This window comes from Mesorhizobium sp. M8A.F.Ca.ET.202.01.1.1, assembly GCF_004791595.1.
Classification (GTDB): Bacteria; Pseudomonadota; Alphaproteobacteria; order Rhizobiales; family Rhizobiaceae; genus Mesorhizobium.
The window spans coordinates 113966-171636 of sequence record NZ_SRUN01000014.1; the positions used below are offsets into that span (position 1 = coordinate 113966).

Sequence of the window (57671 nt, forward strand, 5' to 3'; positions counted from 1 at the left end):
TTCTCGCCATTGAGGAAATATTTGCCGAGGATCGAATATTTCCAGCGCACCGGATCGTGCAGCGTGTGCGTCCGGGCGTTGCGCCAATGGCGGTCGAGATTGTGCTCGGCCAATGTCGAGCGCGTGCCGGCCAGTTCGAACAGCTTGTTCGTCGCCGCAATGGCGATCTCGGTCGACAGGATTTTTGCTTCCGCGGTGACGATCTGGGCGTGCGCCACGATCTCGGCGGTCGGCTCGGCCACCGCCTTGTCGATCGCGTGGCCAGCCTTTTCGAGCAGCGCCTGCGCCGCGTGCAGGCGCAGCGTCAGGTCGCCGATCGCCTGGATGGTGTAGGGATCGTCCCAGGCATTGTCGACACCGCTGTCGATCCAGGCGCGGCTCCTGGTCCTGACGAAGTGGACCGTCTCGTCGATCGCCGCCTGGGCGATCCCGGTATCCACCGCCACCTGGATGATCTGGAAGATGGCGCCGTCGGCGGTCGGCTTGTCGTAGCCCTTGTAGCCGGGCACCAGATGCGTCTTCGGCACCTTGACATTGTCGATGATGACGGTGCCCGACAGCGTCGTGCGCTGGCCGAAGCTCGACCAGTCGTCGATGACCGTCAGGCCCGGCGCGCCGCGATCGGCGATAGCATACCAGGCGCGGCCCTCGTCATCGAGCGCCACGATCGGCACCAGATGGGCAAGCAGCGCGCCTGAGGAATAGAATTTGCGGCCATTGACGACGACATGGTCGCCGGCATCGGTGAAGCGGGTCTCGAAGTCGGCGGCGCGTTTGGAGCCGAACTCGGAAAAGGCGTTCCCGAACCGCGTGCCCTTCAGCGCCTCGGCGAAAAGCAGCTTCTGCTGCTCGATATCTGAGACGGTGCGGATGGCGGCGACGACGCCGAGATGGTTCTGCGCGACCTGGCCGATCGAGGAATCGGCGGCCGAGATGATCTCGATCACCTTGGCCAGCGTTGCATAGGAGACTTCGGGGCCGCCGAACGCCCTGGGCACGTTGATCGACCAGAGGCCGCTTTGCGAAAAGGCATCGAGTTCGGCGACCGGCCAAATCCGCTCGCGGTCGCGCTTCGACGAATCCTTGACGAATTCGGCGGCCAGCGCGTGGGCGACGGCGATCGCCTCGGCATCATCCCTGATGATGTGTGCCGGCGCCGAGGGCCTTGCGACAGGCAGGACGGCGGCGGAAGCCTGGTCGGTCTTGACGGTCGAGACGGTCATTTCATTGCTCCTTCGAATTTCGGTTCAGACAACGGCATGGAGATGGGAGGACTTGGCGGCGGGCGTCGGCTGCTGGCCGAGATAGAGCGCCCTGATATCCTCGCGCTGGCGGAGATCGGCGGCTGTGCCGGAGAGCACGGAGACGCCGTTTTCGAGCACGGTGGCGTGGTCGGCATAGCGAAGTGCTACCGCCGAGTTTTGCTCGGCGACCAGGATCGACAGGCCGGTCTCGCGGTTGAGTTTCCTCAACGTCTGGAAAATGTCCTGCACGATGAGCGGGGCGAGCCCCATCGACGGTTCGTCCAGCACGAGCAGGCGCGGCCGCGACATCAGCGCCCGGCCTATTGCCGTCATCTGCTGTTCGCCGCCAGAGGTCAGGCCCGACAAGGTCCGGCGCTTTTCCTTCAGACGTGGGAAAAAGGCATAGATCCGTTCGAGGTCGGCGCTGATCTCGGCGCGGCGGCCGCTGCGGCCGATGCCGCCGGCGACCAGATTGTCCTCGACGGTGAGGCTCTTGAAGCAGTGGCGGCCTTCCAGTACCGGCACCAGGCCGGCACGCACCAGATCGCCGGGCTTGCGGCGCGCGACATCCGAGCCCTCATAGCGGATGGTGCCGGCGTTGACCTGGCCCCGTTCGGCCGGCAGCAGGTTGGAGACGGCCTTCAGCGTGGTGGTCTTGCCCGCGCCATTGGCGCCGAGCAGCGCCAGGATCTCACCGCGCCTGATCTCGAAGCTGACGCCGTGCAGCGCCGTGATGGCGTGGTTGTAGGTGGCGTGGACCGCGTCGACAGCAAGGATGATTTCGGTGTCGGGCATGACTGTCTTCCGTACTTGTCGGAACCGAACCGGCCCGGCGCCGCGGAAGGCATCCGCGGCACCCGGCCTGTTGATCAGTTGGTGGTCACTGCGTTGGCATCGTCGGCGGTGCGTAGCTTGATGCCCTTCTCGGCGGCATAGGCCTCGGCCGATTTCTCGATGATCGGCCGCAGCAGCGCCCAGTCCGGCGCGATCCAGTCGGAGACGACGTTCCACTTCTTGCCGTCCCACTGCTGGAAGGTGACGTAGCCCTCGCCCTCATGGTTGTCCCAGCTGACGTTGATCGAGTGGAAGAGGTCCTTGGCGCCGAGCGCCTCGACCTTGGCCGGATCTAGTTTGAGGTGCTCGAAGCCCCAGCGGACCTCGTCGCCGGTCAGCGTGCGGTGGCCGAACTTCTCCTGGGCGACGCGGATCGCCTCGACGTTGAGAATGCCGTTGACGATGCCGAGATTGTGGTAGACCGAGCCGATACGGGACTTGTCTTCGAGGTTGCCCTTGCCGGCGCCGTAGACGGTCTTCACGATTTCCTTCACCACGGGATAGGAATTGCCCGAAGCCTGGGTGGTGATGGCGGTGTAGCCCTTGGCGGCGTCGCCGGCGGGAATGACGTCCTCTTCCGAGTTCGACCAGACATTGCCGACGATGTGATCGACGGGGTAGCCGACCTTAACGGCGGTCTTCAGCGCCACCGGGTTCATGACGCCCCAGCCGCGCAGGACGACGAAATCAGGCTTGGCGCGGCGGATGGTCAGCCACTGCGACTGCTGCTCGTTGCCGGGATGCGGCACTTCGATCTGCTGCACGGCGAAGCCGTATTTCTGCGCCAGCAGTTCGTAGATCGGTATGGTCTCCTTGCCATAGGGCGAGCCGTGATAGAGCACGACGATCTTCTTGCCCTTGAGCTTGTCGATGCCGCCCTCCTTCGAGGCGATGTAGTTCACGATGCCCGACGTCTCGCTGTAGGGGTTGAGCAGCAGCGGGAAGACGTAGGGGAAAACACGCCCGTCGGTGGAATCGGTGCGGCCGTGGTTGACCGTTATCAGCGGCACCTTGTCGGCGGTGATGCGGTCGATCATGGCGTAGGCGATGCCGACCGAGAGCGGGTTCCAGGCGGCCGCGCCGGCATGGCTCTTCTGGCGCTCATAGCATTCGACGCCGCGCTCGACCTCGTACTGGGTCTCGCATTCGTCCCAGGTCAGCTTGACGCCGTTGACGCCGCCGTCGCGGATGTTGATGAGGTTGAGATAGTCGATGAAGCCGCCGAAGAAGCCGGTGCCGCCGGCCGCATAAGGCCCGACGCGGTAGCTCTGCAGCGGGAAATATTGTTCGTCGGCATGGGCTGATGGCAAGGCCACCGACACGATCATCGCCGCGGACAAAGCCGCCGCCTTGAGTGTGCTGAGGAAGGTCATGGTTGGGGTACTCCCGGTATGGGCCGTCTTGGGTTCGGCCTCTGGTTCATTTTCAGGCGTGAATGCGGGGCTCAGGTCGACTGCCAGGCGAACAGGAGCCGTCTTCGGACCCTGTCCCACAGGGCCACCAGCCCATCGGGTTCCAGGATCAGAAACAGGATGATGAGGGCGCCGAGCACGATGCGCTGGCTCATGTCGAGCACGCCCGAGTCAAAGACGTCTCCAAGCAGGAAGCCGCCAAGGCGCGACAGAGCGAGCGGGAACACGACGATGAGGGCGGCACCGAAAAAGGCGCCACGGATCGAGGCCAGGCCGCCGATGATGATGATGAACAGGATCTGGAACGAGCGGTCGAGGTCGAAGCCATCAGGCTCGACTGTCCTGAGATAAGCGAACGCCCAGATGACGCCGGCGACGCCGATGATGAAGGAGGAGATGGCGAAGGCCAGCAGCTTGGTCTTCAGCACTGGAATGCCGATGATGCGGGCGGCGATTTCATTGTCGCGGATGGCGATGAAGTTTCGTCCCGTCTGCGACGACACCAGCCGGTAGGCGAGGAAGGTGAGGATGCTGACGATGGTCAACGCGAAGAGATAGCGGCCGACGGCGCCGTCGAGCGCGAAGCCTCCTATCGAAAGCCTCGGCGCGTCGATGACGCCGGAGGCGGAGTTGTTCGAGAACCAGCTGAACTTGGTCAGCGCCCATTGCACGAAGAACTGTGCGGCAAGCGTCGAGACGGCGAGATAAAAGCCCTTCAACCGCAGGCTCGGCAGGCCGAAGACGATGCCGATCGAAGCGGCGACGATGCCGGCGAGAACGATACTGCCGATCAGCGGCAGGCCCTCGACCCGCAGGTTGAAATTATAGGCGGCGAAGGCGCCGGCCGCCATGAAGGCGGCGCTGCCCAGCGAGACCTGGCCGGCATAGCCTGTGAGGATGTTCAACCCCACACCGGCGAGACCGAGCGCCAGGAAGGGCAGCAGTATGGCCTCGAACAAATAGCTCGATCCGATCAGCGGCACGACGCCATAGGCGAAGGCAAGCAACAGGACGGGCGCGATCCATTTCGGCAGCACCGGCGCGGAGAAGTCGGCTGCAATAGCGGCCATGGTCAGACCCTTTCCACGAGCTTCTGGCCGAACAGGCCGGAGGGACGGATCAAGAGGAAGACCAGCGCGACGACATAGGCGAACCAGCTCTCGATGCCGCCGCCGAAATAGTCGCCGATATAGACCTCGGCGAGCTTCTCACTGGCGCCGATCAGGAGCCCGCCGGCAATGGCGCCAAGGATGGAATCGAAGCCGCCCAGCACCAGCACCGGCAGCGCCTTGAGCACCACCAGCGACAGCGAGAACTGCACGCCGAGGCGGGCACCCCAGAGCAGCCCGGCGACCAGCGCGACGAGGCCGGCCGCCGCCCAGACGGTCGCCCAGATCAGCGGCAGCCTGAGGCCGACCGCGAGTGCGGCGAACTGGTCGTCGGCGACGGCGCGGAAGGCGAGGCCGATGCGGGTGTAGCGGAAGAACAGCGACAACACGACAACCATGCCGGCCGCGACCACCGCCGCGAAGATGTCGAACTGGCTGATCAGCACGCCGCCGATTTCCAGCGGCACGTCCTCGATGCCGAGGTCGAGACCGTGGACCTGCGTACCCCAGATCAATTGGGCAGCGCCCTCGATGATGTAGGACAGGCCAAGCGTCGCCATGAACAGGGTAATCGGCGGCTTGTTGGTGAGCGGCCTGAGCACCGTGCGCTCGATGGCGATGCTGATCACCACCATGATGGCGAAGGTTGCCACCAATGCCAGTGCAAACGGAACACCGCGTTCGACAAGACTGACGAAAGTCAGTGCGGCGAACAGCAGCATCGCGCCTTGGGCGAAGTTGAGCACGCCCGAGGTCTTGTAGATCAGCACGAAGCCGATCGCGACCAGCGAATACATGACGCCCGACAGCAGGCCGCCGACGAGCACTTCGATGAAAAACTGGTAGTCGAAATCGGCGATCATATGCCCGCCCTTCCTTCATCACAGGAGAGGGCCTCATTGTCGGAGGCGATGCCGAGATAGGCATCGATGACGCGCTGGTCGTTGCGGACCTCTTCGGGGGTGCCGTCAGCGATCTTGCGGCCATAGTCCAGAACGGCGATGCGGTCGGACAGGCCCATGACGACGCCGACATCATGCTCGATCAGGACGACCGTGGTGGCAAAGCGGTCGCGCGCGGCGCGGACGAAATCAGCCATTTCGCTTTTCTCACTCGCTGTCATGCCGGCCATCGGTTCGTCGAGGAGCAGCAGGCGCGGTTCCGCCACCAGCGCCCGGGCGAGTTCGACCCGTTTCTGCAATCCATAGGGCAGCGTGCCGGCAAGACGATCGCGAACGGCGGCGAGGTCGAGAAATTCGAGGATCTGGGCGGAGCGGCTCAAGGCGTCGCGCCGCTCGCCGCGCGAGCGGCCGATGCCGAGCACCTGGCCGGCGAAGTTGGAACGGACCTTGTAGGCGAGGCCGGAGGCAACATTGTCGAGGACGCTGAGCCCTTTGAACAGAGCGAGGTTCTGGAAGGTCCTGGCGACGCCCAAATGCGCCAGCCGCTGCGTCGGCACTTGGGTATAGCCGACGCCGGCGAGCCGGACCTGGCCACGATCTGGGCGGTAGACGCCGCTAATGACGTTGATCAGCGAGCTCTTGCCGGCGCCGTTCGGGCCGATGATGGCGCGGATTTCACCTGATCGAACCGATAGGTCGATATCGGCCAGCGCGACGACACCGCCGAACGACAGGGCGATGCCCTGAAGCGACAACAGCGGAGCAGTTGCATTGGCAGTAGATCCGGCCGCCCCAGCGTCGCCTTCGGACAACTGTGCAGGCTGGAGCACGGAGGGCAGGCCGCGCGCAAAGACTTCCGGCGCGTAGACCGAGGCTTCCATCGCTCCTAAGGCATAGCTGGGCAACGGCATTCCAATCGTCCTCGATTTCGCCCGCAGGCGCACGAATTCTCGATGCCGCCCGAAAGATCGAGCGCGCTTGAAAACCTGTGCTGGCCGGGCTGCCCGGCCAGCCTTTGGGGGAGATGACTATTCCGCTGCCAGCGACGCTGCCTGCTCGGCGTTTTCCAACTCGCGAACGAGCGGAATGACGTGCTTGCCGAAATACTCGACCTCCTCCTGGAAGTGCAGGAAGCCGAGCAGGATGAGATCGGCGCCGGCGCGCTTCAGGTCGACGATGCGCTCGGCGACCTGCCTCGGCGTGCCGATCAGGTTCGAACGAAAACCGTCATTGTACTGGACCAGATCGTCGAAGGAGGATTTTGCCCAGTTGCCCTCGCCTTCCGGCGAGGCCTTGCCGGCATTCTTGACCTCGTGGCCGAAGGCGTTGACAGCCTCGGGGTTAGCCTTGGCGATAATTTCGGCGAGCACCGCCTTGGCCTCGTCCTCGGTCTCGCGGACGATGGCGAAGGCGTTGACGCCGACCTTGACGGAATGATTGCTGGCCTGTGCCTTGGTCTTGAGATCATCGACCTGCTTGGCGATTTCGGCCGGCGAGTTGCCGTTGGTGAAGTACCAGTCCGAAACACGCGATGCCATGTCGCGGGCGGCGCGCGAGGAACCGCCCTGGAAGATTTCGGGCAGCGGCTGCGGCGGCTTCGGCTTCAGGGAGTATTCGTTGAAGCGGTAGAAATCACCCCGGAAGGTGAAGCTGTCCTGCGTCCATATTCCGCGCAGCGCGCGGATGAATTCCTCCGAGCGGCGATAGCGCTCGTCATGGTCGAGCCAGTGTTCGCCGATGGCGTGGAATTCGCCACGGAACCAGCCGGAGACGAGATTGATGGCGACACGGCCATTGGTCAGATAGCTGATGGTGGCAAGCTGCTTGGCCGCCAGCGCCGGGTTCCAGGGGCCAGGCAGGATCGCGGCGATGACTTTCAGCGTGGTGGTAGCGGCCAGCAGATCATGGCTGAACGCGACCGATTCATGCTGCTCGTCGGCACCGTAGCCGGCGGTGAAACGGATCTGGCTCAGCGCGTAGTCGAAGCCCGCCTTTTCGGCGATCTGGGCCAGCTTGCGGTTGTACTCGGCCGAATGGTTGGTGCGCTGCTCGATGTTGGAAATCACCAGGCCGCCCGAAACGTTGGGCACCCAATAGGCGAATTTGACCGCGTCGGTTCCTGCATGTGCCATGAACTGTCTCCCATTCCAGGCCGTGTCGTTGATCGGTCCGGCGCGTAGCCGGGTTTCTTCAATATTTATTATGTTTATGGAATTTATATACAAAGAAGGATTTTCCGTTTTTGAACCCTTTGCGGGACGGAAATACCAATTTTCTCCGGCCGGGCCGGCTTGCGCTTGTCAGCGCGCGACCGCAACGCTCCCGGCATTGGCGCCAACCGGCTCGGCTGAGGGGAGCGTGTCGAACAACCCAGCGATTTCGGCCGCGACCCTTTGTGCATGACGAGCGACCTCCGGCAGGCCCATGAGTTCGCCAAACGTGCCCCGCGCCAACGGACCGGCGACGAAAAGCCCGGCAACCGGCTTGGCATCGCTGCCGATCGCAAGGCTATCGAGGCTGGTCTCGATACCGAGCCCGTATGTGTCGGCCCTGATCAGCCCGGCCTCAGTCAGCGAAAGCAGCGCCGGGTTTGACTGGAGCGCCTGGCCATGAGCCGGCCCTGTCGTGTTGATGACGGCATCGAAGCGTGCCGTCTCGATCCGCGTCTGTCCGCGCCGTTGGAAGCTGACCGCGAGGCTCTCGCCCTCGTCGTTCGACGCGACAAGCCTGGCGGCGATGGTGTCGAACGCGCCGTCCGTCTGGCGGCGGTCGAGCACGGCAGCGACCTGGGGGGCGATCCTGAAGCGATGCACGTCCCAGAACACGCGCAGCTGGCGGACCAGCCTTGCACGCTCCGGCGGAGAAAGGGCCGCCCACAGCGCCGGCCCCTGCAGGCGCAGCTGGTCGAAGACCGACTGCCAGTTGACCCTGGCGGCCTGCGCCGCCGCCAGTGTGCCGCGAATGTTCTTCAGCAGGCCGAGCGCCGATGTGGCCGGTGCCGACGCAAAGTCGCCGAAAGGCTCATGTCTGATATCCGGGTGGCCGCGCGAGCGCAGGCCGCGCCGCGACAGCGCCAGGATGCGGCCGCGATGGCCACGACGATCGAGTTCTGCGACCATGTCGGCCGAGGTCAGCCCGGAGCCGACGATCAGGACAGACGCCTCCAGCCCGATTTCGGCAAGTGCCGATGGTGCATAGGGATCGGCGACGAAGCCAGGTGCGTCAGCCAAGGAGGCAAGTGGAGTTGGGATCGCCGGCAGAGGATGCGTCGCGGCAAGCACGACGATGTCCGCCGCGACAGGTCCGGTGGAGGTCTGCACGGTCCAGGCCGCGCCATTGGTTTCTCGTATTACCTGCGTAGCCTGAGCTTCGACATGGCGGACAGCACCGGAGTCGAGCCAGGGTGCAAGGTGCTCGGCGACATAGCGGCCGAACACACGCCGGCGCGGAAACACATCGCCGTTCCACAAGGCATCCGGGTCCCGTTCGATTTCGCCACTGCCGGCCAACCAGCGCGCAAAATGCTGCGGGTCTTCAGGAGCCATGCTCATGCGGATGGCCGGGACGTTGACGCGGTGGGATGGTTCTTCGCTGGAATAGGCAAGGCCGCCGCCAAGCGCGGAACGCGGCTCGATCACCGAGATCGACAGGCGCTCCGGCCGATTTGTCCGCGCAAGGTGCCAGGCCACGGCGGCACCGGAAAAACCGCCGCCGATGATGGCGATGCGCAATCGGCGGGCCGGAGGCAGCGCGTTCACGAGGCGCTGGCGAGCGACTTCGGCCGATGGTCGCCGGCGATGGTCTCGCCGAACGGTCCGGTGTTCACCGAAGAGCTGGCGGCCTTGACCGGATGATCGGTCGGCAGTTTCGGCAGCACCAGTTCGCCAAAACGATAGGCTTCCTCCAGATGCGGGTAGCCGGACAGGATGAAGGTGTCGATGCCGAGGCGCCGGTATTCGTCGATGCGCTCGGCGACCGTGTCCGGGTCGCCGACCAATGCGGTTCCGGCGCCGCCGCGCACCAAGCCGACGCCGGCCCACAGATTGGGCGCGATCTCGAGCTTGTCGCGGCGGCCGCCATGCAGCGCGCTCATGCGCGCCTGGCCGACCGAATCCATGCGGGCAAAAACCTTCTGCGCCGAGGCGATGGTCGCGTCGTCGAGCCGGCTGATCAGGCGGTCGGCGGCGGCCCAGGCCTGTTCGGTCGTCTCGCGGGCGATGACATGCAGGCGAATGCCAAAGGAAAGTTTGCGGCCGGCCTTTTCGGCCAACTCGCGCACGGCGTCGAGCTTGCGTTCGACATCGGCCGGGGGTTCCCCCCAGGTCAGATATTTATCGATTTCCTGCGCCGCCACTTGCGATCCGGCGTCCGACGAGCCACCGAAATAGAGCGGCGGATACGGCGTCTGCACTGGCGGGAACAGCAGGCGACCGTCCTCGATGCGGAAATGTTTGCCCTGGTGCTCGACCGTCTCGCAGCTCAGCACGCGCTTGTAGATGTGGAGGAATTCCTGCGTCACCTCGTAGCGCTCGGCATGCGAGAGAAAAATGCCGTCGCCCTTGTTCTCCAGCGGATCGCCGCCGGTGACGACGTTGATCAGCAGGCGGCCGTTGGAGATGCGGTCGAGCGTGGCGGTCATGCGCGCGGCAAGCGTTGGGGACTGCAGGCCGGGCCGCACGGCTACGAGGAAACGCAGCTGCTCGGTCAGCGGCGCCAACGCCGAGGCAATCACCCAGGAATCCTCGCAGGCCCGGCCGGTCGGCAACAGCACGCCGTAATAGCCCAGCGTGTCGGCCGCTTTCGCCACCTGCGTCAGATAGGGCAGGTCAACAGCCCTGCCGCCTTCGGTCGTGCCGAGATAGCGGCTGTCGCCATGTGTCGGCAGGAACCAGAGCACCTTGATGCGGTCGGCGACATCGCGGCTCATGACCTGCCTCCCGCTGGATGGCGGCGGTGACGGCCTAGGTCTGGGGCGGTTGAAGGCAGGCGCAAAAGGTCGGGCATGGCGTGGTCCTGTCCGGGAAACAGATCGCCGATGCAGATTGCTTATTCTATAAATTCTGTAGAGTTAGTTTATTCCAAATCCTCCGCCGCAATTAGAAATTCTTCCTCATGCTGCGCCGTCCGCAACGAGCGGAGAGGCCGGCCCACTATGCAGGGCCGGCCTTGGCCTTGTCAGAACGCCGGTTCCACCGCGTTGACATTGTCCTTGGTGACGACGGTCAGCGGGATCGGCAGCCGGTCCTTGACCTCCTTGCCGTCGATGATCTCGGCCATGGTGTCGATCGCCAGGCGGCCGTCCTCGACCGGTGACTGCACGATGGTCGAATACATTTCGTTGGTGCGGATCGATTCGAACGCGTCCTTCTGGCCGTTGATGCCGACGATCGGCGGCGCCGCCTTGGAGGGATTGGCCTCCTTCCAGGCGTCGATGAAGCCGCGTGCCATGGTGTCGTCATTGGCATAGACGCCGCTGATCTGGTCACCGAAGCGAGTGATGAGGTCGCGGCTCACGACCAGCGCCTTCTGCTGGTCGAAGTCGGCATTGACGGTGTCGAGCACCTTGATGTCGGCGCTGGTTGCCTTGAGGCGGTCGGTGAAGCCGCTGACACGGCCGATCGTCGTGCCGTTGCCGGCCTGGCCGGCGATGATCACGACAGAGCCCTTGCCGCCGAGCGCCTTGCTCAGCGAATCCGCCGCCAGCTTGCCTTCCTCGTAGACGTCAGGTCCGGTGAAGGACTTGATGAACGGCTTGGCGTCGTCGCTCATCGGCGAATTGATGAGGATCGCCGGGATGTTGGCCTGCTGCGCGCGGGCCAGGCCAGGGATGTAGGCCTGCGGGTCGAGCGGCCACAGGATGATGCCGTCAACCTTGCGCGCCACGCAGGTGTTGAGCTGCTCGGTGCCCTTCTGGACGTCGAAGTCCTGACTCAGGCTGAGAATCTCGACGCCGAGTTCCTTGGCACGGGCCTCGAGCGCCTTGTTGGCCGGCGTCGCATAGGCGTGCGAATCCGCCGCCGTCACATAGCAGACCGTCTTGGCATTGGCCCAGCCTGTCGACGCCAGCAACGCCACGGCGGCGATCTGGAGCATGCTTCTCTTGCCAATCATATCTTTCCTCCCAATCATGCTTCTCCTCCCAATCATGCTTTTCCTCCCAATCATGCTTTTCCTCCTTGAGTGATTGGATTGTCGCGAACGAGCGCGGGGCGTGTGCCCTGAGCCCTCCCCGTGGTGGTAACGGCCCGATCGAGCATGACGAGCAGGATCAGGATGAGCCCCGATACGACCTGCTGGACGTATGCGGGAACGGACTGGAACTCCATCGCGATGGTCAGCGAGCCGATCGTCAGCACGCCGCCAAGCGTGCCGAGCGCGGATCCCCTGCCGCCTTCGAGGCGGGTACCGCCGACAACGACCGCGGCGATGACGGCAACCGTCAGTTCCGAGCCGAAGACGGGCGACCCGGTGTTGGTGACGAGGCTCTGGAGAACCCCGGCGAGGCCAGCAAGCGTGCCGGCAAAGACAAAGCCGAGAAAGACGATGCGGTCCGAGGCGATGCCGCTCTCCTTGGCGGCCGCCGGATTGGAGCCGACGGCAAAGACATTGCGGCCCGGAATGGTGCGCGTCAGCCAGAAATGCAGCAGTACGATCAGGATGATGAACAGTGCGCTGCGAATGGTGAAGACATCGAGGTAGATCTTGGCCAGAGCCAGCGAAAGCATGATGTCAGTGCCCGACACCGGCTGGCTGTTGGTGATCCAGTGCGCCAGCGAGCGGAAGATCAGCATCGTGGCCAGTGTCAGGACGAGCGAATTCACCTTCAGCCCGACGACCAGGGCGCCGTTGATGGCGCCCGCTAGCGTGCCGGCAAGGATGGCGACGATCGCGGCGGGCAGGATGCCGATCTCTCGCTGCAGGATGACGGATACGATCCCGGCTAGCGCGAACACCGCGCCACCGGATAGGTCGATCTGGCCCGATATCAGAAGCACGGTAAGCCCAATGGCAATCAGGCCGATCGTGCCCGCCCTGTCGAGGCCGAGGCTGAGCGTCGAAGCCGACAGATAACCCGGAACGAGCAGTGCGGAAGCGACCAGGGTAAGGCCGAGGATGATCACGACCCGGTATCGCGAGGCGAGGACGAGAAGACGCATCAAGCCACTCCCCGCTTGCGCAATGCCGCATCCATCCCGACGCCCCCGACAATCAGGATGCCGAGGACAAAACCCTGGATCGGCGTGCGCACGCCGTCGAGCACCATGACGTTGGTCAGAAGCTGCACGAAGATCAGCCCGGCGATCGCCCGCGGCACGGAGCCGAAGCCGCCGATGATCGAGACGCCACCGACCACCACCGCGGTGACGGCGCTGAATTCATAGCCGGCGCCGATGAGCGGTCGTGCGCTTTGCAAGGTCAGGCCGAGCAGCCCGCCTGAAATGCCAGAGGCGAGTGCCGTGATCACAAAGGCGCCGGCCTTCACGGCCTGCACGGGGACGGCACTTGCCTCGGCGGCGCTGTAATTGCCGCCGGTGGCGAGCGTCCATCGGCCCCAGAAGGAGCGCGACAGGACGAAATGGCCGATGAGGGCAATGACCAGGAAGATCAGCACCACGACCGGAATGCCGAACAGGCGGCCCTTGGCGAATTCGGCCGAGGCGGGATTGCTGCCATAGACGATGACGCCGCCAACGGCAGCCTGGACGATGCCCAGCCCGATGGTGCCGATGCCGAGTGTGGCGATGATGGGGTTGATGCCGACATAGCCGACCAGCACGCCGTTGAGCAGGCCGATCAGACCGGCGAGGCCGACCGCAAGGACAAAGGCGGGCAGAGGCCCGATCATCGGCTGCAGGCCGAGCGACAGGATGGCGCCGCAGGCTATCGTGGCCGGCACCGACAGGTCAGCCAGGCCACCGACCACCAGCACGAAGGTCATGCCAATGACGACGATGCCGACGATGGACATCGACGTCAGTACATTGAGCAAATTGCCTGACGTGAAAAAAGCGGGACTGACAGAGGAGCCGTAGAGCATGACGGCCAGGATGGCGAAAGCGAGGCCCGCCTTAGACAGGGCATCGACAAGCTTGCTGCCGCGCGTAAAACGGTCGGGGGTGACGATCTTCACGGCCGCGTCGGTCACGCCACTTCCTCCCCGGTCGCCAGGGCCATGATGCGCTCCTCGCTGAGTTCGGCGCGCTCCAGCGGCTCGCAGGCATGTCCGTCGCGCATGACCACTACACGGTCGCAGACGCCCAGGATCTCGGGCAGTTCGGACGAGATCATCACCACCGCCATGCCGCTTGCGACGAGCTGGCCGATGATGTTGTGGATCTCGGCCTTGGCGCCGACGTCGACGCCGCGCGTCGGCTCGTCGAGGATCAGCGCCGACGGCCTGGCGGCAAGCCATTTGGCGATGACCGCCTTCTGCTGATTGCCGCCGGAAAGGAGATTGATGCGCCGTTCGCCATCGGGCGGCGAAATCGAAAACTGCTTCACGTAGTCCGCCGCCAATGCCCGGTCGGCACTTCGCCTGATGCGCCCGAAACGGCTCAGGCGCCGCAAGATGGGCAGGCTGATGTTCTCCCGGATCGACATGCCAGGCACGATGCCATCGCCCTTGCGGTCCTCCGGAACGTACGCAATCCCGGCCTTAACGGCCTGCGATGGGGAATTGATCGAGACCTCGCGGCCGTTGACGCTGACCGTGCCCTCGACGAGGCGCGACAGGCCGAAGATTGCGCGCGCCACCTCGGTGCGGCCGGCACCAACCAGGCCGGTCAGGCCCAGTATCTCGCCGGCTCGCACCTCGAAGCTGACATTGCGGAAGCGCGTGCCGTCGCTGATGCGCTCGACGCGCAGCACCGACTTGCCGATCTCGGCCTGGCTTTTGGGAAAGACGTTACTGACCTCGCGGCCGACCATCAGCCTGATCATCTGCGCGGCGGTGATGCCTTCGATCGGGCGCGTCTCGATCATGGAGCCGTCGCGCAGCACGGTCACCTCGTCGGCGATCTCGAGCACGTCCTTCAAGCGATGACTGATGTAGATGATGGCGATGCCGTCATCGCGCATCTTGCGCAGGATCCTGAACAGCGCTGTTGTTTCATGCTCGCTGAGGCTCGATGTCGGCTCATCCAGCACGATGATCCGGGGTTGCGCGGCATAGGCCTTGGCGATCTCGACGAGCTGCTGCTGGCTGATCGACAGATTGCCCAGCCGCTCGCGCGGATTGATGGCCGCTCCGAGTTCGGCAAGGACGGCGCCGGCCTTCCTGACCATCTCGCCCTTGCGCAGAAAGGTCCATTTGCCGGGCATGCGGCCGAGATAGACGTTTTCCGCGACAGTCAGGTCCGGCACCAGATTGATTTCCTGGTGCACCATGCGGATGCCGAGAGCCTGGGCGTCGGCGGGACGGCGCATGCGCACCTCGGCGCCACCGACCTTGATGGTGCCGCTGGTCGGCGCGTAGGAGCCGTTGAGCACTTTCATCAGCCTCGATTTGCCGGCGCCGTTCTCGCCCACGACCGCATGCACGGTGCCGAACCTGACGGCAAAATTGACGTTTGACAGAGCCTTCACGCCCGGAAACGTCTTGCTTATGCCTCTCATGTCCAAGGCGCAGTCGGCGGCGACAGTCATGTCTGGCTAGGTTCCTCCCGGCAGGCCGGCCCGTTGTCCTTGGCATCGAGCTGTTGTGTTATTTTAGTATAATTCCATTTTAGAGCGCGAACCAATGCGGCCAGAAGGCATGCCCTCTCGGCGTGCAGCTTGGTTCAGGCCTTCACTTCGCGGTGAAATTCATCACTATCGAGGATCTATTGCACTAATATAACAGTTCTGGCAAGCTGGATTCCGATGACCTGCGCGACCATCCCATTGTCGATAGAGACCACCCCTCGCATCGGGTGCATTCCGATTTACATTCTAATATAATCTGATCATTTCCGGTGAACGAAGCTACGGATTTGCCATGGACCTTGACCCTTCGACCCTCAATCGGGCTCTGCCGCTCCGCGATCAGATCTATCACAAGATCCGCAACCTGATCGTCGTCGGGCAGATGAAGCCGGGGGAAGTGATCAACGAGGTGGCGATCGCCGAAGCGCTCGGCGTCTCGCGCACGCCGGTGCGGGAAGCCGTCAAGCGCATCAGCGACGAAGGCCTGGTGAAGATCCTGGCGCAGACCGGCACCTATGTCGCGCCGATCAGTCGTGCCGATCTGGAAGAAGCCTATGTCATCCGGCGGGCACTGGAGATGGAGAGCGCACGGCGCGCGGCCGTCAAGCTCACACCGGCGTCGGCGGAACTGCTGGAGGACAATATGGCGGCACATCGGCTTGCCATATCGCGCGGCCGATACGCCACCGCGATCCAGCTCGACGACGTCTTTCATCGCACCATTGCCGAGATTTGCGGCCTGCCGATGATTTGGCGCGCCGTCGATATTTCCAAGGCGCAGATGGATCGCGGCCGCTACCTCGCCATTCCAAAGCCCGGCTACGGCGAACAGACGATCGAGCAGCACGAAGCCATCCTCGACGCGCTGAAGCGTCACGATGCCGAAGGCGCCGCGCGGGCGATGGAGCACCACCTCGAAACGTCCTTCCGCAACACGCTCGAAGTCGCCGCCGAGCTTCTCGGCTGAAGCCGGACGGCACCGCAACCGGGACACGATTGGCACATGCGAAGAATGGGACTTTGTATCGGCCTGAAGGCATAGGCGATCGCGGAATACCAGCGCGCACGCCGCGGTCTGGCCGGAGGTGCTGGCCGTCATCCGTTCCGCCACCAACTCTCTTCCTTAACGCCCGGCGAACGCAGCTTATCCAGGCGACGCTTGACCACTAACATTCTATTATATTAGTATTCCTTATGCCTTTCGCCCCCCGGCTTTGTTCGGGGTGGCCTTTTCAGAGTTTGGGTAATGACGCGCTTCATCAAGCTATCGCACGCCGACAACATCCTACTGGCGGTCGATCCATTGGCGGCCGGCGAAAAGGCCGGCGACGTGGCTGCGAGGGCTCGCATCCCGCGCGGCCACAAGATGGCCATGCTCGACATCGGGGCGGATGAACCGATCGTAAAGTATGGCCAAACCATCGGCTTCGCGCGTGGGCCGATCGCGGCCGGAGATTGGGTGCACGAGCACAATGTCTACCTGCGCGATTTCGAGCGCGACTACGAGCATGGCACCGACGTCAGGGAAACGCCGGTCCTTCCCGATGGCGAACGGGCGACTTTCATGGGCTACCGCAGGTCCAACGGCAAAGTCGGCACGCGCAATTTCATCGCCGTCCTGACCTCGGTAAACTGCTCGGCCAGCGTCGCCCGCTTCATCGTGGAAGAGGTCAACCGTTCAGGCATGCTGCGCGACTATCCCAATGTCGACGGCGCCATTGCGCTCGTGCACGGCACCGGATGCGGCATCGACACCAAGGGCCCGGCCTACGATCTGCTGAAGCGCACGCAGTGGGGTTTTGCCACCAATCCCAATGTCGGCGGCGTGCTGATGGTCGGACTTGGCTGCGAAGCTTTCCAGATCCCGCGTTGGATGCAATCTTATAACATCGAGGAAAGCACCACGTTCCGCACAATGACGATCCAGGAAACCGGCGGCACCCGCAAGACCGTCGATGCCGGGGTGAAGGCCATCGTCGAGATGCTGCCGATCGTCAATGCCGCGGAGCGGACGCCGCAGCCGGCTTCCGAGCTGGTGCTGGCGCTACAATGCGGCGGCTCGGACGGCTATTCCGGTATCAGCGCCAATCCGGCACTGGGCGCGGCAGTGGATCTGCTGGTCGCCCAAGGAGGGACCGCCATCCTTTCTGAAACACCCGAAATCTACGGCGCGGAGCATCTCTTGACGCGGCGAGCCGAAAGCCGGGCCGTCGGCGAAAAACTTGTCGAGCGCATCCGCTGGTGGGAGGACTATACCGCCAGGCACGACATGGAGATGAACAACAATCCGTCTCCCGGCAACAAGCTCGGCGGGCTGACCACCATCCTGGAGAAGTCGCTGGGCGCCTCCGCCAAGGGAGGCACGACCAATCTGCGCGCGGTGCTGGAATATGCCGAGCCTATCAACGAGCGCGGCCTCGTCTTCATGGACACGCCAGGCTACGACCCGGTCTCGGCGACCGGTCAGGTGGCGGGCGGTGCCAACATATTGTGCTTCACCACCGGGCGCGGTTCGGCCTTCGGCTGCAAGCCGACGCCGTCGATCAAACTCGCCTCCAACTCCTTCATCTTCGAGCAGATGCCCGACGACATGGACATCAATTGCGGCGACATCCTCGACGGCGTGACGCTGGCGGACAAGGGCGAGGAGATCTTCGCCGAGATCCTGCGCGTGGCATCGGGCGGGCGCACCAAGTCGGAAGCGCTCGGCTATGGCGACAATGAGTTCGTGCCCTGGAGCCTCGGCGCGACGATGTAGCAGTACCGCTCACTTTCAACACGTACCCCCAGTATCTCAGACGGAAAGAACCGCTCGGCATGAACAGGATAGACCTTGACGGCCAACACGCCGTGGTTACCGGAGGCGCGCAAGGCCTCGGCTTCGCGATGGCAAAGCGTTTTGTCGCCTCGGGCGCGACGGTCACCTTGTGGGACCTCGACGAGGCGCGCCTCGATACGGCCAAGCGGGAACTCGGCAAGGCAGCCACGACGCTGGTCGTGGACATAGCCGACTGGGGTTCGGTGGACGCCGCGCGTGCCAGGACGGAGGAGATCGCGAACAAGATCTCCATCCTCGTCAATTCGGCGGGCATTGCCGGCCCCGCCGCCCCGCTCGATACCTACGACGTCGATGTGTGGAAGAAAATCATCGACGTCAACGTCAACGGCACCTTCTACGTCAACCGCGCCGTGGTGCCGGGGATGAAGGAGCGCAATTACGGGCGCATCGTCAACATCGCCTCGGTCGCAGGCAAGGAGGGCAACCCCAACGCCGCCGCCTATTCGGCCTCGAAGGCCGCCGTCATCGGCATGACCAAGTCGCTCGGCAAGGAGCTGGCGCAGTACGACATCGCCGTCAACTGCATCTCGCCGGCCACTGCGCAGACGCGCATCCTCGAACAGCTGACGGCCGAGCACATCGAATACATGCGCTCGCGCATCCCGCGCGGCCGCCTGCTGGAGGTCGACGAGGCCGCCGCCATGGTCGCCTGGCTCGTCTCCAAGGAAAACAGTTTTACAACCGCTTCCACCTTCGACCTGTCGGGTGGGCGAACGACCTACTGACGAAAAGACGCTGTTCAGGCGGGCAGCCGACCAAGGCTGGCGGCGAAGCGCTGCACCATCGCAAGCCCGGTCTCGTTTGGCCGCATCGCTGGCGCACGGTCGTGAATCTGGATACCGGCGCGGGCGCCGAACAGCCGCTTGCCGTAGCAGATCAGGTTCTCGATGCCTTGCATGACGAAGACCGCCGCCGGCAACATTCTTTCGTAGGCCGCCTCGGCCGCTGCTTCGTCTTCGGCGCGGAACGCCTGATAGGCGCGCACGGCGTGGTCGATGCCATCAGGCGCCAGGATCATGCCACGGCAACCGATGCGGAAATTGTCGGTCAATTCCAGCCCGCCCCGCCCGTTGAAGACGGGGATGCGGCCTTCGGTGCGCTCGATCAGGCCGGCAATGTCGGTGACCGGGCCTTCGCCCTTGATCAGCCTGATGTTGGGGTGGAGCGTGACGAGCTCGCGAATCTCGTCCGATGTCAGGCCACGGCCGAAAAAGGCCGGCGCGTTCTGGATCGCCACCGGCAGGTCGGTTGCCTCGGCGACGCGGCCAAAAAAGCGGATGTATTCGGGCGCTCCATAGGATCCAACTGGCGGCGGCTGCAGGATGACCCAATCTGCGCCGAGGCTTTCCGCATGCCGGACCTGGGATATCTGCTCGGCAACGGAAGACCCGAAGATGGTGAAGGCGAGCGGTACCTTGCCGGCGGTGTCCTGCGCCGTCCACTCCATGATCGTGCGGCGCTCCGCCTCGGTCAGCTTGGCGGCTTCTGTCGCGAGGCCAAGCGCCGCCATCCCATGCACGCCGCTCGCCAGGCAGATCTCGACCTGCCTGCGCATCGCCGCGCGGTCGAGTTTTTCCTGGGCGTCGAACAGGGCGTAGAGGATGGCGTGAATGCCGTGGAAATCATCGGGCTGGAATTTTGGCATCCCACGCGCCCTCAATGGCTTTCGCGCGGAATGGCGTGGCCACGGTTGCCGACCAGAAAGTCGAGATCGGCGCCACGGTCGGCCTGCAGGACATGGTCGACATAGAGGCCCTGATAGCCGCCGCGCATCGCCGGCTCGGGCGGCTGCCAGGATTGGCGCCGCCGCGCCAGCTCCTGTTCCGACACGTCGAGATGCAGCTTCCGCGCCTCGACATCGAGTTCGATCATGTCGCCGCTCCTGACCAGCGCCAGCGGACCGCCGACGGCGGCTTCGGGTGCGGCATGCAGCACGACCGTGCCGAAGGCGGTGCCGGACATGCGGGCGTCGGAAATGCGGATCATGTCGCGGACGCCCTTTTTCAGGAGCTTTTGCGGCAGCGCCATGTTGCCGACCTCGGCCATGCCCGGATAGCCCTTGGGGCCGCAATTCCTGAGCACCATGATCGAGGTCTCGTCGATGTCGAGTGCGGGATCGTCGATGCGCGCCTTGTAGTCGTCTATGTCATCGAAGACGACGGCGCGGCCGCGATGCTTCATCAGGGATGGTGAAGCGGCCGACGGTTTGATGATGGCGCCATCGGGTGCCAGATTGCCACGCAGCACCGCGATACCGCCATGCGGCGTCAGCGCCCTGTTGCGCGGACGGATGACCTCGGGATTGTCATTCCGGGCGTCGGCGATGTTGTCGCGTACGCTCTTGCCGGTGACCGTCAGCGCGTCGAGATCGAGCATGTCGGCGATCTCTTTCATGACCGCCGGAATGCCGCCGGCGTAGCAGAAATCCTCCATCAGGAAACGGCCTGATGGCATCAGGTCGAGGATGGTCGGCACGTCGCGACCGAAGGCATCCCAGTCATCGAGGCTGAGTTCGGTGCCGACGCGGCCTGCAATCGCCAGCAGATGCACGACCGCATTGGTCGAGCCGCCGATGGCGCCGTTGACGCGGATGGCGTTGGCGAAAGCCTGCTTGGTAAGAATGGCCGAGGGGCGCAGATCGTCATTGACCATCTCGACGATACGCCGCCCGGTCATGCGGGCGATGCGGTTGCGTCGCGCGTCGACGGCGGGATAGGCGGCGTTGCCGGGCAACGCCAGCCCGAGCGCTTCGACCATCGAGGCCATGGTCGAGGCCGTGCCCATGGTCATGCAGTGCCCAGGCGAGCGCGACATGGCGCTCTCGGCATTGGCGAAATCCTGCTCGCTCATGATGCCGGCTCGCACATCCTCGGAGAATTTCCACACATCGGTGCCGGAGCCGATCTGACGACCCTGGAAGCGGCCATTGAGCATCGGCCCACCGGAAATGACGATCGATGGCAGGTCGCAGGAGGCAGCCCCCATGACCAGTGACGGCGTGGTCTTGTCGCATCCGGCCATCAGCACGACGCCATCCATCGGATTGCCGCGGATCGCCTCCTCGACATCCATCGAGGCGAGGTTGCGGAACAGCATCGCCGTCGGCCGCAGATTGGATTCGCCGCAGGAGAACACGGGGAATTCCAGAGGCAGGCCGCCGGCCTCCAGCACGCCGGCCTTGATGTGCTCGACCAGGCCGCGAAAATGCACATGACACGGGGTGAATTCGGAGAAGGTGTTGCAGATGCCAATCACCGGGCGACCGTCGAAAGCATCGTCGGGCAGGCCGTTGTTCTTCATCCAGCTGCGGTGGATGAAGGCATCCTTGCCTTGGCCACCGAACCAATGCTGCGATCGTCTCCTGGTCATGGTCTTTTCCCGGTGCTCAGGCGGGATGCTGAAGCTGGCTCAGCCCGCCATCGACGACGAGGGTCGCCGCGTTCATGAACGGGCACTCGTCGGAAATCATGAACACGGCGGCAAGGGCGATCTCGCCCGCCGAGGCAATGCGGCCACCGGGATGCAGCGCCATGGTATTGGCGCGCGCTGCCGCCGGATCAGGAAAACTGTTCCAGTAGTCGATGGCCTTCTGCGTCTCGACATAGCCCGGCGCCAGCGCGTTCACGCGCACGCCCTGCCCGGCATATTCGAGCGCCAGCGATTTGGTCAGCCCAAGCAGGGCGTGCTTGGCGACAGGATAGGGAAAAGTGTGTGGGATGATGGTGAAGCCGTGGGTCGAGGCGATGTTGAGGATCGCCCCGCCGCCATTCGCCAGCATGCCCGGCAGCACCGCCTTGCTGCAGTTCCAGGCGCCCTTGACGTTGACGTCGAAATTGCGGGTCCACTCTTCTTCGGTGGCCTCCAGCGGCGTCGAGAAAACGTTCATTCCGGCATTGTTGATCAATGCGTTAACCGGACCTATCTCGGCGTTCGCGCGGGCAACGGCTGCTTTTATCGCGGCCCCGTCGCTGATGTCGGCTGTCGCATGCCCGACCTGCCCCTTGGGTGCCACGAGGCCCGCGACGGTCTTCTCCAGCAACGCGCCGTCCTGGTCGACGAGGAACAATTTCGCACCCTCGGCAAGACAGGCCTCGGCGATGGCCAGCCCGATGCCTTGCGCGGCGCCCGTCAGGAAGATGCGTTTGCCGGACAGGCGCTCAGCCATGGGTGTCACTCCAGTCGAACACGGTCAACGCCGGCCCAAGGCCGACGAACGCAGATTGTCGAGCAGCACGGCGAGCAGCAGGATCACGCCTCGCACGATGTACTGATAAAAGGCCGGGATATTGAGCAGGTTCATGGCGTTCTCGGCGATGCCCATGATCAGCACGCCGACGATGACGCCCGACATTGTGGCGCGGCCGCCGGCAAGCGACACGCCGCCGAGCACGCAGGCCGAGATGACCGAGAGTTCAAGCCCCACCGCCGCGTTGGGCTGTCCGGAGGTGATGCGTGACGCCAGCAGGATGCCGGCGATGCCGCAGACGACGCCTTGCAGGGCGAAAATCCAGATGCGCGTGCGGTCGACATTGACGCCGGCCAGCCGTGACGCTTCAGGATTGCCGCCAATGGCCAGCGTGTTCTTGCCGAAGACGGTGCGGTTGAGCACGAAGCCAAAAATGCCGAACAGAACCGCCAGCACCCAGACGGGTGTCGGTATGCCGAGGAATTTCGACAGCGCGAGCTGATAGAAGTCCGGGCTGTTGATGCCGACGGCGCGCCCGTCGGATGCGATGAGTGCAAGGCCGCGCACGATCTGCATGGTCGCCAGCGTCGTGATCAGCGCGTTGATGCGGAATTTGGCGATGACGATACCGTTGATGAAGCCGACAAAGGCACCGCAGGCGATCGCTGCCAGCAGCCCGAGCAGGATCGAGCCTGTGTAGTTCGACGCCATCACCGCGACCATGCCGGCGAAGGCAACGATGGAGCCAACCGACAGGTCGAAGTCGCGCGCCGCGAGACAGAACATCATGGTGCAGGCAACGATGCCGACGGTAACCACCGACTGTAGCAGGCCGAGCATATTGCGGTCGGTGAGGAAATTGGGAACCAGCAGCGAGACCAGCGCGAAGGCAACGACGAAGATGACGACGAGGCCCTGTTCGCCGAGCAGGATCTTCTTCAACTGATCGGTCATGTCAGGTCCTCAGGATGCGATGGCGTCGGGGGTTTTGGTGTCGGGAAGTGCCGCCGCCAGGATCGCCTTCTCGGCGAACTGGTTGCGTGCAAGCTCGGCATTGATGCGCCCGCCGCACATCACCAGGATACGGTCGCAAATGCCCATCACCTCCGGCAGGTCGGACGAGACGACGACGATCGCCATGCCATCCTCGGCAAGCTGGTAGAGCAGTTCGTAGATTTCCGACTTGGCGCCGACGTCGATGCCGCGTGTCGGCTCATCGACGATGAGGACGCGTACGCCCTGCTCCGACAGCCAGCGGCCAAGGATGACCTTCTGCTGGTTGCCGCCGGAGAGATTGATGATGTCTTGCTTGCGCGATGGCGTGCGCACCTTGAGCTTCTTGATGAAGGTTTCGGCCGTGGCGATCTCGCTGGCGCGGTTCAGGATGCCGAAGCGCGCGTGATGGCGCCGCGAGGAGATGTTGATGTTCTCCTCGATCGAGCGGCCCTGGATGATGCCGTCATGCTTGCGGTCTTCCGAACACAGCACGATGCCGGCCCGGATCGCGCCATGCGGGTCGGCGGCATGGATCGCCTTGCCATCCACCGTGATGGTGCCGCCCGAGCGCGGGTCGGCGCCGAAGACCAGCCGCATCAGTTCCGAGCGGCCTGCACCGATGAGGCCGAAGAAGCCGACGATCTCGCCGGCCCTTGCCTCGAAACTGGCCGGTATCTTCAGTTTTGCTCCGGAGATGGCTTCGACCTCCAGCCTCATGTCGCCGGCCTTGCGTGGCCGAAAACCCCAGATGTCGGAGATTTCGCGGCCGACCATTTCGGCGACAACCTGGTCGCGGGTGACGCCTTTCAGCGATGCGTGGTGCGCCGCGAGCTTGCCGTCGCGCAGCACGGTCAGGCTGTCGCAGAGGCGGAACACCTCGTCGAGCCGGTGCGAGACATAGATGATGACCTTGCCCTCGCCGCGCAGGCGGTCGATCAGGGCAAACAGGATTTCGCTCTCGCGCGACGACAGCGACGAGGTCGGCTCGTCCAGCGCGATGACGCGCGCGTCGAGCATGATTGCCTTGGCGATCTCGATCATCTGGCGCTCGCCGATCGACAGCGTCTTGACCTTGCGGCTGATATCGATGTCGATGCCGGCCGATTTCAGCTTGGCGCCGACGTCCTCCAGCATCTTGCCGCGCGCGATGACGCCGGCGCTGGCGGGAAAGCGGCCGAGGCTGAGGTTCTCGGCGACGGTGAGTTCCGGCACGAGCTGCAATTCCTGATGAATGACGATGACCCCATTGTCGAAGGCATCCCTTGTCGAGGCATAGGCGTGGACCTTGCCGTCGATGCGGATCTCGCCTTCGTCCGCATGCTGGTCGCCCGACAGGATCTTGATCAGGGTCGATTTACCGGCGCCGTTTTCGCCCATCAGGCCATGCACTGCGCCCCTGTCGACGCCGAACGAGACGTCCGACAGCGCCTTGACACCCGGATAGGTCTTGGTGATGTGCGAGAAGTCGAGAAAGGACACGGGCGTCGATCCTTCTTGTGCCACGGCAAACAGGCGGCGGCATGAGCCGCCGCCTGTTTGTACAGGGAGGATTATTCGATGCCGAGGCCCTGGCGGACCTTCTGGTAGTCGTCGCGTTTGGCCAGCGCGCCGGAGGTCAGGATCAGCTTCTCCGGTTCCTTGTTGTTGGCGACCCAGTCATACATGTTGAGCGCCGTCTCGTAGCCATGGCGCTTCGGCGAGATGATCACGGTGCCGACAAAGCCAGTGGCGGTCGGCTTCTTGAATTCGTTGATCGCCGAATCCGCGCCGCCGATGCCGACGCCGATCATGCCGTCAGCAGCAATGCCGACGCTTTCGGATGCGCGCACTGCACCGAGCACCGCTTCGTCGTTGAGGCCGAAAGAGACCCACTTCTTGATGTCGGCATGGGCGTTGAGCACCACCGTCGCGGCATTGAGGGCTGCTTCGGTGTCGGTCTTGGCCTGGGGAGCGTCGAAAATGTTCTCGGCCTTGAAGCCGTTGGCCTTCAGCACCGAGATGGCGCCTTCGACACGGTCGACGGCAGTCGGCAACTGGTCATAGGAAACGCGGATCGCACCGACTTCGTCGGCCTTCCAGCCGCGCGCCTTCATCTCATCGACGATCGCCTGGCCGACGGCCTCACCGATCTTGGTGGCCGAGATGCCCATATGCGGCACGTCTTCGAGCGCCTTGCCGTCGGCGCCGACCAGACGGTCGTCGACGGTCATCAGCTTGAGATTGTTGGCGGTGGCCTTGGCGACGATGCCGGGGCCAAGCTTTACGTCCGGCGTGCAGACGATGAAGCCCTGGGCGCCCTGCGCGCCGAGATTGTCGATCGCCGACATCAGCTTTTCGCCGTCCTCGGCGCCGATCTTGACGAGGGTAAAACCCTTTTCCTTGGCGGCCTGGTCGGCGAACTTCCATTCGTCCTGGAACCACGGCTCCTCGGGCTGTTTGACGATGAAGCCGATCTTGGTGTCCTGAGCATATGCAGCGATGGTCGTGACGGACAGCACGGCAAGCGCGCCCGCGACGAGCGCGGTCTTCAGAAGTCGCATGATTACCTCCCAGCGATGGCCGGGCGCTCAGCCCGGATGCAGGAGTCTCTAATTGTTTTTATCATACTCGTCAATTGATCTGGTATGATAATTAAGATACATGCTCTGACCAGGGATCGCTGGCGCAAATCATCCGCATCCGGTAAGGCCGGGCCGGTTGTGCGAAACCAGTGGGTTCGCCGCCTTGGAGGAGGGCTGAGGTGACCGAAACGTCTAAGAAGGCTTCAGCCGACACGGCCACGCGCCGCCCGCGCGTCATGCCCGATGTGACGAAGGCGATCGCCTCCGACATCTTTTCCGGGCGCTATCCGGCCGGCTCTTCCCTGCCCACCGAAAACGAACTCGGCGTCGAGTATGGCGTCAGCCGCACCGTCATCCGCGAAGCCCTGAAGGTGCTGGCCGCCAAGGGGCTGGTGCTATCGCGGCCGCGCGTCGGCACCATCGTGTGCAACGAGGACGACTGGAACATCATCGACCCGCAAGTGCTGGCCTGGCACGCGCCGCATGCGCTTGACGACAAGCTGTTCGATGCCATCCTGGAGACACGCCGGGCCATCGAGCCGCTGGTCGCCGAGTTGGCCGCCACGCGTGCGACGCTGCAGGAGATCGCCGATCTGGAGGCCGCGTGGCGCGGCATGGCTGATGCCGGCGAGGACCTCGCCGCCTTCTCGCGCAGCGACATTGCTTTCCACCAGATCGTCTATGCCGCCAGCCACAACCCGATCTTCCGCCAGATCGGCAACCTGATCGACACCGGGCTGAAATTCTCGCTGGAAGCGACGGCAACCATCTCGCTCGACCGCCGCATGGAAGCCGTGGCGGCACACCGCGAAGTGGTGGAGGCGCTGCGCATGCGCGACGCCGAGGCGGCGCGTGGTGCTGCCAACCGGATCCTCGACCTTGCGGCGCGCGACCTCGTCAGCGCCAAGAAACTCAAGAACAACTGAGACCGCGCATGAAAATCATCTCGCTCACCACCTACATCGTTCCGCCACGCTGGCTGTTCCTGAAGATCGAGACAGATGCCGGCGTCACCGGCTGGGGCGAGCCGGTGGTCGAAGGCCGCGCGTTGACCGTCGAAGCGGCGGTCAAGGAGCTTGGCGATTATCTCATCGGCAAGGATCCTCGCCTGATCGAGGATCATTGGACGGTGATGCATCGCGGCGGCTTCTACCGCGGCGGGCCGATCCTGATGAGCGCCATTGCAGGCATCGACCAGGCGCTGTGGGACATCAAGGGCAAGGCGCTCGGCGTGCCCGTGCATGAACTGCTCGGCGGCAGACTGCGCGACACCATCAAGGTCTATTCCTGGATCGGCGGCGACCGGCCGGCGGAAGTGGCGGCTGGCGCCAAGGAAGTCGTGGCCCGCGGCTTCCTGGCGCTCAAGATGAACGGTACGGAGGAACTGCAGATTGTCGACAGCCACGACAGAATAGATGCCGCCGTCGAACGCGTCGCGATGGTGCGCGAGGCGGTCGGGCCCAATATCGGCATCGCCGTCGATTTCCATGGCCGCGTCCACCGGCCGATGGCCCGCATCCTCGTCAAGGAATTGGAGCCCTACCGCCTGATGTTCATCGAGGAGCCGGTGCTCAGCGAAAACCGCGAGGCGCTGAAGGAGATCGCCGCCCTTGGCTCGACGCCGATCGCGCTCGGCGAGCGGCTCTACAGCCGCTGGGACTTCAAATCCGTGTTCGAGGACGGCGTCGTCGACATCATCCAGCCCGATCTGTCGCATGCCGGCGGCCTCACCGAGTGCCGCAAGATCGCGGCTATGGCGGAGGCGTATGACGTGGCGGTGGCGCCGCACTGCCCGCTCGGACCGATCGCGCTCGCCGCCTGCCTGCAGCTCGATGCCGTGAGCTACAACTGTTTCATCCAGGAGCAGAGCCTGGGCATCCACTACAACGCCGCCAACGACCTGCTCGACTACGCCGCCAACAAGGACGTCTTCCGCTACGAGGATGGCTATGTCGCCATCCCCGACGGCCCGGGGCTCGGCGTCGAGATCGACGAGGACTATGTCAACGAGCGGGCCAAGGAAGGCCACCGCTGGCGCAACCCGATCTGGCGCCACAAGGACGGCTCCTTCGCCGAGTGGTGAGCAGCGAGGTCAGCAGCCAAGCTACCACATTTTTTTCTCAGCATTATCGAGCAACGGTCTTCTGACACGTCACCAACGCCGTCCGTGTTCACGATGAGATCAGACGGGAACTCTTTTCGATAACGAAACCCAGCTTCTCACAAGCGGCAACGCATCGAACGACGGAAATCGATGCGTTGTTCCCAAGCGAGTTGCGTCCAGAGTTATCCGCCCCGATGAAGCATAGAGCCTGTTTGTTGTCGCTATCGCGGCGCATCCTGACGATGCCCGGCGGAGGGTCGCATACGGTAAGTGCCAGCGCCAACCCAGCAAGAGCGAGTGTAATCAGACTGCCGTTCCGCATTGACCTATCCCACCCCGCTGAAACGGAGACGGACCAGTTAGCATGCGCGCTGACAAAAAAGCTGAAACTCTATAGAACTTGGTGGAGCCAATCGGGATCGAACCGACGACCTCTTGAATGCCATTCAAGCGCTCTCCCAACTGAGCTATGGCCCCACTCCCGGCAGTCTGCCGGCGCCGTTTCCGGCGAGAGATCGGCGAGGGTTGGAAGACCGCGCCGTTAGTGCAGGCGGCTTCTAACCCCGCCTTTCCCAGATATCAAGCCTTCATCGGCGGCTTTTTCTTCACAGGCCGTGAAAGCCGGCAAACGCTTGCGTTCGAGACCTTGTCAGACCTCGTCGTCGTCGTCGCCGACGCCGATCATGTCGGCAACGTCGTCGTCTTCTTCCTCTTCGTCGGCGAGGAAGGTGTCATCCTCGTCGTCGCCGAGATCGACATCGTCCTCGTCGTCGCCGAGATCGGGAAGATCGTCGCCGCCCTTGGCCTCGTCATCGGCCTCTTCGAGCGAAACGACTTCGGCGCCTTCTTCCTCGTCGCCGTCCACTTCCTTCTCGGCCACTTCCTCGTCCTCCTCGAGGGCGGCGACCTTGCCATCCTCGAAATAGGAACGCGGATAGGTCTTGCCGGTGTAGGGCGAGACGATCGGGTCCTTGTTCAGGTCGTAGAATTTTCGGCCCGTTTCGGGGTCGACACGCTTTGTGCCAAGTTCGGTTTTTGCCACGGCAAGCCTCGTGAATAAAAGAGTGGTCCCCTTAACCACTGTTTGCGGCTCTGTCAAAGCCAAAAGCCGGCGTCACAAAACCATGCATTGAAAGGCCTCGCGCCAAGTGACGGCCGTGGGGATGACCATTTCGCCCCGCCGTGTTACGAGACCGCCGCAACAAATGAAAAGCGCCGGTCAGCCGGCATTCCGTCCAGGGAAATTCCATGTCTCACGCCGCCGCTGCCAAGCCGGCCACCGCCCGCAAATCATCCGCCCTTTCCGGCACGGCCCGTGTGCCCGGCGACAAGTCGATCTCGCACCGCTCCTTCATGTTCGGGGGGCTTGCCTCCGGCGAAACGCGCATCACCGGCCTGCTCGAGGGCGAGGACGTGATGCGCACGGGCGCGGCCATGAAGGCGATGGGCGCGCATATAGAGAAGCACGGTGCCGAATGGGTGATCCGCGGCACCGGCAACGGCGCGCTGCTGCAGCCGGAAGGCCCGCTCGACTTCGGCAACGCCGGCACGGGTTCGCGGCTGACCATGGGTCTTGTCGGCACCTACGACATGGAAACGACCTTCATCGGCGATGCTTCGCTGTCCGGCCGGCCGATGGGCCGCGTGCTGGAACCCCTGCGCCAGATGGGCGTGCAGGTGCTGAAGGCGACACCCGGCGACCGCATGCCGATCACGCTGCATGGCCCAAAGCACGCAGCCCCGATCACCTACCGCGTGCCGATGGCCTCGGCGCAGGTGAAGTCGGCGGTGCTGCTGGCCGGTCTCAACACGCCGGGCATCACTACCGTGATCGAGCCCGTGATGACCCGCGACCATACCGAAAAGATGCTGAAAGGCTTTGGCGCCAATCTGTCGGTCGAGACCGACGAGCGCGGCGTGCGCCACATTTTCATCGAAGGCCAGGGCAAGCTCACCGGCCAGACCATCGCGGTGCCGGGCGACCCTTCCTCGGCCGGCTTCCCGCTGGTGGCGGCGCTGATCGTGCCGGGCTCGGACATCACGATCGAGAACGTGCTGATGAACCCGACCCGCACCGGCCTGCTTCTGACGCTGCAGGAAATGGGCGGCCAGATCGACATTTTGAACCGGCGCAATGCCGGCGGCGAGGATGTCGCCGACCTGCGCGTGCGTTACTCCGAGCTGAAAGGCGTCACCGTGCCGCCGGAGCGGGCGCCGTCGATGATCGACGAATATCCGGTGCTCGCCGTTGCCGCGAGCTTCGCCGAAGGCGAAACGCTGATGCAGGGGCTGGAGGAACTGCGGGTGAAGGAATCCGACCGGCTGTCGGCGGTGGCCAACGGGCTCAAGCTCAACGGCGTCGACTGCACCGAGGGCGAGGCTTCGCTCGCCGTGCGCGGCAGGCCCGGCGGCAAGGGCCTGGGAGGCCATCCCAACGGCCTAGATACGACCGTGCAGACGCATCTCGACCACCGCATCGCCATGAGCTTTCTGGTGATGGGGCTGGCGACGGAAAAGCCGGTCACCATCGACGACCAGACCATGATCGCGACGAGTTTTCCGGAGTTCATGGGATTGATGAAGGGGCTGGGCGCGGAGATCGGGTGATTGTCGATGGCAATTGCAAACCTCGGAGATTGGATGCCGACATCCCTCCCTTCGTCATCCTGGGGCGAAGCAAGGAGCGGAGCGACGCCGCGCAGACCCCAGGATCCATGCCGTGACTTCAACGCTCCGCAACGGTGCAATATTCTGGTCCGCGGCATCCTTCGGTTGAGGACACGGCATGGATCCCAGGGTCTCCGCGACGGAGCTTCGCTCCTGCTCCGCCCTAGGATGACGAACGCGTTGGGATCGACGGCCTGCCAATGACCCACCCCTTCACCATCGCCATCGACGGTCCCGCCGGCGCCGGCAAGGGGACACTGGCCCGGCGGCTCGCCGACCACTACCGGCTGAATCTGCTCGACACCGGCCTCACCTATCGCGCCGTGGCGCATGCGCTGCTGCAGGTCGGCCTGCCGCTCGACAATGTCTCGGCGGCCGAAACCGCGGCGCGCCAGGTCGACCTGGCAAAACTCGACCGCGCGGTGCTGTCGGCGCATGCGGTTGGCGAGGCGGCTTCGAAGGTCGCGGTTTTCCCGACCGTGCGCCGCATCCTGGTCGAAAAGCAGCGCGACTTCGCCAAGACGCCGCCGGGTGCGGTTCTTGACGGCCGCGATATCGGCACCGTGGTGTGTCCCGACGCCGACATCAAGCTCTATGTGACGGCGAGTGCCGAAGTGCGGGCACGCCGCCGGCTGGCCGAGATCGAAAGCATCGGCGGCACCGCCAATTTCACCGAAATCCTTGCCGATATCCAACGCCGCGACGAGCGCGACATGGGCCGGGCCGACTCGCCACTGAAGCCGGCCGCCGACGCGCACTTGCTTGATACCAGCGAAATGGCTATAGAAGCCGCGTTTCTCGCGGCCATGTCTGTTATCGACGACGTGCTGGCCAAGAGAAACAAGGCCTGATCCGGGTTTTCTCCCGCGTTTCCGTTGCCGGAGGCGAAGAAAATACCCATATCGGGCACGAACCAGCCTGCCAGCATTCTTCATGCGCCGGAATTGCCGCTCGAAAAGCGGCCCAGGGCTTTTGCAGCCCGGAACGCCGGCAGGCCAACGCAACGCTAACCCACGGCGCCCGTCCCGCTCGAGATGCGGGGCACTCCAGGAGAAACAATGTCAGCTGCAAATCCCACTCGCGATGATTTCGCGAGCCTGCTCGAAGAATCATTCACCACCGGCCATTCCGGCGAAGGTCAGGTCGTCAAGGGCACGATCACCGCGATCGAAAAGGACATGGCCATCATCGACGTCGGCCTGAAGGTCGAAGGCCGCGTGCCGCTGAAGGAATTCGGCGTCAAGGGCAAGGACACCACCCTCAAGGTCGGTGACACCGTCGAAGTCTATGTCGAGCGCATCGAGAACGCGCTGGGCGAAGCCATGCTTTCCCGTGAGAAGGCCCGCCGCGAAGAGAGCTGGGTCCGCCTCGAAGAGAAGTTCACCAAGGGTGAGCGCGTCGAAGGCGTCATCTTCAACCAGGTCAAGGGCGGCTTCACCGTCGACCTCGACGGCGCCGTGGCCTTCCTGCCGCGCAGCCAGGTCGATATCCGCCCGATCCGCGACGTTTCCCCGCTGATGCACAACCCGCAGCCCTTCGAGATCCTCAAGATGGATCGCCGCCGCGGCAACATCGTGGTGTCGCGCCGCACCGTGCTCGAGGAGAGCCGCGCCGAACAGCGTTCGGAAATCGTGCAGAACCTCGAAGAAGGCCAGGTGGTCGAAGGCGTCGTCAAGAACATCACCGACTATGGTGCGTTCGTCGACCTCGGCGGCATCGACGGTCTGCTGCACGTCACCGACATGGCATGGCGCCGCGTCAACCATCCGACCGAAATCCTCAACATCGGTCAGACGGTCAAGGTGCAGATCATCCGCATCAACCAGGAAACCCACCGCATCTCGCTCGGCATGAAGCAGCTTGAGAGCGATCCGTGGTCCGAGATCGGCACCAAGTTCCCGATCGGCAAGAAGATCAAGGGTACCGTCACCAACATCACCGACTACGGCGCGTTCGTCGAGCTGGAGCCGGGCATCGAGGGTCTCATCCACGTTTCGGAAATGTCGTGGACGAAGAAGAACGTGCACCCCGGCAAGATCCTGTCGACGACGCAGGAAGTCGACGTGGTGGTGCTCGAGGTCGATCCGGCCAAGCGCCGCATCTCGCTCGGCCTCAAGCAGACGCTGGAGAATCCGTGGCAGGCTTTCGCCTCGAGCCATCCGGTCGGCAGCCAGGTCGAGGGCGAGGTCAAGAACAAGACCGAGTTCGGCCTGTTCATCGGCCTCGAAGGCGACGTGGACGGCATGGTCCACCTCTCCGACCTCGACTGGACCCGTCCGGGCGAGCAGGTCATCGAAGAGTACAATCGCGGCGACATGGTCAAGGCGCAGGTGCTCGACGTCGACATCGACAAGGAGCGCATCTCGCTCGGCATCAAGCAGCTGGCCAAGGACACGGTCGGCGAAGCCGCGACTTCGGGCGAACTGCGCAAGAACGCGGTCGTCACCTGCGAAGTCATCGGCGTCAAGGATGGCGGTCTGGAAGTGCGGCTGGTCGACAGCGGCATCGAGACATTCATCAAGCGCTCCGACCTCAGCCGTGATCGCGACGAGCAGCGCCCCGAGCGCTTCACCGTCGGCCAGAAGGTCGACGCCCGCGTCATCGCCTTCGACAAGAAGACCCGCAAGCTGCAGGTCTCGATCAAGGCGCTGGAAATCGCCGAAGAGAAGGAAGCGGTCGCACAGTACGGCTCGACCGACTCCGGCGCTTCGCTGGGCGATATCCTGGGTGCCGCGCTGAAGAAGCAGGGCAACTAAGACCTTCGCAACGCGAGGCTCTTCGCGCAGCCTTAAAAACAAAACCCCGCCGGATCGCTCCGGCGGGGTTTTTCTTTTGAGCGGTTCAGCGCTTGATAGATTCGCCGACCCGCTCCAACTCTTTGTTTTCACGCAATTCCCAAGGGAAACCGCTACGCGTTCTTCCCGGGAAAGCCGTTACGCACTTTTCCTGGAATTGCTCTCGGCGAAATGCTCTTGAAGTTCAGGCCCTGCCGTAGAGCGGCACCAGCGTTCCGCTCATTGCCTGGTTGGTGGGCGAGACGAGATAGGCGATTGATTCGGCCGCAGCTTCGAGGCTGACCCATTTGGTGAAATCGGCATCCGGCATGTCGGCGCGATTCGCGGGCGTGTCGAGCGTCGAGGGAGCCACGGCATTGACCAGGATGCCATTGGCCTTGAGTTCTTCCGCCATCGCCACCGTCATGGCAGCGACCGCCGCCTTGCTGGCGGTGTAGGCGACCATCCCGGCGCCGCGCCTGGGGTCGAGCCCGGCGCGCGCAGTGACATTGACGATGCGGCCGGCAGAGCCCGACGCCAGCATCGAGCGGATAGCCGCGCGGCTGCACAGGAAGGTGGTGCGGGCGTTGGTGTCCATCATCTCGGCGAAGGATGCCGATTCGATCTTTTCCACCGGTGCCATGGCAAAACCGCCCGCCAGATGGATCGATCCCCACAAGGCTGGAACCTGAGAATAGAAGGCTTCGACCTTGGCGGAGTCCGACAGGTCGACATTATGCGCCAGCTTCACATTGTCGTGCGCGGTGAAGGGGAAGTGTGAAGGTGCCGCGGCGTGCGCGTTCGGCACATGGCAGATCGCGCCCTGCTCCAGCAGCCTGCCGACCACCGCCCCACCGAGCGCGCCGGTTCCACCGGTCACAACGATATGCCTGCCTTCAAGTGTTTCCGTCATCCTGGACCGCTCCTGTCATTTTTATGACTTTTGTCGTTGGTTAGCCGCGCCGACGCGAAGCGTCGCGCCTTTCAGTCGATCACTCAACCGATATCTCGACATGGCAGCCGTCGCGTCTTTGCATGCGTCAGGACACCGTCGAATAGCGAAGCCGCCCGGAAGCGGCTCATGCCTTCCAAGACCAAGCCGGCAAATGGTCCGCTTCCGGTCGGGGACCAAGGCTGGCCTGGATGGTTCAGACGACCGTGATTTCGATGACATGTGGCAGTCCCGTTGCCCGGGCGTGCTTCAGCGCCTGTGGCAAGGCTTCGATGTCGGCCAGCCTTTCGGCGCCAATGCCATAGGCTTCGGCAAGCTTGCAGAAATCCGGCGGCGCCGGCGACACGCCGACAGGTTCCACGCCGACATCGAGCATCGAGGTCTCGATCTCGCGATAGCCCCTGTTGTTCCAGACGACGAAGATGACGGGCGCTTCGGAATCCAGCGCTACGGCTATCTCCGGCAAGGTGAACTGGAAGCCGCCGTCGCCGGTCAGGCAGACAACCGGGGCATCGGGCATGGCGAGTGCCGCGCCGATCGCCGCCGGAGGGCCATAGCCCAGCGCGCCGAAGCCGGTCGCGGCATTGAACCAGCCGCCGGGCCGGTCATGGTCGTAATAGAGGTTGGCGGCGTAAATCGGCTGGGTGGAGTCGCCGACGATGATGGCTCCGGGCAAGGCATCGCGGATCATTTCCACGGCATGCACCTGCGCCGCATAGGCCGGGCTCAACTCGGCAAAGGCGGCCTTTCGCCCCGCCGCGGCGCGGCCATGGCCGTCTTCGCCGGCGCTGTGGGCGGGATCGATCGCCGCAAGCAGGGCCTCGATCGCCACGGCGCAATCGGCCTGGATGGCGATCGTCGCCGGGCGCCGCGCAAGCTGGTCGGCGCCGATGTCGATACGGATCAGGTTCGAAGGCAGCACGAAGCCGCCGTCGCCATAGCCGTCATAGTCGGTCGGGCCGAATTCGGTGCCGGCGGCGATCACCAGATCGGCCTCGGCCATCAGCGCGCGAACCGCCTTCAAGCTCGGACTTGCCGGCACGCAAAGCGGATGACCATGCATCAGGCCGCGTGCGTTGGTGGTCTCGACAACCGGAGCACCCAGCCTTTCGGCAAGCCGCCGCAGTGGGGCTTCCGCCTTCCTGGCGCCGCCGCCGGCGAGGATCAACGGACGGCGCGCTATCTTTATTAGCTTTGCCGCCTCGGCAATTGCCCTGGCTTCCGGAGCGGGCGGGGCGGCATTGCTCAACGCAGCCGCAAGACCGTCGGCGGGCTTCACCATGACGTCGGTCGGAATTTCGATGTGCACCGGTCCTGGACGCGCGGACGAAAACAAGGCGAAGGCACGGGCGAGCGCACCCGGCAGCTCTGCGGCCTTGGTGATGCGCTCCGAGAACAGCGCCACCTTCTCCATCATGCCGCGCTGGTCGGGCAATTCATGCAGGAAGCCGAGCCCCTTGCCGAGCGTGTCGGTGGCGTTGACGCCAGAGATCACCAGCATCGGCACGGAATCGGCGCGCGCCTGGCCCATGGCGGTGATGGTGTTGGTCAACCCCGGCCCGGTGATGACGAAGGCGACGCCCGGCCTGCCGCTGGCGCGGGCATAGCCGTCGGCCATGAAGCCGGCGCCCTGTTCGTGGCGCGGCGTGACATGGCGGATCCTAGACCTCGCCAGGCCGCGATAGAGCTCGACCGTGTGGACGCCGGGGATGCCGAAGACGGTGTCGACGCCATGGGCCTCGAGTAGCGAAATCAGCGCTTCGCCGATGGTGGTCATTTGTTTTCTCCCCTCTCTCTTTGTTTCTTACGCAATTCCCAAGGGAAAACGCTTCTCATTTTTCCTGGAATTGCTTGAGCGGCGCGAGGCCGAGCTCGGCCTCGACAGCCTTGATGCCAATCGCCGCCAATTCGCCGGGCGAGAACATCTCGCCGGCCAGGCAGCCTTCGATCCAGAGCCCGTCGATGATCGCATTGATCGCGATGGCATGGTGGCGCAGCTCGCCTGCGTCCGGCTTGTGCTGTTCGGCGGCGAGCACTTCGGCCACGACCGCTTCCACCTCGTTGCGAAAGCCAAGGTAGCCGTCGCGGTGGGCGCGGGCCAAGGCAGGATCGGCACCGGCGCGGCCGAGGAAGGTTGCCCAGAGCGAAAACACCCGCGCGTCGATGATCGGCGCATTGAGGTTGGCGGTGACGAAGGCCGCGAGGCGTTGGCGCGGCGAGGCATCATCCATGACCAGTGCCGCTTTGGCCTGCTCGGTCATGCGGCCGACCAGCGCCGTATAGGCTTCCTGCAGCAATTCTTCCTTGCCCGGGAAATAATGCCGGATCAGCCCGGCGGTGACGCCGGCACGCAATGCGATGGTGCGCAAGGTGGCGCCCTGCAGGCCATATTCCGCCACGCTGTCCAAAGTCGCTTCGATCAGATCCTGCCGCCGCCGCCCCTCGCCCTCGCGACGGAACTTACGGCGCGCATTCATTGGCGCAGAATCGGTCGCGTCAGGCATGTCGGCCCGCCTTCGCAGGCGATGCAGAGCGCATCCGCCTCAAAGATTTCAACCGTGCAGCCGGCGGCTTCCATGGCGGCCTTGGTCCTGGGAAAGCCCGCGACGGCAATGACCTTGAGCGGGCTGGTCGGCAGGACGTTCAGGCTGAGGCCGTCGGAAGCGGCGAATTCTTCGGCGTCGCCTTCGACCAGCCGGATGCCGCGCGCCTTCAGCGTCTGATAGAACGGGGCCGGCAAAAGCGGCGAATAGACCAAAGCGAGGTCGTCGGCCAGCGGGCTGATCAGCGACATCAAATGCAGGCACGCTTCTTCACCCTGCCACAGCGGCAGATCAAAGCCGTAGACGGAAATGCCCAGCGGCGTCAGCAGGTTGGAAACCTGCTGGATGCCTTCCTGGTTGGAGCGGACACCGCGCCCGATCGCCAGCGTGCGGGCATCCACCCATACACAGTCGCCACCTTCGACCTGGCCGGGAGCCTCGACGCGGCCAAGGATCGGAATGCCCAGTCTTCTGTAGGTTTCCTCATGCAGCGAGGGCTCGCTGGCGCGCAACGGCTTACCCATGGACAGGATCAGCGCGCCACGGTCGGTCATCAGCGAGGGGTCGTGCGTGAACACCGAATCCGAAAGTCCGTCGGCCCTGTCCTCGATCCATTCGATCTCGGCGCCGGAGGCCGCCACCAGTTCAGCAAGGACCGCGTGCTGCGAGGCTGCTTTCGCCGGGTTGAATCCCGGGCCATAGTGCCAGGCGGCCCTGTCGGCGTCACGCATGGCGTTGGCCGCCGACCGCATCAGCACGCGCCGCAGCGGCGCCGCCATGGACTGTGATCCGAAAGCGCTCATCGATGCCCTTTTTAAGCTGAAAAAAATCGGGAAAATTTCATGAGAGGTTATTTATACACTTGCACAACAAGGCCGCAAGTGCCGTAATGAGCGGGATTGACGGGCTCGCTCTGTTGGGTCCATGCTTGAAGTCTGGAGCGGGGCAGTACAGCGTATGTTGATTAGCCGGATAGACGTTCGACGAACCGCCGGCGGCCATATGGAGGTCATTTGGTGAGCGCTGTGGCAGCTGCCAAACTTCCATCAGGCGAGGTGCAGGACTGCGCCGCAGAAGCCATCCATGTCGAGAACCTGCACAAGAAATTCGGTCAACTGCATGTGCTGAAGGGCGTATCGCTGTCGGCGCGCGACGGCGAGGTCATCGCCATCATCGGCGGCTCGGGCTCGGGTAAATCGACGCTGCTGCGCTGCATCAACTGCCTGGAAAATCCGACCAGCGGCATCATCCGGGTCAATGGTGAGGAGATCAAGCTCAAGGCGGACAGCCACGGCCACACCATCCCGGCCGACCGCAGGCAGATCGAACGCATCCGCTCCAAGCTCGGCATGGTGTTCCAGAACTTCAACCTGTGGAGCCATATGACGCTGATCGAAAACGTCATCGAGGTTCCCGTGCACGTGCTGGGCGTGACGCGCGACCAGGCAATCGCCCAGGCCGAAAAGCTGCTGGCGCGGGTCGGGCTCGCCGAGAAACGCGATGTCTATCCGGCCTATCTCTCCGGTGGCCAGCAGCAGCGCGCCGCGATTGCTCGCGCCTTGGCCATCAATCCGCGCGTCATGCTGTTCGACGAACCGACCTCGGCCCTCGACCCCGAACTGGTCGGCGAAGTGCTGAAGGTGATCGGCGATCTGGCGCGCGAAGGCCGCACCATGGTGCTGGTCACCCACGAAATGAAATTCGCCCGCGAGGTCGCGACCCACGTCGTCTACCTCTACAACGGGCTGGTCGAGGAGGAAGGCCCGCCGGAGCAGATCTTTGGCGCGCCCAAATCCGAAAGGCTCAAGCAGTTCATCCGCAACATCGGCTAGGGACAGGCCGGGACGGAAGAAAACCGGGAACCAACAACAAACTGGGAGTTCTGAAAATGAAGACTGTTCTGAATACATTGGCCGCGGCACTGCTGCTCGGCGTCGCCGCCATGGGCGTGGCCAAGGCCGATCCGGTCAAGATCGGCGTCGCCGCCGAACCCTACGCGCCCTTCACCTCGCCCGATGCTTCGGGCAAATGGGTCGGCTGGGAAATCGACTTCATCGACGCCGTATGCGCCGAGGAAAAGCTCGACTGCGTCATCACCCCTGTCGCCTGGGACGGCATCATCCCGGCGCTGACCACCAAGAAGATCGACCTTATCGTCTCGTCGATGTCGATCACCGACGAACGCAAGAAGACCATCGACTTCTCCGACAAGTACTACAACACGCCGACCGCGATCATCGGCCCCAAGGACCAGAAATTCGGCGCCACGCCCGACGATCTCAAGGGCAAGGTCCTCGGCGTCCAGGTGTCGACGGTGCATGCCGTCTACGCCAAGAAGCACTTCGGCCCGACCGCATCCGAGATCAAGGAATACCAGACGCAGGACGAAGCCAACAACGACCTTGCCGCCGGCCGCCTCGACGCGGTGCAGGCCGATTCCATCGCGCTCAAGGAGTTCCTCAAGACCGACCAGGGCAAGGCCTGCTGCGATCTCAAGGGCATGGTGGCCCCTGACGACGAGGTGCTCGGACCGGGCGTCGGCGCCGGCGTGCGCAAGGAAGACCCCGATCTGAAAGAGAAGATCAACGCCGGCATCAAGGCGATCCGCGCCAACGGCAAATATGACGAAATCTCGAAGAAATACTTCGATTTCGACATTTACGGCGGCGCCACGCAGTCGAACTGACGACCCTCGCATGGCTGGAGGACAGGGCGCTGACGCTCCCGTCCTCCAGCCGGCCTGTCCACGCATGCTCGCCGCCGGCCGCAGGTGCCGGCGGATCGAGCCAGCAATCCGGGGGCGACGCTGATCGAATCCTTTCTTCCGGCCTCCGCGGCCGGCATCGTCGAACTTCTCTCGCCCGCGCCCGTCGGCTGGGGCGGGACGCTCCTGGTCGGGCTCCTGCATTCGCTGGAGATCGCCGTCGGCGCCACCATCGTCGGCCTGCTGATTGGAACCTGGGGCGCCTATGGCAAGCTCTACGGCGGACCGGTGGTGCGCGACCTGTTCGCGGTCTACACCACCGTGGTGCGGGCCGTGCCGGAACTAGTGCTGATCCTGCTGCTCTATTATGCCGGCACCGACCTGATAAACCAGGTGCTGGCCGCCATGGGCTACCAACGTGTCGACATAAGCGGGCTGGTGGCCGGCATCGCCGTGCTCGGCTTCGTCCAGGGCGCCTATTCGACGGAAGTCATCCGCGGCGCGATCCTCGCCATTCCGCAGGGCCAGATCGAAGCCGCCCGCGCCTTCGGCATGTCTCCCGGCCTTCTGTTGCGTCGCATCACGCTGCCGGCGATGCTGCCTTTCGCCATTCCGGGCCTCGCCAATCTGTGGCTGATCGCCACCAAGGACACCGCGCTGCTGGCCGTCGTCGGCTTCTTCGAACTGACGCTGGCGACACGGCAGGCGGCGGGCGTCACCAAGGCCTATCTGATTTTCTTCCTCGCCGCCGGCGTACTCTACCTCTGCGTGACGCTGGTTTCGAACTTCCTGCTTGGCCGCGCCGAGAAATGGGCGCGGCGCGGCATGCCTTCGATCAAGGAGGCCCGTTGATGACGGGTGAAACAGTCATCATCGATACGGCGGCGCGCGCTTCGCTCTGGCTGCAGCCGCATCGCATCGTGCTGATCCTCATCGCGGTGGGGCTGGTGGCGTCGGCCGCCTTCTTCATGCGCTGGGACTGGCTGCCGCAATATTGGGAAATGGGCCTGATGGGCATCTGGCGTGCCCTGTGGATCCTAGCCGTCACCTGCGCGCTCGGCTTCATGATCGCCGTGCCCGTCGGGCTGGCGCAGGCGGCAGGCTCGATCTGGGTCGCGGCTCCGGCGAAAGTCTTCTGCACCATCATTCGCGGCACGCCGCTGCTTCTCCAGCTATGGCTGCTTTATTACGGGCTGGGCTCGCTGTTTCCGCAATATCCATGGATCCGCGAATCCTGGATGTGGCCCTATCTCAGGCAGGCATGGCCATACGGCGTGCTGGCGTTGACCTTGTCCTTCGCCGGCTATGAGGGCGAAGTGATGCGCGGCGCCTTTGCCGGCGTGCCCAAGGGGCAGTTGGAAGCGGCCCGCGCCTTCGGCATGAGCCGCTGGAAGATTTTCCGGCGCATCTGGCTGCCACAAGCCTTCTACAGGGCGCTGCCAACGCTGACCGGCGAGACCGTGCTGCAGCTGAAATCGACGCCGCTGGTGGCGACGATCAGCGTGATCGATATCTTCGCGGTCTCGTCCAAGGTGCGGCAGGACACCTACCTCACCTACGAGCCCCTGCTGCTCTTGGCGTTGATCTATATGGCGATCACCGGCATTCTGGTCTTCGCCTTCAGCCGGATCGAGGCGCGGATCCCGGTCAAGATAGGTTAGGGGAGTAGGGGAGTAGGGGAGTAGGGGAGTAGGGGAGTAGGGGAGTAGGGGAGTAGGGGAGTAGGGGAGTAGCCAGCCACTTCCGCATTCACATTTCCATCCCCGTTCGCTATTCACCGCGCACAATTCCCTATTCCCTAATTCCTTAGGACCGTCATGATGCAACTCAGTCTCGACCAGGCAAAAGGACTGTGCCGGATGGCGGCACTTGGCGCCGGCGCCAATGAGGAGGCGGCGCAATCGCTCACCGCCTCGATCATCGCCGCCGAGGCCGAAGGACTTGCAGCCGTCGGGCTGTCGCATTTCATCGACTACCTCGAAGCGCTGGAGGCCGGGCGCATCGACGGCAATGCCGACCCGGTGATCACCCGGCCGGCGCTGGCCATTTATTTCTCGGACGCACGCGGCGGGCTGGCGCATACCGGCTTCGACCGCACCATCGACGACCTCGCCAAGGCGGCAAGACTGTTCGGCGTCGCCATCTTCTCGCAGAAGAACGCCTATACGTGTGGGGCGCTCGGCTACTTTACCGGCCGGCTGGCGGCGCAGGGGCTGGTGTCCTTTGCCGCCACCAATGGACCGGCCGTCCTGGCCGGCTCGGGCTCGGTCAAGCCGGTCTACTGCACCAATCCGATGTCGTTCGCCGCGCCCGCCGCCGACGGCGCGCCGCTGGTCATCGACCAGTCGTCGAGCGCCACCGCTTTCGTCAACATCCGCAAGGCCGCGGAAGACGGCAAGAAGATCCCCGAAGGCTGGGCGCTGGACGCCAGCGGCAATTCGACGACCGACCCGGCCGCCGCCATGAAGGGCGCCATGCTTGCCTTTGGCGGCCAGCGCGGCGCCAACATCGCCCTGATGGTCGAGGTGCTGGCGGCGGGCCTGTCGGGCGCCAACTGGTCGCTCGACGCGCCGTGGTTCAGTGGCGGCCCCGACAGTCCGGGAACCGGCCTGTTCGTGCTTGCGGTCGAGCCCAAGCTGCTCGATCCCGATTTCGAGCAGCGCATGAAAGACCAGCTCGACCGACTGCGCCGGCGCTATGGCGTGCATGTGCCCGGCCGTGCCCGGGCCGAAGCGGCCGAGAAGGCGCAGGCGCGCGGCATCACCGCGCCCAAGGCAGTGATCCAGCGCATCTCCGAATTTGCCGAGCGCTATTCGGCCTGAAGAAATCGGCGAATTTTTTCCCGCGCCTCGGTGAACCTTCCCGCGCGTCCCGACGACGAATAGCTATCCGGGTCGGGTTTGCCCGGTCGGTGTCTTCTGTCGGATGCGTCCAGGGCCGAGGCGGGCGTACTTGCTTCACGCCCATGCTGATACCGTCTCAGGTCAGGCCGCCTCGTTGGCCCTGGTTTCGACACGAAACTCACCCGGAAAACCCCGCTTCGGCGGGGTTTTCTGCGTTTGTCGTTCGATCCTGCTGTTCTTCGTCATTCGCGGCGGCAACCGGCACTCGGTCGATGCCCGCCTCGGCAAGGCGTTCTGACACGCCCGAAAGAAGGGCGGCAGCGACGACGCGTCACCCTTTGCCTTTGGCGCAAAACGGACTATGAAACGGCTCAGCCAAGCCATCTGGAACGCGCGCCGGAGCCCGTCATGACCGAAATCCTGCAGACCCCAAAGCTTGTCGTCGTCTTTGGCGGGTCAGGCTTTGTCGGCCGCCATGTCGTGCGGGCGCTGGCCAAGCGCGGCTATCGCATCCGGGTCGCCTGCCGGAGGCCCGATCTTGCCGGCCATCTGCAGCCGCTCGGCAATGTCGGCCAGATCCAGCCGGTGCAGGCCAATGTGCGCGTGCGCTGGTCGGTCGACCGCGCCGTGCAAGGCGCCGACCATGTCGTCAATCTCGTCGCCATCCTGCATCAGAGCGGCCGGCAGAAATTCTCCGCCGTGCATGATTTCGGTGCTCGCGCGATCGCCGAGGCGGCGCGCTCCGTCGGCGCCGGGCTCACCCATATTTCGGCGCTCGGCGCCGATCTGGACTCCGAATCGGATTATGCGCGCACCAAGGCGCTGGGCGAGAAGGCGGTGCTGGAGACGATCGCCGATGCCGTGATCTTCCGGCCGTCGATCAATTTCGGGCCGGAAGACAGCTTCTTCAACCGTTTCGCCAATATGGCGCGTTATTCTCCGGTGCTGCCGCTGATCGGCGGCGGCCACACCAAGTTCCAGCCGGTCTATGTCGGCGACGTCGCCGAGGCGGTGGCGCGCTCGGTCGACGGCAAGATCGATGGCGGCCAAGTCTACGAGCTTGGCGGCCCCAACGTGCTCACTTTCAAGGAGTGCATGCAGGAACTGCTCACCGTGATCGAGCGCAAGCGCATGCTGGTGCCGGTGCCGTGGTGGGTGGCAAACATCCAGGCCTCGATCCTCGGGCTCCTGCCCAATCCGCTGCTGACCAAGGACCAGGTGATGCAGTTGCGCGAGCACAACATCGTTTCGGACGAAGCCGCCAAGGCGAACCGGACACTGGCGGGGCTCGGCATTCAGCCGCAATCGATCGCGACGATCCTGCCCAGCTACCTCTGGCGCTTCCGCGCCGCCGGCCAGTTCCAGCAGCGCAAACCAGCCGTATAAGTGAGTGCAGTAGGCCAAAGGCGTGTTGGGATTCAGGTCAGGCCGAGTCGAGAACGCAGGCAGGCATCACCTGAATATCGGCACACCTAGCGAGGCGTGACCTGCATCGGCAGACCGCCTTGCGGCTGCGTGGTCAATTTCTGCACCGGCCAGGGTTTTGTGTCGGCCGTCGTGTCGAAGCGGAAGCGGGACAAAAGTACGGCGAGCGCGATGATCGCCTCCTGCATGGCGAAGCTGGCGCCGATGCAGACGCGCGGACCCGCGCCGAAGGGCAGATACTGGAAACGGTCGATCTTTTCACGGTTCCCCGGGTGGAAGCGTTCGGGCAGGAAGGCGTCAGGCCTGTCCCACAGCTTCCTGTGGCGGTGGACGACCCACGGCATCACCAGCACGGCGGCGTACTTGGGGATGTAGAGATCCTTCCACATTTCGGGCTCGATTGGCTCGCGATTGATCGACGGCGCCGGCGGATAGAGCCGCAGCGCCTCGTCGAAGGCGGCGCGGGTCAGCGGCATGGCGTCGAGCCACTTCGTCGGATCGGGCTCGCGCGCCAGCACCTGGTCGATCTCCCGTTCGATCCGGTCACGCTCCCAGGGCGATTCGGCCAGGCAATACAGCGTCCAGCCGAGCGCGCGCGCCGTCGTCTCGTGGCCGGCGCCGATGAAGGTGATGATGTTGTCCTCGACTTCCGAGCGCGTCAGTCCGTCGGGGCCTTCGGCCTTGAGCAGCAGCGTCAGGAAATCCTGGGGCACGGCATCGGGATCGCGCCTGAACTTTTCTTCGCGCATCCTGACCGTGTCGGTCACGATCTTGCGGAAATAGGCCATCGTCTTGCGGCCGCGGATGCGGGTCAGCCGCGGCAGCCAGTCGGGGGCGCGCAACAGGTCGAGCGGATCGACGCGGCCCATGGTTTCGAACAGGCGATCGATCTCGTTTTCGAAACTGCCCGGCTCGCCCGCGATCTCACCGGAAAACAGCGTCTCGGCCAGGATGTCGTAGGTGAGCAGCGTCATGTCTTGGGCGATATCGGACGTGCCGCCCGCCTCGTAACGGGTGACAAACTCCAGCGTGCGTTTCAGCATCGGCTGTGCGAAGCCGAAAATGTGGCGCGGCGTGAACACCGGCGCCATTGCCTTGCGCGACCGCTTCCACACCTCGCCCTCGGCGGTCAGCAAGCCGTCGCGCAGGATTGGCCTCAGGATCTTCTGGCGCACCGTCGCCATCTTGTAGTTCTTGGCGTTGTCGACCAGCACATGGCGGATCAGTCCGGGATCATTGGCGATGACCAGCGGCCCACCGGCGCCCTTGGCCGAAATCCAGGGTTCGTTGTAGGTCGGCTCGCCCCAGAGTTCGAGCGGATTGCGATAGACGATGCGGATCATCTCCAGCGTCGAAGGCGGCGATGTGCGCGGCTTCGGGGCGGGAGGAACGAAGGGGGCGGGCTGAGTATCCATGAAGTGCTCCGCTGCTCCCATTAATGTAGTGGCTGGCACACCAGGCGTCCATGTGACCGAACGGCAGACCGGACCGTGGCAGAAGGAACACCAGGGCGGACGGTCTGTTCATCCGATCGTGACCGATCCGCCAGGGTTCCATCTTGTCCGCTGGAACGCTCTGCCGTAGTGACGGTCACCAACGGATACCGCCCGACAAAGGAGCCTGCCTTGAAGCACCAGTTGAACATCATCATCGGCAGCACGCGGCCCGGCCGCGCCGGTCCGGTTTTTGCCGAGTGGCTGGAGACGTTCGCGCGCGAGCACGGAAAATTCGAGCCAGTGCTGACCGACATCGCCGCCTTCAACCTGCCGGTGCTGGACGAACCGCATCATCCAAGGCTCGGCAACTATCAGAACGACCACACCAAGGCCTGGTCGAAGGCGATCGACGCCGCCGACGCCTTTGTCTTCGTGGCGCCGGAATACAACTATTTCGCGGCACCCGCGATCGTCAACGCGATCGACTATCTCGCCCGCGAATGGAAATACAAGCCCGCCGCCATCTTCAGCTATGGCGGTGTCTCCGGCGGCCTGCGCGCGGCGCAGGCGCTGAAGCCGCTGCTGACCGCTGTCGGGATCATGCCGATCCCGGAAGGCGTCGCGCTGCCGCTGTACCAGAAACTGCTCGACGAGAACGGCGCCTTCGATGCCAGCGAGCACGTGCGGGGCGGGAGCAAGACCATGCTGGACGAACTGTCGCGCTGGAGCGAGGCGTTGAAACCAATGCGCGCAGCCTGAAAGAGCCGCTCTCAACCCGGCTTGCTCGTGCCATAAAGAGATGGAATGGTCGCCAAATGACTGAGCCGGGGGGCGGTTCGACTTGCGGTTGCTGTTTGCCTTGCTGCTGGTGCTTGCGACCACCGCTATCGCGGTGGCGGAGCGGCGCGTGGCATTGGTCATGGCCGATGACGACTACCGGCTGGTCCGGCCGCTGGCCAACCCCATCCATGACGGCGAAGCGATGGAAGCGGCGCTGAAGAAACTTGGTTTCGACGTGGTGCTCGAAACCAACCGCGATCTCAGGCGCATGCGCCGCGCGCTCGACGATTTCCGCCAAGACGCCAAGGGCGCAGACGTTGCGCTGGTGTATTTCTCAGGCCATGGCGTCGAAATATCGGGCGACAACCGGCTGCTGCCGGTCGATGCCGATCCGTCCTCGCTCGATGCGCTGGACAAGACCAGCCTGCCGCTGGAAGAGGTGCGCGACGCGGTCGCGGCCACCGCGAAAGTCGGGCTGATCGTGCTCGACGCCTGCCGCAGCGATCCGTTCTCGGGGAGCGGCGGCGACGGGCGCGGCGCGACCTCGCTGGCCAAGGATGTCGCCGACAAGGCCACGCCGGGTCTTGGCCGCGTCGGGCGGGCGGAAAACGTCCTGTTCGCTTTTTCGGCCGCACCCGGCGAGACGGCCGCCGATGGCACCGGCCAGAACTCACCCTTCACCACGGCGCTGGCCAAATATCTCGGCACGGACGGGCTCGAAATCCGATCGGTGCTGACGCTGGTGCAACAGGAGGTCTACGACCTGTCGCGCGGCAGGCAACTGCCCTATGTCGAGAGCGGCCTGCCGAAACTGTTCTTCGCCGCCGCGGCCAAGGAGCAGTTGCCGGAGCGCGAACGGCTGCTGCTGGCCATGGCCGACGTGACGCCGGACATGCGCGGCGAGGTCGAGCGGATCGCCAGCGACGCCGACATACCGCTGGCGCCGCTCTATGGGGCGTTGATCAGCGCCGACACCAGCCATTTGTCGGCCGAGAGCCTGAATGCAAGGCTGCGCGAGGCGGCCGACGCCTTCGTCAAGGTACGCGCCGAGATGAAGACGCTGGGCGCCGACGATCCGCGTGTGACGGAACTGCGCCGTCAGGCCGAGGAGCAGTTGGCCCTGGGCGCCTTCGGCGCGGCACAGGCGAAGCTGGCCGAGGCGGTCGATATCGACGAGGTGTCGCGCAAGGCGCTGAAGGTGAATTTCGTCGACCGGACGCTGTCGCAGGCCGCGACGCTGTTCCTGTCGGCGGGCGCGGCGCGCGCCGACCTCAACTATGCGGCGGCCATCAAGGGCTATGAAACCGTGCTATCGCTGTATGGCGAGGCCGGGCAGACCTCGCTCAGCCTGGAACAGGCCGACCGTCAGAGCCGCACGCTGGAGGAACTCGGCATTCTCTATACGACGGTGGGCAATGTCGACGCGGCCGGCCGGGCCTTCGCCGCGCTGTTGGCCAATCTCGAGCAGCGGTCGCGTCAGGAAACCGATCCCAGCGTCAAGCGCGATCTCGCCATCAGCCATATCAAGCTCGCCAATACTGAGGTGGCGCAAGGCAACCTGCCGAGCTCGCTCGAAAACTATGAGGCGGCCAGGGGCATGCTGCAGGAGTTGACCGCAAGCGTGCCGGACAAGAAAGACTGGCTCGGTGATCTTGCCATGGCCAATGACAAGATCGGCAACGTCCTGGCGACACAAGGCGATGTGGCCGCGGCGGCCCAGGCCTATCAACAAAGCCTGTCGATCAAGCAGAAGTTGGCCGACGCCGAGCCGAACAGCGCCTATCTGCTGCGCGACCTGACCATAACCTATGACGAAATCGGCGATCTTGCCCGTACCGCCGGCCAGTTGGGCGGCGCCCAGACGGCCTTCGAGGAGAGCCTGAGAATCCGGCTGGCGCTGGCCGAGAACAAACCCGACGACCTTGAGCGCCAGCGCGCGGTCTCCGTAAGCCACGAGAGGATCGGTGACGTGCTGCGCGAGCGTGGCGCCGCCGCCGATGCGCTCGTGGCCTACAACAAGAGCCAGGCGATCGCCGAAGACCTGGTGCGCCGCGACCCTAACGATACCGACTTGAAGCGCGACCTGTCGATCAGCTACGCCAAGATCGGCAACGCGCTCAACGACCAGGAGAGCTGGCCGGCAGCGCTGGCTTCCTATCAACAAGCGCTGGCCGTAGCGCGTGAACTTGCCGCGAGCGACCCTGGCAATACCGACTGGCAGCGCGACCTTTCGGTCTGTCTGGAAAAGGTTGCCGGTGTGCTTGATGCCCAGGGCAATGTCAGCGACGCACTGCGAAACTACCAGGACAGTCTTGCCATTGCCGACCGGCTGGCCAAGCTCGACCCGGGCAATTCCGACTGGCAACGCGACCTGTCGATCACATTCTCGGAAATCGGCATGCTGGAGACCAAGCAGCGGCATTTCGAGGGTTCCAGGAAGGCCTTCGAAGCCAGCCTCGGCATCCGCCAGAAACTGGCTCAATCCGATCCGACCAATGCGCTTTGGCAATTTGATCTGGTTCAGGCCTACATCAACTATGCGTATGTGGCCAAGGATCCGAAGGCGGTGCTGACCAAGGCGCTGAACCTGACGCTGGAGCTAGACCGCACGGGCCGGCTGGCGCCAAGGGACAAATCCACGATCAAATATTTGCACGGCCTTCTCGCTAAATTCAACGCTCGAAAAAAATAGCCGGCTGGCGGCTCGGCATTTGAGCCGGAAATGCCTGCAAACCTTGGAAAAACCGCCTTTAGCGCCTATATCTAGTCGATATCAGAAGCGCGATTCGGGGCCGATTTTTCGCGCTGTACAAGCGGCATCTAGACAACAGGTTTTCATGAGCGACCAGACCGAGAACACCAACGGCGCTGAAGCCGAATACGGCGCCGATTCCATCAAGGTTTTGAAGGGGTTGGATGCTGTCCGCAAGCGGCCGGGCATGTATATCGGCGACACCGATGACGGCTCGGGCCTGCATCACATGGTCTACGAGGTGGTCGACAACGCCATCGACGAGGCGCTGGCCGGCCATGCCGACCTGGTTTCGGTGACGCTTAATCCCGATGGCTCGGTGACGGTTATCGACAATGGCCGTGGCATTCCGACCGACATTCACCCCAGCGAGGGCATTTCGGCGGCCGAAGTGATCATGACGCAGCTGCATGCCGGCGGAAAGTTCGACCAGAACTCCTACAAGGTTTCTGGCGGCCTGCATGGCGTCGGCGTCTCGGTCGTCAACGCGCTGTCGGCCTGGCTGAAGCTCAAGATCCGCCGCAACGGCCAGATCTTCGAAATGAGTTTCACCCATGGCGATGCCGACGCGCCGCTGAAGGCGACCGGCAGCTACGAGCAGGACAAGCGCCCGGGCACCAATGAGGGCCGCAGCGGCAGCGAGATCACCTTCTTTCCGTCCGCCGAGACCTTCACCATGGTCGAGTTCGACTTCGGCACGCTGGAGCACCGGCTGCGCGAACTCGCCTTCCTGAACTCCGGTGTGCGCATCGTGCTGACAGACGCCCGTCATGCGGACGTCGTGAAGCATGAACTGCACTATGACGGGGGCCTCGAAGAGTTCGTCAAATATCTCGACCGCGTCAAGAAACCGCTGATCGAGAAGCCGATCGCCATCAGGGCCGAGCGCGACGGCATCACCGTCGAAGTGGCGATGTGGTGGAACGACAGCTACCACGAGAATGTGCTGGCCTTCACCAACAACATTCCGCAGCGCGACGGCGGCACGCATCTGGCCGGTTTTCGCGGTGCGCTGACCCGCCAGATCACCGGCTATGGCGAATCCTCGGGCCTGACCAAGAAGGAAAAGGTGTCGCTGATCGGCGACGATTGCCGCGAAGGCCTGACGGCGGTGCTGTCGGTCAAGGTTCCCGATCCGAAATTCTCGTCGCAGACCAAGGACAAGCTGGTCTCGTCGGAAGTCCGTCCCGTGGTCGAAGGGCTGGTCAATGAAGCACTCGGCACGTGGCTCGAAGAGCATCCGACCGAGGGCAAGGTGGTCGTCGACAAGGTGATCCAGGCCGCGGCGGCGCGCGAAGCCGCGCGCAAGGCGCGCGACATCACCCGCAAGACCTCGCTTGGGGTCACCTCGCTGCCCGGCAAGCTGGCCGACTGCCAGGAACGCGACCCGGCGAAGTCCGAAATCTTCATCGTCGAGGGTGACTCGGCAGGCGGCTCCGCCAAGGGCGGCCGTTCGCGGCAGAACCAGGCGATCCTTCCCTTGCGCGGCAAGATCCTCAATGTCGAGCGGGCCCGCTTCGACCGCATGCTCTCGTCCGACATGATCGGCACACTGATCACCGCGCTCGGCACCTCGATCGGCAAGGACGAATTCAACGCCGACAAGCTGCGTTACCACAAGATCATCCTGATGACCGACGCCGACGTCGACGGCGCCCATATCAGGACCCTGCTGCTCACCTTCTTCTTCCGGCAGATGCCGGAGCTGATCGAGCGCGGCCATCTCTACATCGCCCAGCCGCCGCTCTACAAAGTGACGCGCGGCAAGAGCTCGCAATACATCAAGAATGAGAGCGCCTTCGAGGAATTCCTGATCGATTCAGGGTTGGAGGAGGCTTCGCTTACACTTGGCTCGGGGGAAGTGCGGACCGGACAGGATCTGCACGGCGCCGTTGCCGACGCGCTGGCCGTGCGCCAGCTCATCAACGGCTTGCACACGCGCTACAACCGCAACGTCGTCGAGCAGGCGGCGATCGCCGGCGGGCTCAATCCCGATGTCTTCGCCGATCTTGGCCGTGCCAACGCGATGGCGGAGCGGATCGCGCAACGCCTCGACATCATTGCCGAGGACACCGAGCGCGGCTGGACCGGCCGCATGTCGACGTCGAACGAGGGTATCGGCGGCTATGTCTTCGAACGCACCGTGCGCAGCGTGAAGGAATACGCCCATCTCGACATGGCGCTGATCAATTCCGCCGATGCACGCCAACTCGACCGCTACGCGCAGCGCCTCAGCGAGATCTACGAGATGCCGCCGGTGCTGCGCCGCAAGGATGTGTCCGAAACTGTCTCGGGGCCGCTGGCGCTGCTCAACGCGGTCTTCGCGACCGGCCGCAAAGGACTGACCATGCAACGCTACAAGGGTCTCGGCGAGATGAATGCCGAGCAGTTGTGGGAGACCACGCTCGACCCGAATGTGCGCTCGCTGCTGCAGGTCAAGGTCAACGACGCGACCGATGCCGACAGCCTGTTCTCGCGGCTGATGGGCGACGAGGTGGAACCACGGCGCGAATTCATCCAGGACAACGCCCTGTCGGTCGCCAACCTGGATATTTGACCGACCGCCCAAATCGGCGCGCCAGGCAATTCCAGAAAGTGCGGAACGGTTTTCCGGGGAAAAGCGATAGCGCTTTCCCCTGGGAGACTTCGTCAAGACAACGAATAGAGCGGTTCCGCGTTTTCGTGAGACAATGAACCGTTCTACGCCGCGCCAGTTTGTTCCATCGCCGGCAAACAAAATCATTTCATAGCCCATCGGAACGGAAGCTCCCGAGAGACATTGTGACAGTATCGATCACAATTTCTCACAAGGAGACATCCATGGGACGCGGCATCTTGCTCTGGTTGCTCGGCATTCCGATTCCGATCATCATCCTCATCATGCTGTTCGTACGGTAGGGGGCCTGAAATGCAGTCCGCCCTATCGGCTGTCAACGTATCCGCTTCGACGGAATCGTCCTCCACCGCGGTCAGCTGGGGACCGATCATTGCCGGCGCCTTCGCGGCCTCGACGCTGACATTCATCCTCATGCTGCTCGGCTCGGGCCTCGGGCTCACTATGGTTTCGCCATGGTCGGGCTCCAGCGCATCGATCACCACCTTCGCGGTGTCCACCGCCGTCTGGCTGGTCATCGTGCAATGGCTTTCCTCCGCTGTCGGGGGCTATTTGGCAGGACGGTTGCGTACCAAATGGGTCGGCATCCACACCGACGAGGTCTATTTCCGGGACACCGCCCACGGCTTTCTCGCCTGGGCGTTGGCCACGCTTCTCGTTGTAGGCGTACTTGGCTCGGCGCTTTCCGCCGCGATTGGATCAGGTGTACAGGCCGCGTCCACCGTGGCCTCGGGAGCCGCCATGGGTGCGTCGGCCGGCGCCACAACCAATGCCAGCGGCGCATCGGCCGACAATGCGACCTCCTATCTGGTGGATTCGCTGTTCCGGCCGGCCGATCCGGCCAAGCTCGCGGCCACCAATCAAGGCGATGAAGCCGCGGCAGCCGGGCAGGCCTCACGCATCCTGATCGCCGGCGCCGTCGCGGGCGAGGTCACTGCGGAAGACAAGACCTATCTTGCGCAATTGGTCGCCGCGCGCACCGGCCTTTCCGAGGCCGATGCCAAGACGCGTGTCGACGCCGTGCTGGCAAAGGCGCAGGACGCGAAGGTCAAGGCGAAGCAGGCGGCCGACACGGCAAGAAAGGCAAGCGCCACCTTTGCGCTTCTCGGTGCCCTGTCGCTGGTCATCGGCGCCTTCATCGCCAGTGCGGCCGCGGCTCTCGGCGGCAGGCAGCGCGACGAAGAGGAAGCCGTTTTCCTGACCAACGGATGAAGGCAAAGCATCAGGACAGCACCAAAGAGCCCGGCATCGACCGGGCTCTTTCTTTATTCGACAGTCAAGATCGGCCGGATCAGTGATCCATCGCCTTGACGATCTCTTCGGTCATCTTCTTGGCGTCGCCGAGCAGCATCATGGTGCCGTCCTTGTAGAACAGCGTGTTGTCGATGCCGGCATAGCCGGAACCGAGCGAGCGCTTGACGAACAGGCAGGTGCGGGCCTTGTCGACGTCGAGGATCGGCATGCCGTAGATCGGGCTGCTCTTGTCATCACGCGCGGACGGGTTGGTGACGTCGTTGGCGCCGATGACATAGGCGACGTCGGCCTGCGCGAATTCGGAGTTGATGTCCTCGAGCTCGAACACTTCGTCGTAAGGCACGTTGGCCTCCGCCAGCAGCACGTTCATGTGGCCAGGCATGCGGCCGGCGACCGGGTGAATGGCGTATTTGACATCGACGCCGTTGGCCTTGAGCTTGTCGGCCATTTCGCGCAGCGCGTGCTGCGCCTGCGCAACCGCCATGCCGTAACCCGGCACGATGATGACCTTCTGCGCGTTCATCATCAGGTAAGCGGCATCGTCGGCCGAACCCTGCTTGACGGTGCGCTCGATGCCGTCGTCAGCCGCGGCGGCCGCCTCGCCGCCGAAGCCGCCGAGAATGACCGAGATGAAGCTTCGGTTCATGCCCTTGCACATGATGTAGGACAGGATGGCACCCGACGAGCCGACCAGTGCGCCGGTGATGATCAGCGCCAGATTGCCGAGCGTAAAGCCGAGAGCCGCCGCTGCCCAGCCCGAATACGAATTCAGCATCGAGACAACGACCGGCATGTCGGCGCCGCCGATCGGGATGATCAGGAGGATGCCGAGCACCAGCGAGGCGGCGACGATCAGCCAGAACACCAGCTTCGATTCCGTACCGACCAGGAGCACGATCAGCACGACCAGGGCGATGCCAAGTGCGGCGTTGATGAAGTGACGGCCGCCGATCATAATCGGCTTGCCGGACATGCGGCCATCGAGCTTGAGGAAGGCAATGACCGAGCCGGTGAAGGTGATGGCGCCTATGGCGACGCCGAGGCTCATCTCGATCAGGGCCTGGGCATGGATGTCGCCAGCGGTGCCGATGCCGAAGCTCTCCGGTGCGTAGATGGCGGCGGCCGCCACCATGACGGCGGCGAGGCCGACCAGCGAGTGAAAGGCTGCGACCAGCTGCGGCATCGAGGTCATGGCGATGCGGCGCGCGGTGACGGCGCCCACGCCGCCGCCAATGGCGAGGCCAAGCACGATCAGGCCGAAGCGGCCAGCGGACGGGGTTGCCAGCGCCAGCGTGGTTGCAATGGCGATGCCCATGCCGATCATGCCGTAGAGATTGCCCTGGCGGCTGGTTGTCGGATGCGACAGGCCGCGCAGCGCCATGATGAACAGGACGCCGGAAACCAGGTAGAGGAAGGACGCGAAGTTGGCGTTCATGGCGCTCTACTTGTCCTTCTTCTTGTACATGGCCAGCATGCGCTGGGTGACGAGGAAGCCGCCGAAGATGTTGACCGAGACCAGCATCAGCGCGACGAAGCCGAAGCCTGCGGCAACGCCCGAAGCCGCGATACCGACGGCGAGCAACGCACCGACGACGATGACCGAGGAGATGGCGTTGGTGACCGCCATCAGCGGCGTATGCAGCGCCGGGGTCACCGACCAGACGACGTAGTAGCCGACGAAGATCGCCAGCACGAAAATGGCGAAGCGGAAGACGAAGGGATCGATGGCGCCGCCCGACAGCGCGTGCGCGGCATTACCGGCGGCCTCGGTGCCGCCCGGGGCATTGGCCAGGTTCTGCACCGCGAGCCTGACGGCAGCACTTGCCTGGTCGAGTTGATCCAGGGCTTTCTGCAAGGTCTGATCCATCACGCGGTCCCTTTCGGCTTAGACGCGGGCGATTTGGGTGCGGCAGGTTTCTTCGCTGCCGCCTTTTTCGGCGCAGGCGTGGACGCATCGGCGACCAAGGTCGTGGCCGGGATCACCGCCGGCTCGACATAGGGCTGCTGGTCCGCCTTGGCGAAGGCCGGGTGAACGACCTTGCCGCCATCGGTCAGCATCGTCGCCTTGACCAGGTCGTCGTCGCGGTTGATGGCAAGCGTCTTGGTCGTCTTGTCGACCAGCGTCTCGAGGAAGGCGAACAGGTTCTTCGCGTAGAGCAGCGAGGCGGATGCGGCGACACGGCCGGGCACATTGAGGTGGCCGACGATCTTCACATTGTTGGCGGTGGTGACGATCTTGCCTGGCTCGGCACCCTCGACATTGCCGCCGCGCTCGACAGCGAGATCGACGAGCACCGAGCCCGGCTTCATCGAGGCGACCATGGCGGCGGAGACGAGCTTCGGCGCCGGCCGTCCCGGGATCAGCGCCGTGGTGATGACGATGTCCTGCTTGGCGATGTGCTCGGCGGTGAGTGCCGCCTGCTTGGCCTGGTATTCCCTGGACATTTCCTTGGCGTAGCCGCCGGCGGTCTCGGCGGCCTTGAACTCCTCGTCCTCGACCGCCAGGAATTTTGCGCCGAGCGAGGCGACCTGTTCCTTGGCGGCGGGGCGCACATCGGTGGCGGTGACGACGGCACCGAGACGGCGCGCGGTGGCGATCGCCTGCAGCCCGGCGACGCCGACGCCCATGATGAACACTTTCGCTGCAGGCACGGTGCCCGCCGCCGTCATCATCATCGGCAGCGCCCGGTCATATTCCGACGCACCGTCGATCACCGCCTGGTAGCCGGCAAGATTGGCCTGGCTGGACAGGACGTCCATCGATTGGGCGCGGGTGATGCGTGGCATGAATTCCATCGAGAAGGCGGTGACGCCGGCCCTGGCCAAGGCCGCGACGGCCGCATCGTTGCCGTAGGGATCCATGATGGCGATCACCGCGGCGCCAGCTTTGTAACTCTTCAGCTCGGCATCCGTTGGCCGGCGAACCTTCAGCACGACATCGGCCTTGGCGACATCCGAGGCCTTGCCTATGACGGCACCTGTCTTGGCGAATTCTTCGTCGGGGATACGCGATCTCGTGCCGGCGCCGGCTTCGACGATGACGTCGAAACCCAGGCCCGCCAGCCGCTTCACCGTATCGGGCGATGCCGCGACGCGCGGCTCGTTCGCATCGAGCTCACGAGGGATGAAAACCGTCTGTCCCACCGCATGATCCTTTCGGCTGGAACCTGTCTGCGCGACGTGTCGACCGGGATATCCGGCTACGTCAACCGCAAGAGGGTTTTGGAAGGTCTATCGCAGAATGAAGGCGCCGACGGCCATGATCAGCACGAACAGGATGGTCGCCGAAAAAAAGCCGCCCGCAAAGAAGCCGAAAGCCATCGCCAGAAGCAGAGCGCCGCAGAAGAGCGAGCCATATTTGGCCAGCGCCAGAAAGCCCGCATAGGTACGGTCATGCTCGGCATAGTCCATCTTCGCGCCCAGTTCTACAGGACCGGTCGGCGTGTGCTCAGCCATAGGAATACCCCTTCGAAGACATCTTTCAGGCACATACCGAAAAGCTGGGCGCAGAGCAATGGCGCTATTGCCGCATCGCAGCCGACAACTGCCTCAAGGGAAAATTGAAACTGGCCGCCGATGCCGGGCAATCGGCGGCTTTGCGGCACGCTTGACCCGCTGTCTCAGCCGGCCAGATGCGGAAACAGGCCCAGCAGTCCAACGACAATCAGATAGAGCGCGACGATGTAGTTCAGCAGCCGTGGCATGATGAGGATCAGCACGCCGGCAATCAGCGAGATGAGCGGCGTGAGGGCCAGCGAGTGGATGGTCATGACCGTATTCCTTCCCACGAACAATGCGACACGCCCGGGGCGAACGCCCGTTGGGCAGAATTGCGGCGATACTCGATGGCGATGCCGCTACTCATAACGGCAGATCCGCGGGAAAGGTTCATGATGCCAGGAAGGCGCCCGTTCAGGCAGCGTCGCGATAGTATTTCGCCGTCGGTACGATGGACAGCGGCGTCAGCCGGTTGATGGCCGGATTAGCGAACATCATCCGCTGCTCCACCGCCGTCGACTTAAAGAACGGGAACCGTTCGAGTGTCTGGCGCAAGTTTTCGCCGCAGGGGATTTCGAACAGAGCGATCGGCGCAAGAACACCCGGGAACACCTTGCCCTCTGTCCTCTGAATGGCATGGAAGATGCGAGCATAGTAAGCGGAATGCTCGATCTTGATCGGCGTAAGCACTGCCGTGAGGTTGAAGTAACTGGCGGCCACCATGCCAAGCCTGAGCGTCAGAAAAGGCAGGACTCCGGGCGCGGGCGCACTGTCGGCATCGGTTGCGAAGCGAGTCCCGTCGATGAATGTCTCTCCGCGGGCAAGCCGCTCGGTCAATATTTCCGGATAGGCGTCGACGGACGGCGAATGAGGGTGCTCTCGGGAAATGTAGTGGAGCCGTAGTGTGCTGACCAGGTGTCCATCGAAGTAGACGCCGAACCGATAGGAATTCGGCAGATTGTCCCAGCGATCCTCGAACATCCCGCTGGCGATCGGGCCGCACATGCCCGATTGCAGGTAGGAATGATAGCGAAGGCGGTAGATCGCCTCCAGATCCTCGCCTCCAGTGATGAGACGATAGTCGACATGCTCCAGCAATTGCATGATCGAATGGTTCAGCGCCGACCCAGCATTTGCGCCGGCGCCAGCCCGCGCATCGTTTCTTGCAGCATCCATTCTCAAGTCCTCGTATCCGCCTCTGAACAGGCTATTCGAGTTGAAATGAGACACAAGCCGAAAATTCGACCCTACCAATTTACCACTTGTTAACCTTAACGACCCGAGATTCTGGCGGCAGAGTGGTGTTGGCTAAAGGAGCAGTTTTGGCGTCCAGATCCAAGTTCGCGTGAAAACTACTGAGCGCTTTGCTTGGAATTGTTCCAAGTCACTGCCAAATATGCTGGTTCGTACGAGCCCGCCACACGATCCAAGCAACGCACATTATTGACTTCGATGGGCGGGAATTTGCGGCGAAAGCTAGCCGGCTGTGCGCTTGGCGGCGAGACGCAGATCCGCGGCAAATGGCCAGGTGACGTTCGACATCGTCTCGATACCCGAC

At 63.8% G+C, this 57671-nt stretch carries 51 protein-coding genes and 1 tRNA gene (2 of these 52 running past the window's edge); 19 read left to right on the forward strand and 33 right to left on the reverse strand.

Going from position 1 to position 57671, the window contains the following annotated elements; translation table 11 throughout:
- From EN845_RS26910 to EN845_RS26970, 13 genes are all read right to left on the reverse strand, one after another.
- Positions 1 to 1223 carry the 5' portion of an SfnB family sulfur acquisition oxidoreductase gene (locus EN845_RS26910; RefSeq protein ID WP_127872967.1) on the reverse strand. The gene continues 25 nt to the left of window position 1, outside the view, so only the first 1223 of its 1248 coding nucleotides appear in the window; the start codon lies at positions 1221 to 1223; the stop codon falls past the left edge of the window.
- A gap of 24 nt (positions 1224 to 1247) precedes the next feature.
- A complete protein-coding gene (locus tag EN845_RS26915) occupies positions 1248 to 2039 on the reverse strand; it encodes an ABC transporter ATP-binding protein (RefSeq protein ID WP_127872966.1) in 792 nt (263 codons plus the stop codon).
- A 74-nt stretch (positions 2040 to 2113) separates the two neighbouring features.
- Positions 2114 to 3451, reverse strand: coding sequence for an ABC transporter substrate-binding protein (locus EN845_RS26920; protein WP_127279153.1), 1338 nt, complete (start codon positions 3449 to 3451; stop codon positions 2114 to 2116).
- A 71-nt stretch (positions 3452 to 3522) separates the two neighbouring features.
- Positions 3523 to 4560: a branched-chain amino acid ABC transporter permease gene (locus tag EN845_RS26925; protein ID WP_127872965.1), complete on the reverse strand. Its 1038-nt coding sequence runs from the start codon at positions 4558 to 4560 to the stop codon at positions 3523 to 3525.
- Positions 4561 to 4562: 2 nt separating this feature from the next.
- Positions 4563 to 5462 (reverse strand): branched-chain amino acid ABC transporter permease, encoded by a 900-nt coding sequence (locus EN845_RS26930; protein WP_127279155.1) that lies wholly within the window; start codon positions 5460 to 5462, stop codon positions 4563 to 4565.
- A complete protein-coding gene (locus EN845_RS26935) occupies positions 5459 to 6412 on the reverse strand; it encodes an ABC transporter ATP-binding protein (RefSeq protein WP_127872964.1) in 954 nt (317 codons plus the stop codon). Before EN845_RS26935 ends, EN845_RS26930 begins: the two co-directional genes overlap by 4 nt.
- Positions 6413 to 6529: 117 nt before the next feature.
- Positions 6530 to 7633, reverse strand: coding sequence for a dimethylsulfone monooxygenase SfnG (gene sfnG, locus EN845_RS26940; protein WP_127280761.1), 1104 nt, complete (start codon positions 7631 to 7633; stop codon positions 6530 to 6532).
- A 168-nt stretch (positions 7634 to 7801) separates the two neighbouring features.
- Positions 7802 to 9259: an FAD/NAD(P)-binding protein gene (locus EN845_RS26945; RefSeq protein WP_127872963.1), complete on the reverse strand. Its 1458-nt coding sequence runs from the start codon at positions 9257 to 9259 to the stop codon at positions 7802 to 7804.
- Entirely contained in the window at positions 9256 to 10428 is a 1173-nt protein-coding gene (gene ssuD, locus EN845_RS26950; protein WP_127872962.1) for an FMNH2-dependent alkanesulfonate monooxygenase, read from the reverse strand. The genes EN845_RS26945 and ssuD overlap by 4 nt, the downstream gene beginning before the upstream one ends.
- A gap of 248 nt (positions 10429 to 10676) precedes the next feature.
- Complete coding sequence (locus EN845_RS26955) at positions 10677 to 11612, reverse strand: sugar ABC transporter substrate-binding protein (RefSeq protein WP_127872961.1); 936 nt, start codon at positions 11610 to 11612, stop codon at positions 10677 to 10679.
- 50 nt (positions 11613 to 11662) lie between these two features.
- Positions 11663 to 12658, reverse strand: a complete 996-nt coding sequence (locus EN845_RS26960; protein ID WP_127872960.1) for an ABC transporter permease — start codon at positions 12656 to 12658, stop codon at positions 11663 to 11665.
- Positions 12658 to 13647, reverse strand: coding sequence for an ABC transporter permease (locus tag EN845_RS26965; protein WP_167531477.1), 990 nt, complete (start codon positions 13645 to 13647; stop codon positions 12658 to 12660). Before EN845_RS26965 ends, EN845_RS26960 begins: the two co-directional genes overlap by 1 nt.
- On the reverse strand, positions 13644 to 15146 hold the full coding sequence (locus EN845_RS26970; protein WP_127872959.1) for a sugar ABC transporter ATP-binding protein: 1503 nt from the start codon (positions 15144 to 15146) through the stop codon (positions 13644 to 13646). The genes EN845_RS26965 and EN845_RS26970 overlap by 4 nt, the downstream gene beginning before the upstream one ends.
- Before the next feature lie 331 nt (positions 15147 to 15477).
- On the opposite strand from EN845_RS26970, the gene EN845_RS26975 reads away from it, so the two are divergent.
- From EN845_RS26975 to EN845_RS26990, 3 genes are all read left to right on the forward strand, one after another.
- A complete protein-coding gene (locus EN845_RS26975) occupies positions 15478 to 16152 on the forward strand; it encodes a GntR family transcriptional regulator (protein WP_127278177.1) in 675 nt (224 codons plus the stop codon).
- 279 nt (positions 16153 to 16431) lie between these two features.
- Entirely contained in the window at positions 16432 to 17943 is a 1512-nt protein-coding gene (locus EN845_RS26985) for an altronate dehydratase family protein (protein ID WP_127278176.1), read from the forward strand.
- A gap of 59 nt (positions 17944 to 18002) precedes the next feature.
- Complete coding sequence (locus EN845_RS26990; protein ID WP_127278175.1) at positions 18003 to 18749, forward strand: SDR family NAD(P)-dependent oxidoreductase; 747 nt, start codon at positions 18003 to 18005, stop codon at positions 18747 to 18749.
- Between the two features lie 14 nt (positions 18750 to 18763).
- Here EN845_RS26990 and EN845_RS26995 read toward each other — a convergent pair whose 3' ends face one another.
- From EN845_RS26995 to EN845_RS27020, 6 genes are all read right to left on the reverse strand, one after another.
- Positions 18764 to 19669: a dihydrodipicolinate synthase family protein gene (locus EN845_RS26995; protein WP_127872958.1), complete on the reverse strand. Its 906-nt coding sequence runs from the start codon at positions 19667 to 19669 to the stop codon at positions 18764 to 18766.
- 11 nt (positions 19670 to 19680) lie between these two features.
- Positions 19681 to 21393, reverse strand: coding sequence for an L-arabinonate dehydratase (araD, locus tag EN845_RS27000; RefSeq protein WP_127872957.1), 1713 nt, complete (start codon positions 21391 to 21393; stop codon positions 19681 to 19683).
- A 16-nt stretch (positions 21394 to 21409) separates the two neighbouring features.
- On the reverse strand, positions 21410 to 22189 hold the full coding sequence (locus tag EN845_RS27005) for an SDR family oxidoreductase (RefSeq protein WP_127872956.1): 780 nt from the start codon (positions 22187 to 22189) through the stop codon (positions 21410 to 21412).
- Between the two features lie 24 nt (positions 22190 to 22213).
- Positions 22214 to 23164 (reverse strand): L-arabinose ABC transporter permease AraH, encoded by a 951-nt coding sequence (gene araH, locus EN845_RS27010; protein ID WP_127872955.1) that lies wholly within the window; start codon positions 23162 to 23164, stop codon positions 22214 to 22216.
- 9 nt (positions 23165 to 23173) lie between these two features.
- The gene (gene araG, locus EN845_RS27015; RefSeq protein ID WP_127275809.1) at positions 23174 to 24685 is read right to left on the reverse strand and encodes an L-arabinose ABC transporter ATP-binding protein AraG; all 1512 of its coding nucleotides are present in this window, start codon (positions 24683 to 24685) and stop codon (positions 23174 to 23176) included.
- Positions 24686 to 24756: 71 nt separating this feature from the next.
- Positions 24757 to 25746 carry an arabinose ABC transporter substrate-binding protein gene (locus EN845_RS27020; protein WP_127275810.1) on the reverse strand — a complete coding sequence of 330 codons (990 nt, stop codon included), beginning with the start codon at positions 25744 to 25746 and terminating at the stop codon, positions 24757 to 24759.
- Between the two features lie 257 nt (positions 25747 to 26003).
- On the opposite strand from EN845_RS27020, the gene EN845_RS27025 reads away from it, so the two are divergent.
- Together EN845_RS27025 and dgoD are read left to right on the forward strand one after the other, a co-directional pair.
- Positions 26004 to 26693 (forward strand): FadR/GntR family transcriptional regulator, encoded by a 690-nt coding sequence (locus EN845_RS27025; RefSeq protein WP_245464247.1) that lies wholly within the window; start codon positions 26004 to 26006, stop codon positions 26691 to 26693.
- An 8-nt stretch (positions 26694 to 26701) separates the two neighbouring features.
- Positions 26702 to 27850 carry a galactonate dehydratase gene (dgoD, locus tag EN845_RS27030; RefSeq protein ID WP_127872954.1) on the forward strand — a complete coding sequence of 383 codons (1149 nt, stop codon included), beginning with the start codon at positions 26702 to 26704 and terminating at the stop codon, positions 27848 to 27850.
- 422 nt (positions 27851 to 28272) lie between these two features.
- On the opposite strand, the gene EN845_RS27035 is transcribed toward dgoD, so the two are convergent.
- Positions 28273 to 28348, reverse strand: a tRNA-Ala gene (locus tag EN845_RS27035).
- A gap of 172 nt (positions 28349 to 28520) precedes the next feature.
- Complete coding sequence (locus EN845_RS27040; RefSeq protein ID WP_127872953.1) at positions 28521 to 28913, reverse strand: TIGR02300 family protein; 393 nt, start codon at positions 28911 to 28913, stop codon at positions 28521 to 28523.
- 206 nt (positions 28914 to 29119) lie between these two features.
- On the opposite strand from EN845_RS27040, the gene aroA reads away from it, so the two are divergent.
- The 3 genes from aroA (at position 29120) to rpsA (ending at position 33294) form a co-directional block, all read left to right on the forward strand.
- On the forward strand, positions 29120 to 30478 hold the full coding sequence (gene aroA / locus EN845_RS27045) for a 3-phosphoshikimate 1-carboxyvinyltransferase (RefSeq protein ID WP_127872952.1): 1359 nt from the start codon (positions 29120 to 29122) through the stop codon (positions 30476 to 30478).
- Between the two features lie 260 nt (positions 30479 to 30738).
- Positions 30739 to 31389 carry a (d)CMP kinase gene (gene cmk, locus EN845_RS27050; protein WP_127872951.1) on the forward strand — a complete coding sequence of 217 codons (651 nt, stop codon included), beginning with the start codon at positions 30739 to 30741 and terminating at the stop codon, positions 31387 to 31389.
- Positions 31390 to 31596: 207 nt separating this feature from the next.
- Complete coding sequence (gene rpsA, locus EN845_RS27055; protein WP_127275816.1) at positions 31597 to 33294, forward strand: 30S ribosomal protein S1; 1698 nt, start codon at positions 31597 to 31599, stop codon at positions 33292 to 33294.
- Between the two features lie 223 nt (positions 33295 to 33517).
- Here rpsA and EN845_RS27060 read toward each other — a convergent pair whose 3' ends face one another.
- The 4 genes from EN845_RS27060 to EN845_RS27075 form a co-directional block, all read right to left on the reverse strand.
- Positions 33518 to 34225 carry an SDR family NAD(P)-dependent oxidoreductase gene (locus EN845_RS27060; protein ID WP_127872950.1) on the reverse strand — a complete coding sequence of 236 codons (708 nt, stop codon included), beginning with the start codon at positions 34223 to 34225 and terminating at the stop codon, positions 33518 to 33520.
- Positions 34226 to 34460: 235 nt separating this feature from the next.
- Positions 34461 to 36041: a 5-guanidino-2-oxopentanoate decarboxylase gene (locus EN845_RS27065; RefSeq protein ID WP_127872949.1), complete on the reverse strand. Its 1581-nt coding sequence runs from the start codon at positions 36039 to 36041 to the stop codon at positions 34461 to 34463.
- Positions 36042 to 36096: 55 nt separating this feature from the next.
- Entirely contained in the window at positions 36097 to 36741 is a 645-nt protein-coding gene (locus EN845_RS27070; RefSeq protein WP_167531483.1) for a TetR family transcriptional regulator C-terminal domain-containing protein, read from the reverse strand.
- Positions 36738 to 37610 (reverse strand): dimethylarginine dimethylaminohydrolase family protein, encoded by an 873-nt coding sequence (locus EN845_RS27075; protein WP_127872948.1) that lies wholly within the window; start codon positions 37608 to 37610, stop codon positions 36738 to 36740. Before EN845_RS27075 ends, EN845_RS27070 begins: the two co-directional genes overlap by 4 nt.
- Positions 37611 to 37823: 213 nt before the next feature.
- Between EN845_RS27075 and EN845_RS27080 the strand changes: the two genes are divergently transcribed.
- The 7 genes from EN845_RS27080 to EN845_RS27110 all read left to right on the forward strand — a co-directional run bounded on the left by EN845_RS27080 (position 37824) and on the right by EN845_RS27110 (position 43740).
- Positions 37824 to 38639 (forward strand): ABC transporter ATP-binding protein, encoded by an 816-nt coding sequence (locus tag EN845_RS27080; protein ID WP_127872947.1) that lies wholly within the window; start codon positions 37824 to 37826, stop codon positions 38637 to 38639.
- Between the two features lie 56 nt (positions 38640 to 38695).
- Entirely contained in the window at positions 38696 to 39493 is a 798-nt protein-coding gene (locus EN845_RS27085) for a transporter substrate-binding domain-containing protein (RefSeq protein ID WP_127872946.1), read from the forward strand.
- A 204-nt stretch (positions 39494 to 39697) separates the two neighbouring features.
- Positions 39698 to 40363: an ABC transporter permease gene (locus EN845_RS27090; protein WP_127275827.1), complete on the forward strand. Its 666-nt coding sequence runs from the start codon at positions 39698 to 39700 to the stop codon at positions 40361 to 40363.
- Positions 40363 to 41172: an ABC transporter permease gene (locus tag EN845_RS27095; RefSeq protein ID WP_127275824.1), complete on the forward strand. Its 810-nt coding sequence runs from the start codon at positions 40363 to 40365 to the stop codon at positions 41170 to 41172. Before EN845_RS27090 ends, EN845_RS27095 begins: the two co-directional genes overlap by 1 nt.
- A 159-nt stretch (positions 41173 to 41331) precedes the next feature.
- Entirely contained in the window at positions 41332 to 42333 is a 1002-nt protein-coding gene (locus tag EN845_RS27100) for an Ldh family oxidoreductase (protein ID WP_167531478.1), read from the forward strand.
- Positions 42334 to 42463: 130 nt separating this feature from the next.
- A complete protein-coding gene (locus EN845_RS36185) occupies positions 42464 to 42652 on the forward strand; it encodes a hypothetical protein (protein WP_245511810.1) in 189 nt (62 codons plus the stop codon).
- 110 nt (positions 42653 to 42762) lie between these two features.
- Positions 42763 to 43740: a complex I NDUFA9 subunit family protein gene (locus EN845_RS27110; protein ID WP_127280997.1), complete on the forward strand. Its 978-nt coding sequence runs from the start codon at positions 42763 to 42765 to the stop codon at positions 43738 to 43740.
- An 86-nt stretch (positions 43741 to 43826) separates the two neighbouring features.
- Here EN845_RS27110 and EN845_RS27115 read toward each other — a convergent pair whose 3' ends face one another.
- Positions 43827 to 45194: a cytochrome P450 gene (locus EN845_RS27115; RefSeq protein WP_127872945.1), complete on the reverse strand. Its 1368-nt coding sequence runs from the start codon at positions 45192 to 45194 to the stop codon at positions 43827 to 43829.
- A 210-nt stretch (positions 45195 to 45404) separates the two neighbouring features.
- Between EN845_RS27115 and EN845_RS27120 the strand changes: the two genes are divergently transcribed.
- The 4 genes from EN845_RS27120 (at position 45405) to EN845_RS27135 (ending at position 52573) form a co-directional block, all read left to right on the forward strand.
- Positions 45405 to 45974 carry an NADPH-dependent FMN reductase gene (locus tag EN845_RS27120; RefSeq protein ID WP_127872944.1) on the forward strand — a complete coding sequence of 190 codons (570 nt, stop codon included), beginning with the start codon at positions 45405 to 45407 and terminating at the stop codon, positions 45972 to 45974.
- A gap of 82 nt (positions 45975 to 46056) precedes the next feature.
- Complete coding sequence (locus EN845_RS27125; RefSeq protein ID WP_167531479.1) at positions 46057 to 48687, forward strand: caspase family protein; 2631 nt, start codon at positions 46057 to 46059, stop codon at positions 48685 to 48687.
- Positions 48688 to 48832: 145 nt separating this feature from the next.
- A complete protein-coding gene (gyrB, locus tag EN845_RS27130) occupies positions 48833 to 51304 on the forward strand; it encodes a DNA topoisomerase (ATP-hydrolyzing) subunit B (RefSeq protein ID WP_127872943.1) in 2472 nt (823 codons plus the stop codon).
- A 351-nt stretch (positions 51305 to 51655) separates the two neighbouring features.
- The gene (locus EN845_RS27135) at positions 51656 to 52573 is read left to right on the forward strand and encodes a hypothetical protein (RefSeq protein WP_127872942.1); all 918 of its coding nucleotides are present in this window, start codon (positions 51656 to 51658) and stop codon (positions 52571 to 52573) included.
- Between the two features lie 79 nt (positions 52574 to 52652).
- On the opposite strand, the gene EN845_RS27140 is transcribed toward EN845_RS27135, so the two are convergent.
- From EN845_RS27140 to EN845_RS27170, 7 genes are all read right to left on the reverse strand, one after another.
- Positions 52653 to 54050, reverse strand: a complete 1398-nt coding sequence (locus EN845_RS27140) for an NAD(P)(+) transhydrogenase (Re/Si-specific) subunit beta (protein ID WP_127872941.1) — start codon at positions 54048 to 54050, stop codon at positions 52653 to 52655.
- 6 nt (positions 54051 to 54056) lie between these two features.
- Positions 54057 to 54485 carry an NAD(P) transhydrogenase subunit alpha gene (locus EN845_RS27145; RefSeq protein WP_189343545.1) on the reverse strand — a complete coding sequence of 143 codons (429 nt, stop codon included), beginning with the start codon at positions 54483 to 54485 and terminating at the stop codon, positions 54057 to 54059.
- The gene (locus EN845_RS27150) at positions 54482 to 55759 is read right to left on the reverse strand and encodes a Re/Si-specific NAD(P)(+) transhydrogenase subunit alpha (RefSeq protein ID WP_127872940.1); all 1278 of its coding nucleotides are present in this window, start codon (positions 55757 to 55759) and stop codon (positions 54482 to 54484) included. Before EN845_RS27150 ends, EN845_RS27145 begins: the two co-directional genes overlap by 4 nt.
- Positions 55760 to 55846: 87 nt before the next feature.
- The gene (locus tag EN845_RS27155; RefSeq protein WP_127277793.1) at positions 55847 to 56071 is read right to left on the reverse strand and encodes an aa3-type cytochrome c oxidase subunit IV; all 225 of its coding nucleotides are present in this window, start codon (positions 56069 to 56071) and stop codon (positions 55847 to 55849) included.
- A 164-nt stretch (positions 56072 to 56235) separates the two neighbouring features.
- Positions 56236 to 56385 carry a DUF3096 domain-containing protein gene (locus EN845_RS27160; protein WP_015314280.1) on the reverse strand — a complete coding sequence of 50 codons (150 nt, stop codon included), beginning with the start codon at positions 56383 to 56385 and terminating at the stop codon, positions 56236 to 56238.
- Positions 56386 to 56527: 142 nt separating this feature from the next.
- A complete protein-coding gene (locus EN845_RS27165; RefSeq protein WP_245464326.1) occupies positions 56528 to 57217 on the reverse strand; it encodes an acyl-homoserine-lactone synthase in 690 nt (229 codons plus the stop codon).
- A 372-nt stretch (positions 57218 to 57589) separates the two neighbouring features.
- Positions 57590 to 57671, reverse strand: the 3' end of a protein-coding gene (locus tag EN845_RS27170) for an EAL domain-containing protein (RefSeq protein ID WP_127872939.1). Its footprint extends 2234 nt past the window's final position; the window shows 82 of its 2316 coding nt (coding positions 2235-2316); its start codon lies off the right edge, out of view — the gene reads right to left on this strand; its stop codon occupies positions 57590 to 57592.

What these genes read in the sequence shown, in the direction of transcription:
- EN845_RS26915 (WP_127872966.1), bottom strand. Translation starts at nt 2,039, where the DNA reads ATGCCCGACACCGAAATCATCCTTGCTGTCGACGCGGTCCACGCCACC.
- EN845_RS26920 (WP_127279153.1), bottom strand. Translation starts at nt 3,451, where the DNA reads ATGACCTTCCTCAGCACACTCAAGGCGGCGGCTTTGTCCGCGGCGATG.
- EN845_RS26925 (WP_127872965.1), bottom strand. Translation starts at nt 4,560, where the DNA reads ATGGCCGCTATTGCAGCCGACTTCTCCGCGCCGGTGCTGCCGAAATGG.
- EN845_RS26930 (WP_127279155.1), bottom strand. Translation starts at nt 5,462, where the DNA reads ATGATCGCCGATTTCGACTACCAGTTTTTCATCGAAGTGCTCGTCGGC.
- EN845_RS26935 (WP_127872964.1), bottom strand. Translation starts at nt 6,412, where the DNA reads ATGCCGTTGCCCAGCTATGCCTTAGGAGCGATGGAAGCCTCGGTCTAC.
- sfnG (WP_127280761.1), bottom strand. Translation starts at nt 7,633, where the DNA reads ATGGCACATGCAGGAACCGACGCGGTCAAATTCGCCTATTGGGTGCCC.
- ssuD (WP_127872962.1), bottom strand. Translation starts at nt 10,428, where the DNA reads ATGAGCCGCGATGTCGCCGACCGCATCAAGGTGCTCTGGTTCCTGCCG.
- EN845_RS26955 (WP_127872961.1), bottom strand. Translation starts at nt 11,612, where the DNA reads ATGATTGGCAAGAGAAGCATGCTCCAGATCGCCGCCGTGGCGTTGCTG.
- EN845_RS26960 (WP_127872960.1), bottom strand. Translation starts at nt 12,658, where the DNA reads ATGCGTCTTCTCGTCCTCGCCTCGCGATACCGGGTCGTGATCATCCTC.
- EN845_RS26970 (WP_127872959.1), bottom strand. Translation starts at nt 15,146, where the DNA reads ATGACTGTCGCCGCCGACTGCGCCTTGGACATGAGAGGCATAAGCAAG.
- EN845_RS26975 (WP_127278177.1), top strand. Translation starts at nt 15,478, where the DNA reads ATGGACCTTGACCCTTCGACCCTCAATCGGGCTCTGCCGCTCCGCGAT.
- EN845_RS26985 (WP_127278176.1), top strand. Translation starts at nt 16,432, where the DNA reads ATGACGCGCTTCATCAAGCTATCGCACGCCGACAACATCCTACTGGCG.
- EN845_RS26990 (WP_127278175.1), top strand. Translation starts at nt 18,003, where the DNA reads ATGAACAGGATAGACCTTGACGGCCAACACGCCGTGGTTACCGGAGGC.
- EN845_RS26995 (WP_127872958.1), bottom strand. Translation starts at nt 19,669, where the DNA reads ATGCCAAAATTCCAGCCCGATGATTTCCACGGCATTCACGCCATCCTC.
- araD (WP_127872957.1), bottom strand. Translation starts at nt 21,393, where the DNA reads ATGACCAGGAGACGATCGCAGCATTGGTTCGGTGGCCAAGGCAAGGAT.
- EN845_RS27005 (WP_127872956.1), bottom strand. Translation starts at nt 22,189, where the DNA reads ATGGCTGAGCGCCTGTCCGGCAAACGCATCTTCCTGACGGGCGCCGCG.
- araH (WP_127872955.1), bottom strand. Translation starts at nt 23,164, where the DNA reads ATGACCGATCAGTTGAAGAAGATCCTGCTCGGCGAACAGGGCCTCGTC.
- EN845_RS27020 (WP_127275810.1), bottom strand. Translation starts at nt 25,746, where the DNA reads ATGCGACTTCTGAAGACCGCGCTCGTCGCGGGCGCGCTTGCCGTGCTG.
- EN845_RS27025 (WP_245464247.1), top strand. Translation starts at nt 26,004, where the DNA reads ATGCCCGATGTGACGAAGGCGATCGCCTCCGACATCTTTTCCGGGCGC.
- dgoD (WP_127872954.1), top strand. Translation starts at nt 26,702, where the DNA reads ATGAAAATCATCTCGCTCACCACCTACATCGTTCCGCCACGCTGGCTG.
- aroA (WP_127872952.1), top strand. Translation starts at nt 29,120, where the DNA reads ATGTCTCACGCCGCCGCTGCCAAGCCGGCCACCGCCCGCAAATCATCC.
- cmk (WP_127872951.1), top strand. Translation starts at nt 30,739, where the DNA reads ATGACCCACCCCTTCACCATCGCCATCGACGGTCCCGCCGGCGCCGGC.
- rpsA (WP_127275816.1), top strand. Translation starts at nt 31,597, where the DNA reads ATGTCAGCTGCAAATCCCACTCGCGATGATTTCGCGAGCCTGCTCGAA.
- EN845_RS27060 (WP_127872950.1), bottom strand. Translation starts at nt 34,225, where the DNA reads ATGACGGAAACACTTGAAGGCAGGCATATCGTTGTGACCGGTGGAACC.
- EN845_RS27065 (WP_127872949.1), bottom strand. Translation starts at nt 36,041, where the DNA reads ATGACCACCATCGGCGAAGCGCTGATTTCGCTACTCGAGGCCCATGGC.
- EN845_RS27070 (WP_167531483.1), bottom strand. Translation starts at nt 36,741, where the DNA reads ATGAATGCGCGCCGTAAGTTCCGTCGCGAGGGCGAGGGGCGGCGGCGG.
- EN845_RS27075 (WP_127872948.1), bottom strand. Translation starts at nt 37,610, where the DNA reads ATGAGCGCTTTCGGATCACAGTCCATGGCGGCGCCGCTGCGGCGCGTG.
- EN845_RS27085 (WP_127872946.1), top strand. Translation starts at nt 38,696, where the DNA reads ATGAAGACTGTTCTGAATACATTGGCCGCGGCACTGCTGCTCGGCGTC.
- EN845_RS27095 (WP_127275824.1), top strand. Translation starts at nt 40,363, where the DNA reads ATGACGGGTGAAACAGTCATCATCGATACGGCGGCGCGCGCTTCGCTC.
- EN845_RS27100 (WP_167531478.1), top strand. Translation starts at nt 41,332, where the DNA reads ATGCAACTCAGTCTCGACCAGGCAAAAGGACTGTGCCGGATGGCGGCA.
- EN845_RS27110 (WP_127280997.1), top strand. Translation starts at nt 42,763, where the DNA reads ATGACCGAAATCCTGCAGACCCCAAAGCTTGTCGTCGTCTTTGGCGGG.
- EN845_RS27115 (WP_127872945.1), bottom strand. Translation starts at nt 45,194, where the DNA reads ATGGATACTCAGCCCGCCCCCTTCGTTCCTCCCGCCCCGAAGCCGCGC.
- gyrB (WP_127872943.1), top strand. Translation starts at nt 48,833, where the DNA reads ATGAGCGACCAGACCGAGAACACCAACGGCGCTGAAGCCGAATACGGC.
- EN845_RS27135 (WP_127872942.1), top strand. Translation starts at nt 51,656, where the DNA reads ATGCAGTCCGCCCTATCGGCTGTCAACGTATCCGCTTCGACGGAATCG.
- EN845_RS27140 (WP_127872941.1), bottom strand. Translation starts at nt 54,050, where the DNA reads ATGAACGCCAACTTCGCGTCCTTCCTCTACCTGGTTTCCGGCGTCCTG.
- EN845_RS27155 (WP_127277793.1), bottom strand. Translation starts at nt 56,071, where the DNA reads ATGGCTGAGCACACGCCGACCGGTCCTGTAGAACTGGGCGCGAAGATG.
- EN845_RS27160 (WP_015314280.1), bottom strand. Translation starts at nt 56,385, where the DNA reads ATGACCATCCACTCGCTGGCCCTCACGCCGCTCATCTCGCTGATTGCC.
- EN845_RS27165 (WP_245464326.1), bottom strand. Translation starts at nt 57,217, where the DNA reads ATGCAATTGCTGGAGCATGTCGACTATCGTCTCATCACTGGAGGCGAG.